This window comes from Pantoea folii (assembly GCF_056678875.1).
In genome coordinates, this window is the sequence record NZ_JBWXON010000008.1 from 1 (window position 1) to 55,878 (window position 55,878).

57 protein-coding genes and 1 tRNA gene (1 of these 58 only partly in view) are annotated in these 55,878 nt (G+C 55.1%); 29 read left to right on the plus strand and 29 right to left on the minus strand.

The window, feature by feature from the left end; translation table 11 throughout:
• Window positions 1–104: 104 nt before the first annotated feature.
• From sspB to zapE, 5 genes are all read right to left on the minus strand, one after another.
• The gene (gene sspB, locus AC1MDE_RS11040; protein ID WP_034826642.1) at window positions 105–587 is read right to left on the minus strand and encodes a ClpXP protease specificity-enhancing factor; all 483 of its coding nucleotides are present in this window, start codon (window positions 585–587) and stop codon (window positions 105–107) included.
• A gap of 3 nt (window positions 588–590) precedes the next feature.
• On the minus strand, window positions 591–1,232 hold the full coding sequence (gene sspA, locus AC1MDE_RS11045; RefSeq protein ID WP_034826645.1) for a stringent starvation protein SspA: 642 nt from the start codon (window positions 1,230–1,232) through the stop codon (window positions 591–593).
• A 327-nt stretch (window positions 1,233–1,559) separates the two neighbouring features.
• Entirely contained in the window at window positions 1,560–1,952 is a 393-nt protein-coding gene (rpsI, locus tag AC1MDE_RS11050) for a 30S ribosomal protein S9 (RefSeq protein WP_034826648.1), read from the minus strand.
• Window positions 1,953–1,967: 15 nt separating this feature from the next.
• Window positions 1,968–2,396 carry a 50S ribosomal protein L13 gene (rplM, locus tag AC1MDE_RS11055; RefSeq protein ID WP_034826650.1) on the minus strand — a complete coding sequence of 143 codons (429 nt, stop codon included), beginning with the start codon at window positions 2,394–2,396 and terminating at the stop codon, window positions 1,968–1,970.
• Window positions 2,397–2,635: 239 nt separating this feature from the next.
• The gene (zapE, locus tag AC1MDE_RS11060) at window positions 2,636–3,763 is read right to left on the minus strand and encodes a cell division protein ZapE (protein WP_479397980.1); all 1,128 of its coding nucleotides are present in this window, start codon (window positions 3,761–3,763) and stop codon (window positions 2,636–2,638) included.
• A gap of 184 nt (window positions 3,764–3,947) precedes the next feature.
• Here zapE and zapG point away from each other — a divergent pair, with 184 nt between their 5' ends.
• The 3 genes from zapG (at window position 3,948) to degS (ending at window position 7,000) form a co-directional block, all read left to right on the plus strand.
• Window positions 3,948–4,352 (plus strand): Z-ring associated protein ZapG, encoded by a 405-nt coding sequence (gene zapG / locus AC1MDE_RS11065; protein ID WP_034826655.1) that lies wholly within the window; start codon window positions 3,948–3,950, stop codon window positions 4,350–4,352.
• Between the two features lie 111 nt (window positions 4,353–4,463).
• Window positions 4,464–5,834: a serine endoprotease DegQ gene (gene degQ / locus AC1MDE_RS11070; protein WP_058961870.1), complete on the plus strand. Its 1,371-nt coding sequence runs from the start codon at window positions 4,464–4,466 to the stop codon at window positions 5,832–5,834.
• A gap of 86 nt (window positions 5,835–5,920) precedes the next feature.
• Window positions 5,921–7,000, plus strand: a complete 1,080-nt coding sequence (gene degS, locus AC1MDE_RS11075) for an outer membrane-stress sensor serine endopeptidase DegS (RefSeq protein WP_034826661.1) — start codon at window positions 5,921–5,923, stop codon at window positions 6,998–7,000.
• A 69-nt stretch (window positions 7,001–7,069) separates the two neighbouring features.
• Here degS and epmA read toward each other — a convergent pair whose 3' ends face one another.
• The 4 genes from epmA to efp form a co-directional block, all read right to left on the minus strand.
• On the minus strand, window positions 7,070–8,047 hold the full coding sequence (gene epmA / locus AC1MDE_RS11080; RefSeq protein WP_058961869.1) for an elongation factor P--(R)-beta-lysine ligase: 978 nt from the start codon (window positions 8,045–8,047) through the stop codon (window positions 7,070–7,072).
• A 159-nt stretch (window positions 8,048–8,206) separates the two neighbouring features.
• Entirely contained in the window at window positions 8,207–8,341 is a 135-nt protein-coding gene (locus AC1MDE_RS11085; protein ID WP_034826665.1) for an entericidin A/B family lipoprotein, read from the minus strand.
• Between the two features lie 104 nt (window positions 8,342–8,445).
• Entirely contained in the window at window positions 8,446–8,580 is a 135-nt protein-coding gene (locus AC1MDE_RS11090) for an entericidin A/B family lipoprotein (protein WP_034826667.1), read from the minus strand.
• 55 nt (window positions 8,581–8,635) lie between these two features.
• Complete coding sequence (gene efp, locus AC1MDE_RS11095) at window positions 8,636–9,202, minus strand: elongation factor P (protein WP_034826669.1); 567 nt, start codon at window positions 9,200–9,202, stop codon at window positions 8,636–8,638.
• Between the two features lie 41 nt (window positions 9,203–9,243).
• Between efp and epmB the strand changes: the two genes are divergently transcribed.
• Complete coding sequence (gene epmB, locus AC1MDE_RS11100) at window positions 9,244–10,272, plus strand: EF-P beta-lysylation protein EpmB (RefSeq protein ID WP_058961868.1); 1,029 nt, start codon at window positions 9,244–9,246, stop codon at window positions 10,270–10,272.
• Window positions 10,273–10,343: 71 nt separating this feature from the next.
• Here epmB and AC1MDE_RS11105 read toward each other — a convergent pair whose 3' ends face one another.
• The 4 genes from AC1MDE_RS11105 to AC1MDE_RS11120 all read right to left on the minus strand — a co-directional run bounded on the left by AC1MDE_RS11105 (window position 10,344) and on the right by AC1MDE_RS11120 (window position 13,529).
• Complete coding sequence (locus tag AC1MDE_RS11105; protein WP_034826674.1) at window positions 10,344–10,691, minus strand: DUF4156 domain-containing protein; 348 nt, start codon at window positions 10,689–10,691, stop codon at window positions 10,344–10,346.
• Between the two features lie 198 nt (window positions 10,692–10,889).
• Window positions 10,890–12,542: a chaperonin GroEL gene (gene groL, locus AC1MDE_RS11110; protein ID WP_034826677.1), complete on the minus strand. Its 1,653-nt coding sequence runs from the start codon at window positions 12,540–12,542 to the stop codon at window positions 10,890–10,892.
• Window positions 12,543–12,587: 45 nt separating this feature from the next.
• Window positions 12,588–12,881, minus strand: a complete 294-nt coding sequence (locus AC1MDE_RS11115; protein WP_021507766.1) for a co-chaperone GroES — start codon at window positions 12,879–12,881, stop codon at window positions 12,588–12,590.
• A 195-nt stretch (window positions 12,882–13,076) separates the two neighbouring features.
• Window positions 13,077–13,529 (minus strand): FxsA family protein, encoded by a 453-nt coding sequence (locus AC1MDE_RS11120; RefSeq protein ID WP_097119018.1) that lies wholly within the window; start codon window positions 13,527–13,529, stop codon window positions 13,077–13,079.
• Between the two features lie 375 nt (window positions 13,530–13,904).
• Here AC1MDE_RS11120 and aspA point away from each other — a divergent pair, with 375 nt between their 5' ends.
• The 5 genes from aspA (at window position 13,905) to AC1MDE_RS11145 (ending at window position 19,482) form a co-directional block, all read left to right on the plus strand.
• Complete coding sequence (aspA, locus tag AC1MDE_RS11125; protein ID WP_007886584.1) at window positions 13,905–15,341, plus strand: aspartate ammonia-lyase; 1,437 nt, start codon at window positions 13,905–13,907, stop codon at window positions 15,339–15,341.
• Between the two features lie 117 nt (window positions 15,342–15,458).
• A complete protein-coding gene (locus AC1MDE_RS11130; RefSeq protein ID WP_058961867.1) occupies window positions 15,459–16,760 on the plus strand; it encodes an anaerobic C4-dicarboxylate transporter in 1,302 nt (433 codons plus the stop codon).
• Window positions 16,761–16,843: 83 nt separating this feature from the next.
• Window positions 16,844–18,544, plus strand: a complete 1,701-nt coding sequence (locus tag AC1MDE_RS11135) for a protein-disulfide reductase DsbD (RefSeq protein WP_479401222.1) — start codon at window positions 16,844–16,846, stop codon at window positions 18,542–18,544.
• Window positions 18,545–18,610: 66 nt separating this feature from the next.
• Window positions 18,611–19,189: a division control transcriptional repressor DicD gene (gene dicD / locus AC1MDE_RS11140; protein ID WP_058961865.1), complete on the plus strand. Its 579-nt coding sequence runs from the start codon at window positions 18,611–18,613 to the stop codon at window positions 19,187–19,189.
• A 217-nt stretch (window positions 19,190–19,406) separates the two neighbouring features.
• A tRNA-Phe gene (locus tag AC1MDE_RS11145) sits at window positions 19,407–19,482 on the plus strand.
• Window positions 19,483–19,696: 214 nt separating this feature from the next.
• Here the strand turns inward: AC1MDE_RS11145 and AC1MDE_RS11150 are convergent.
• Window positions 19,697–19,996: a helix-turn-helix domain-containing protein gene (locus AC1MDE_RS11150; RefSeq protein ID WP_479397977.1), complete on the minus strand. Its 300-nt coding sequence runs from the start codon at window positions 19,994–19,996 to the stop codon at window positions 19,697–19,699.
• 284 nt (window positions 19,997–20,280) lie between these two features.
• Here AC1MDE_RS11150 and AC1MDE_RS11155 point away from each other — a divergent pair, with 284 nt between their 5' ends.
• From AC1MDE_RS11155 to AC1MDE_RS11165, 3 genes are all read left to right on the plus strand, one after another.
• Window positions 20,281–20,547 carry an SDR family NAD(P)-dependent oxidoreductase gene (locus AC1MDE_RS11155; RefSeq protein WP_058961863.1) on the plus strand — a complete coding sequence of 89 codons (267 nt, stop codon included), beginning with the start codon at window positions 20,281–20,283 and terminating at the stop codon, window positions 20,545–20,547.
• A 341-nt stretch (window positions 20,548–20,888) separates the two neighbouring features.
• Window positions 20,889–22,400, plus strand: coding sequence for a sialate:H+ symport family MFS transporter (locus AC1MDE_RS11160; protein WP_058961862.1), 1,512 nt, complete (start codon window positions 20,889–20,891; stop codon window positions 22,398–22,400).
• Window positions 22,401–22,413: 13 nt separating this feature from the next.
• Window positions 22,414–23,109, plus strand: coding sequence for an RraA family protein (locus AC1MDE_RS11165; protein WP_034826696.1), 696 nt, complete (start codon window positions 22,414–22,416; stop codon window positions 23,107–23,109).
• Window positions 23,110–23,205: 96 nt separating this feature from the next.
• On the opposite strand, the gene AC1MDE_RS11170 is transcribed toward AC1MDE_RS11165, so the two are convergent.
• The gene (locus AC1MDE_RS11170; protein WP_479414779.1) at window positions 23,206–24,126 is read right to left on the minus strand and encodes a DMT family transporter; all 921 of its coding nucleotides are present in this window, start codon (window positions 24,124–24,126) and stop codon (window positions 23,206–23,208) included.
• A 259-nt stretch (window positions 24,127–24,385) separates the two neighbouring features.
• On the opposite strand from AC1MDE_RS11170, the gene AC1MDE_RS11175 reads away from it, so the two are divergent.
• From AC1MDE_RS11175 to AC1MDE_RS11190, 4 genes are read left to right on the plus strand one after another with little or no spacing between them, the layout of a single operon-like run.
• The gene (locus AC1MDE_RS11175) at window positions 24,386–25,225 is read left to right on the plus strand and encodes a transporter substrate-binding domain-containing protein (RefSeq protein ID WP_058961861.1); all 840 of its coding nucleotides are present in this window, start codon (window positions 24,386–24,388) and stop codon (window positions 25,223–25,225) included.
• 2 nt (window positions 25,226–25,227) lie between these two features.
• Window positions 25,228–25,938: a 5-oxoprolinase subunit PxpB gene (gene pxpB, locus AC1MDE_RS11180; protein ID WP_058961860.1), complete on the plus strand. Its 711-nt coding sequence runs from the start codon at window positions 25,228–25,230 to the stop codon at window positions 25,936–25,938.
• Entirely contained in the window at window positions 25,935–26,921 is a 987-nt protein-coding gene (locus AC1MDE_RS11185; RefSeq protein WP_479397975.1) for a 5-oxoprolinase subunit C family protein, read from the plus strand. Before pxpB ends, AC1MDE_RS11185 begins: the two co-directional genes overlap by 4 nt.
• Before the next feature lie 21 nt (window positions 26,922–26,942).
• Window positions 26,943–27,713 (plus strand): 5-oxoprolinase subunit PxpA, encoded by a 771-nt coding sequence (locus tag AC1MDE_RS11190; RefSeq protein WP_058961858.1) that lies wholly within the window; start codon window positions 26,943–26,945, stop codon window positions 27,711–27,713.
• A gap of 64 nt (window positions 27,714–27,777) precedes the next feature.
• Here AC1MDE_RS11190 and AC1MDE_RS11195 read toward each other — a convergent pair whose 3' ends face one another.
• Complete coding sequence (locus AC1MDE_RS11195; RefSeq protein WP_034826708.1) at window positions 27,778–28,980, minus strand: pyridoxal phosphate-dependent aminotransferase; 1,203 nt, start codon at window positions 28,978–28,980, stop codon at window positions 27,778–27,780.
• 456 nt (window positions 28,981–29,436) lie between these two features.
• On the opposite strand from AC1MDE_RS11195, the gene nac reads away from it, so the two are divergent.
• The 6 genes from nac to AC1MDE_RS11225 all read left to right on the plus strand — a co-directional run bounded on the left by nac (window position 29,437) and on the right by AC1MDE_RS11225 (window position 34,001).
• On the plus strand, window positions 29,437–30,360 hold the full coding sequence (nac, locus tag AC1MDE_RS11200) for a nitrogen assimilation transcriptional regulator NAC (RefSeq protein ID WP_034826712.1): 924 nt from the start codon (window positions 29,437–29,439) through the stop codon (window positions 30,358–30,360).
• Between the two features lie 114 nt (window positions 30,361–30,474).
• On the plus strand, window positions 30,475–30,891 hold the full coding sequence (locus AC1MDE_RS11205; protein ID WP_058961856.1) for an acetyl-CoA carboxylase biotin carboxyl carrier protein: 417 nt from the start codon (window positions 30,475–30,477) through the stop codon (window positions 30,889–30,891).
• Between the two features lie 131 nt (window positions 30,892–31,022).
• Window positions 31,023–31,775 (plus strand): SDR family oxidoreductase, encoded by a 753-nt coding sequence (locus tag AC1MDE_RS11210; RefSeq protein ID WP_160868463.1) that lies wholly within the window; start codon window positions 31,023–31,025, stop codon window positions 31,773–31,775.
• 22 nt (window positions 31,776–31,797) lie between these two features.
• Complete coding sequence (locus AC1MDE_RS11215) at window positions 31,798–32,493, plus strand: amino acid ABC transporter permease (RefSeq protein WP_058961854.1); 696 nt, start codon at window positions 31,798–31,800, stop codon at window positions 32,491–32,493.
• 5 nt (window positions 32,494–32,498) lie between these two features.
• Window positions 32,499–33,254, plus strand: a complete 756-nt coding sequence (locus tag AC1MDE_RS11220; protein ID WP_337024670.1) for an amino acid ABC transporter permease — start codon at window positions 32,499–32,501, stop codon at window positions 33,252–33,254.
• A gap of 9 nt (window positions 33,255–33,263) precedes the next feature.
• On the plus strand, window positions 33,264–34,001 hold the full coding sequence (locus tag AC1MDE_RS11225; protein ID WP_045816006.1) for an amino acid ABC transporter ATP-binding protein: 738 nt from the start codon (window positions 33,264–33,266) through the stop codon (window positions 33,999–34,001).
• 49 nt (window positions 34,002–34,050) lie between these two features.
• On the opposite strand, the gene AC1MDE_RS11230 is transcribed toward AC1MDE_RS11225, so the two are convergent.
• The 3 genes from AC1MDE_RS11230 to AC1MDE_RS11240 all read right to left on the minus strand — a co-directional run bounded on the left by AC1MDE_RS11230 (window position 34,051) and on the right by AC1MDE_RS11240 (window position 37,434).
• A complete protein-coding gene (locus AC1MDE_RS11230) occupies window positions 34,051–35,220 on the minus strand; it encodes a Gfo/Idh/MocA family protein (RefSeq protein WP_480344559.1) in 1,170 nt (389 codons plus the stop codon).
• A gap of 10 nt (window positions 35,221–35,230) precedes the next feature.
• The gene (locus AC1MDE_RS11235) at window positions 35,231–36,154 is read right to left on the minus strand and encodes a TIM barrel protein (protein ID WP_479397972.1); all 924 of its coding nucleotides are present in this window, start codon (window positions 36,152–36,154) and stop codon (window positions 35,231–35,233) included.
• A gap of 254 nt (window positions 36,155–36,408) precedes the next feature.
• Complete coding sequence (locus tag AC1MDE_RS11240; protein ID WP_479397971.1) at window positions 36,409–37,434, minus strand: LacI family DNA-binding transcriptional regulator; 1,026 nt, start codon at window positions 37,432–37,434, stop codon at window positions 36,409–36,411.
• 332 nt (window positions 37,435–37,766) lie between these two features.
• On the opposite strand from AC1MDE_RS11240, the gene AC1MDE_RS11245 reads away from it, so the two are divergent.
• A complete protein-coding gene (locus AC1MDE_RS11245; protein ID WP_097119001.1) occupies window positions 37,767–38,804 on the plus strand; it encodes a Gfo/Idh/MocA family protein in 1,038 nt (345 codons plus the stop codon).
• A gap of 16 nt (window positions 38,805–38,820) precedes the next feature.
• Window positions 38,821–39,702, plus strand: coding sequence for a sugar phosphate isomerase/epimerase family protein (locus AC1MDE_RS11250; protein WP_034827178.1), 882 nt, complete (start codon window positions 38,821–38,823; stop codon window positions 39,700–39,702).
• 133 nt (window positions 39,703–39,835) lie between these two features.
• On the opposite strand, the gene AC1MDE_RS11255 is transcribed toward AC1MDE_RS11250, so the two are convergent.
• Window positions 39,836–40,846, minus strand: coding sequence for a Gfo/Idh/MocA family oxidoreductase (locus AC1MDE_RS11255; protein ID WP_480344560.1), 1,011 nt, complete (start codon window positions 40,844–40,846; stop codon window positions 39,836–39,838).
• Window positions 40,847–40,946: 100 nt separating this feature from the next.
• On the opposite strand from AC1MDE_RS11255, the gene AC1MDE_RS11260 reads away from it, so the two are divergent.
• The 3 genes from AC1MDE_RS11260 (at window position 40,947) to AC1MDE_RS11270 (ending at window position 43,240) form a co-directional block, all read left to right on the plus strand.
• The gene (locus AC1MDE_RS11260) at window positions 40,947–41,966 is read left to right on the plus strand and encodes a LacI family DNA-binding transcriptional regulator (protein ID WP_283216676.1); all 1,020 of its coding nucleotides are present in this window, start codon (window positions 40,947–40,949) and stop codon (window positions 41,964–41,966) included.
• A gap of 102 nt (window positions 41,967–42,068) precedes the next feature.
• Window positions 42,069–42,950, plus strand: a complete 882-nt coding sequence (gene yghU / locus AC1MDE_RS11265; protein WP_038643540.1) for a glutathione-dependent disulfide-bond oxidoreductase — start codon at window positions 42,069–42,071, stop codon at window positions 42,948–42,950.
• A complete protein-coding gene (locus tag AC1MDE_RS11270; RefSeq protein ID WP_058961848.1) occupies window positions 42,950–43,240 on the plus strand; it encodes a DUF1330 domain-containing protein in 291 nt (96 codons plus the stop codon). The genes yghU and AC1MDE_RS11270 overlap by 1 nt, the downstream gene beginning before the upstream one ends.
• Window positions 43,241–43,316: 76 nt before the next feature.
• On the opposite strand, the gene AC1MDE_RS11275 is transcribed toward AC1MDE_RS11270, so the two are convergent.
• The 4 genes from AC1MDE_RS11275 to AC1MDE_RS11290 all read right to left on the minus strand — a co-directional run bounded on the left by AC1MDE_RS11275 (window position 43,317) and on the right by AC1MDE_RS11290 (window position 47,762).
• Complete coding sequence (locus tag AC1MDE_RS11275; protein WP_058961847.1) at window positions 43,317–44,768, minus strand: methyl-accepting chemotaxis protein; 1,452 nt, start codon at window positions 44,766–44,768, stop codon at window positions 43,317–43,319.
• 207 nt (window positions 44,769–44,975) lie between these two features.
• Window positions 44,976–45,890, minus strand: a complete 915-nt coding sequence (locus AC1MDE_RS11280; protein ID WP_479401230.1) for a substrate-binding domain-containing protein — start codon at window positions 45,888–45,890, stop codon at window positions 44,976–44,978.
• A 73-nt stretch (window positions 45,891–45,963) separates the two neighbouring features.
• Window positions 45,964–46,743, minus strand: a complete 780-nt coding sequence (locus AC1MDE_RS11285) for a TIM barrel protein (RefSeq protein WP_479401231.1) — start codon at window positions 46,741–46,743, stop codon at window positions 45,964–45,966.
• Window positions 46,743–47,762: a Gfo/Idh/MocA family oxidoreductase gene (locus AC1MDE_RS11290; RefSeq protein WP_058961844.1), complete on the minus strand. Its 1,020-nt coding sequence runs from the start codon at window positions 47,760–47,762 to the stop codon at window positions 46,743–46,745. Before AC1MDE_RS11290 ends, AC1MDE_RS11285 begins: the two co-directional genes overlap by 1 nt.
• 197 nt (window positions 47,763–47,959) lie before the next feature.
• Between AC1MDE_RS11290 and AC1MDE_RS11295 the strand changes: the two genes are divergently transcribed.
• Complete coding sequence (locus AC1MDE_RS11295) at window positions 47,960–49,918, plus strand: sigma-54-dependent Fis family transcriptional regulator (RefSeq protein WP_058961843.1); 1,959 nt, start codon at window positions 47,960–47,962, stop codon at window positions 49,916–49,918.
• Window positions 49,919–50,109: 191 nt separating this feature from the next.
• Here the strand turns inward: AC1MDE_RS11295 and AC1MDE_RS11300 are convergent, their stop codons facing one another.
• The 4 genes from AC1MDE_RS11300 to AC1MDE_RS11315 all read right to left on the minus strand — a co-directional run bounded on the left by AC1MDE_RS11300 (window position 50,110) and on the right by AC1MDE_RS11315 (window position 54,554).
• Window positions 50,110–50,787 carry an SDR family NAD(P)-dependent oxidoreductase gene (locus AC1MDE_RS11300; protein WP_058961842.1) on the minus strand — a complete coding sequence of 226 codons (678 nt, stop codon included), beginning with the start codon at window positions 50,785–50,787 and terminating at the stop codon, window positions 50,110–50,112.
• The gene (locus AC1MDE_RS11305) at window positions 50,784–51,971 is read right to left on the minus strand and encodes a sialidase family protein (protein WP_058961841.1); all 1,188 of its coding nucleotides are present in this window, start codon (window positions 51,969–51,971) and stop codon (window positions 50,784–50,786) included. Before AC1MDE_RS11305 ends, AC1MDE_RS11300 begins: the two co-directional genes overlap by 4 nt.
• 1 nt (window position 51,972) lies before the next feature.
• Window positions 51,973–53,394 carry a sodium:solute symporter family protein gene (locus AC1MDE_RS11310; RefSeq protein WP_058961840.1) on the minus strand — a complete coding sequence of 474 codons (1,422 nt, stop codon included), beginning with the start codon at window positions 53,392–53,394 and terminating at the stop codon, window positions 51,973–51,975.
• Window positions 53,395–53,648: 254 nt separating this feature from the next.
• Window positions 53,649–54,554 carry a LysR family transcriptional regulator gene (locus tag AC1MDE_RS11315; RefSeq protein ID WP_058961839.1) on the minus strand — a complete coding sequence of 302 codons (906 nt, stop codon included), beginning with the start codon at window positions 54,552–54,554 and terminating at the stop codon, window positions 53,649–53,651.
• Window positions 54,555–54,638: 84 nt separating this feature from the next.
• On the opposite strand from AC1MDE_RS11315, the gene AC1MDE_RS11320 reads away from it, so the two are divergent.
• Window positions 54,639–55,709, plus strand: a complete 1,071-nt coding sequence (locus AC1MDE_RS11320; RefSeq protein WP_058961838.1) for a tartrate dehydrogenase — start codon at window positions 54,639–54,641, stop codon at window positions 55,707–55,709.
• A 104-nt stretch (window positions 55,710–55,813) separates the two neighbouring features.
• On the opposite strand, the gene AC1MDE_RS11325 is transcribed toward AC1MDE_RS11320, so the two are convergent.
• A protein-coding gene (locus tag AC1MDE_RS11325; protein WP_034826777.1) for a carbohydrate ABC transporter permease crosses the window boundary here: on the minus strand, window positions 55,814–55,878 show its 3' portion. Its footprint extends 751 nt past the window's final position; 65 of the gene's 816 nt are visible here — the last part of the coding sequence; its start codon lies off the right edge, out of view; its stop codon occupies window positions 55,814–55,816.

Below are 55,878 nucleotides of genomic sequence, written 5' to 3' on the forward strand. Positions count from 1 at the left end.
TGAAAGAGAGACCCTATAAATATCCGACAGCCAGAAGAAAAAATGCCAGTCAGGCTTAACTGACTGGCATTAGGCCAATTGGCCCGTTTTTTATTGCATGCGATTTACTTCACCACGCGCAATGAAGGACGTCCACCACGCGGTGGCGGTTCATCATCAGGCGAGTGATCGTTATCAGCCGCATCGTCGGGACGATCGCCATCAATCACTGACATCATCGTCTCTTCCTGGCCTTCCTGTTCGTTGGTTTCCAGCTCGTAAGCCGGTTCCGGTTCGAACATGGTGCCAGCACCATTTTCACGTGCGTAGATGGCCAGCACAGCGGCCATTGGCACAGAAACCTGGCGCGGCACGCCGCCGAAGCGCGCATTGAAACGCACTTCGTCATTGGCGAGGTCGAGGTTACCGACAGCGCGCGGCGCAATGTTCAGAACGATCTGGCCATCACGCGCATACTCCAGCGGCACCTGCACACCAGGCAGATTGATGTCGACCACCAAATGCGGCGTCAACTGGTTATCGAGCAGCCAGTCATAAAACGCACGCAGCAGATACGGACGACGAGCCGTTAGTTGCGACATTTCCATACATTAGCCTCGGGCTTGCAGGCGCATTTCACGTTCCGCTTCCGTTAATGAAGCGAGGAAAGAGTCACGTTCAAATACGCGCGTCATGTAGCCTTTCAGCTCTTTAGAACCGGCGCCCACCAGCTCAACGCCCATCTGCGGCAAACGCCACAGCAGCGGTGCCAGATAGCAGTCGACCAGGCTAAACTCTTCGCTCATGAAGAACGGCGTGCGCGAGAACAATGGCGCAATCGCCAGCAGTTCTTCACGCAGTTGTTTGCGCGCGGCATCTGCTTCAGCGTTGTTACCGGTTTCGATGGCACGCATCAGGGTGTACCAGTCCTGCTCGATGCGATGCATCATCAGGCGGCTTTCACCACGGGCAACCGGGTAAACAGGCATCAGCGGTGGATGCGGGAAACGCTCATCCAGGTATTCCATGATGATGCGTGATTCATACAACGTCAGTTCACGGTCGACCAGCGTTGGTACAGTGCGATACGGGTTGAGGTCAATCAGATCCTGCGGCAGGTTATCCGTTTCAACCTGCTCGATCTCCACGCTGACGCCCTTTTCAGCCAGTACAATACGTACTTGATGGCTAAAAATGTCAGTCGGACCAGAAAACAGCGTCATTACCGAACGTTTGTTGGCAGCGACAGCCATGAAAACCTCCAAGTTTGTTCACAAAAAGATACTGCGAATAGCCAACCACGCGGCGACTCACCTGCTCATCAGATTCGCCCACAGCCAACGTCAGTGGCGCTTTCCCGTCGTCCCGACAGAAATAACACGCACAACGCTCCGGCTTGCGGGCGCAAAGTGTCAGTGAGTTTACCAGATTTTAAGCAGCTTGTGGGGCAGGGATAATGATTTGCGGGCAAAATGCGGGTAAAGCTCGCGTTTTTAGCGTGAAAAATCGTGAATGGTGACAATAAAAAACCCGCCGAAGCGGGTTTTTTGAGCAAATTGTGTCTGCCGAAGCAGCAACAATTAACGCTTAGAGAACTGCGGACGACGACGTGCTTTACGCAGGCCGACTTTCTTACGTTCAACTTCACGTGCGTCACGGGTAACGAAGCCCGCTTTACGCAGTTCAGGACGCAGAGACTCGTCGTATTCCATCAGTGCGCGTGTGATACCGTGACGGATCGCACCAGCCTGACCAGAAATACCACCACCTTTAACGGTGATGTACAGGTCAAATTTACCAACCATATCAACCAGCTCCAGCGGCTGACGCACGACCATGCGTGCAGTCTCGCGACCGAAGTATTGCTCCAGTGAGCGCTGGTTAATGACGATGTTACCGCTACCCGGCTTGATGAAGACGCGAGCGGCAGAGCTTTTGCGGCGACCAGTGCCGTAGTTTTGAGTTTCAGCCATTGCCTATAATCCCGATTAAATGTCAAGAACTTGCGGTTGCTGCGCCGCGTGAGTGTGCTCGTTGCCTGCGTAAACTTTCAGTTTACGGTACATAGCACGACCCAGTGGGCCTTTCGGCAGCATGCCTTTAACCGCGATTTCAATCACACGCTCAGGACGGCGCTCGATCATCTCTGCAAAGGTCGCTTGCTTGATACCACCGATGTGGCCAGTGTGGTGATAGTAAATCTTGTCAGTACGCTTGTTGCCGGTTACAGCAACTTTCTCAGCGTTCAGAACGATGATGTAATCACCGGTATCAACGTGCGGAGTATATTCCGCTTTGTGCTTACCACGCAGACGGCGCGCCAGTTCAGTCGCCAGGCGACCCAAGGTTTTGCCCGTTGCGTCAACAACATACCAGTCACGCTGTACGGTTTCTGGTTTAGCTGTAAAAGTTTTCATTGAAAAGCTTACCCAAATAAAAAGTTACACGTTGGTGAAATCCCAAACGCTAAGTAAACGATTGAGGCTCACACGACCATTTTGCCCAGCAAGCCACCCCTTCAAGTGAGTTACCGGATCACATCGAGTTCTTGGGAAAGAAAACCGATGCTGTAACGTGGGGTCGCAAGATTATAGAGAAGTCGAACTCAAAGATCGAACCTTTTTGCATCGAAATCCTGCGATTTTTGCCCACGTCATCAGGGCAGATGCGGCAGACGCAAATACTCTTCGCTTTGCATCTCCTGCAAACGCGACAAGCAGCGTTGATACTCAAACTTCAGGCGCGTGCCCTGATAAATTTCAAACAGTGAGGTTTCGGCCGCCACCACCAGTTTCACGTGGCGTTCGTAGAATTCATCGACCAGCGCCAGGAAGCGGCGTGCCTGATCTTCGGTCTTGTAAATCATCACCGGCACATCATACAGCAATACGCTGTGGAAGCGGCGTGATAGCTCGATGTAGTCATGCTGACTGCGCCCTTCGCCACACAGCGCGAGGAAATCAATCGCCAGCACGCCTTCATGAACGCCCAGCGTTGACATCTGACGGTGGTTAATTTCCAGCACCGGCGCATCTTCACGCGGCTTGCCGGACAAGGCGCGGAACATGCGCTCCATTTCAGCATGCGTGGCATCGTTAAGCGGGAAATTCCACAGATGCGCGGATGTCAGTGTACGCAAGCGGTAGTCGATGCCCGCATCCACGTTCATCACATCACAATGGCGTTTGATCTGTTCGATAGCGGGCAGAAAACGCGGGCGCTGCAGGCCATTGCGATAGAGATCGTCAGGCGGAATATTGGACGTCGCCACCAGCGCAATGCCGCGATCGAACAGTGCTTCCATCAGCGTGCCTAACAGCATGGCATCGGTAATATCGGACACAAAGAATTCGTCGAAGCAGAGAATATCGGTTTCTGCTTTAAAGCGGTCGGCCACAATCAGCAGCGGATCACTATGGCCCTGTAACTGCGTCAGTTCTTCATGGACGCGCAGCATAAAGCGATGAAAATGCAGGCGGAGTTTGCGGTCGCCAGGAATAGACTGAAAAAATAAATCCATCACCCAGGTTTTACCGCGACCCACGCCGCCCCACATATACAGCCCGCGCACCGGTGCTTCGTTGCTGCTTTTCTCTTTGGACATCAGCTTCGACAGGCGGCCAAACAGCCCTTTAGCGGCAGGTTCAGGCGCGGGCTTACGGGCAATCAATCCTTGCTGGATCGCATCCAGGCGGGTAATGGCTTCGCGTTGTACATCATCCGGACGAAACTCGCCCTGTGATAGCGCCTGCTCATAGCGGGCAAGCGGAGATGAGGTTTGCATGGTTCTCTCAGAATCCCTGAAAAAGTCCGATTCACGGGTCGGTTGGCGAAAATTAGGCCGCACTACACTAAGCGATGCAGCCCGAGAGTTCCACTTCCATAAGATTATTGGGTATAGTGACTGCTATTGAAGTGGAAACAGAAGCAATGCCCTACGAAGCAACGGAAATTACACGGGAGTCATTATGACCTGGGAATACGGGCTGATTGGTTTAGTGATTGGCATTATTGTCGGCGCAGTTGTCATGCGTTTTGGCAACAAGAAGCTGCGTGAGCAGCGAAGCATGCAGTACGAACTGGAAAAATCGAAGGCTGAGCTGGCAGATTATCGCGAAGAGCTCACCAACCACTTTGCGCGCAGCGCAGAATTGCTGGACAACATGGCACATGACTACCGCCAGCTGTATCAGCATATGGCGAAGGGTTCGAATGACCTGCTGCCAAATCTGCCAGGCGAAAAAAATCCGTTTGCTTATCAGCTGACGGAAGCCGAAGCGGATAACGATCAGGCTCCGGTGCAAATGCCGCGTGATTACTCTGATGGCGCATCGGGTTTGCTGCGTGGTAGCGACCGCACTCCGCGTAAATAATCCTTTTGGGGCACAGCTTAGCTGTGCCCTTTTTGTTTTTCGAACACTTACGCCAAACTACTGTCACACTTTCTATCCCCTTTCTTCTTTCGCAGCGAGAGCGTTGTAGCAATGAAAAAACAAGCACGACTGTTAAGCGCATTAGCCTTGAGTATTGGGATGAGTCTGGCGGCAACGCCTGGCGCGATGGCGACGCTGCCCGCACAGGTGCAGGGACAAGCACTGCCGAGTCTGGCACCCATGCTGGAAAAAGTTCTGCCCGCGGTCGTTAGCGTGCATGTCGAAGGCACCGACAGCGGCCAGCAGGCACAGGATATTCCTGAACCGCTGAAGCGCTTCTTTGGCCAGGCACCGGGACAATCCCAGCCGCAACCGTTTGAGGGCCTTGGTTCAGGTGTCATCATTGATGCGGCTAAAGGTTACATTCTCACCAACAACCACGTGGTGAACGGTGCCGATAAAATCAGCGTCCAGCTCAGCGATGGCAATGAATATGATGCCAAACTGATTGGCCATGATGAGCAAACCGACATCGCGCTGATCCAGGTTGAAGGCGCTAAAAATCTGACGCAGGTGAAAATCGCCGACTCCGACTCACTAAAAGTGGGCGATTTTGCCGTGGCTATCGGTAACCCCTTCGGTCTTGGCCAGACGGCCACCTCCGGCATTATTTCGGCGTTGGGCCGCAGCGGGTTGAACCTTGAAGGCCTGGAAAACTTCATCCAGACCGATGCGGCGATTAACCGGGGGAACTCCGGCGGTGCGCTGGTGAACCTGAATGGCGAGTTGATTGGTATCAACACCGCGATTCTGGCCTCCAGCGGCGGCAACATTGGTATCGGCTTCGCGATTCCCAGCAATATGGCGATGAACCTCGCGCAGCAGCTGATTCAGTCTGGTGAAGTGAAGCGTGGTCAGTTGGGCATTAAAGGCACCGAAATGACGCCTGACATTGCCAAAGCCTTTAACGTTGATGCGCAGCGTGGTGCCTTTGTTTCTGAAGTGCTGCCTAACTCGGCGGCGCAGAAAGCGGGCATTAAAGCGGGCGACATCATCACCTCCATCAATGACAAAGCGATCACCAGCTTTGCCGAGTTGCGCGTAAAAGTGGGCACCACCCCACCGGGTCAGCAGGTGAAAATTGGTCTGCTGCGTGAAGGCAAACCGGTGACGGTGACCGTGACGCTGGAACAGAGCGCGCAAACCACCGCCAGCGCCCAGCTGATGTCTCCGGCGTTACAAGGTGCCACCCTGAGCGATGGTGCCTCTAAAGCCGGCGATAAAGGCGTGAAAGTGGATGCCATCGAAAAAGGCACGCCAGCTGAGCAGGCAGGTTTGCAGAAAGATGATGTGATTGTCGGTGTGAACCGCGATCGCGTGACCTCGCTGGCTGAAATGCGTAAAGCGCTGGAAAGTAAACCCGCAATCCTGGCACTGAACGTGGTGCGTGGCGACGAGAGCATTTACTTACTTATGCGATAATCCTCGCAACAGGCGGACAAGCAGGTGTTTGTCCGCCTTTCTCATGTTATTCTGCCCAGCGATCCCACCTTTCCTGAAATAACACCATGTTTCTTAAACTTTTGCGTTCTGTGGTGATGGGCCTGATCGTAGCGGGTTTGCTGCTGGTTGCGATCCCTGCGCTGCGTATGAGCAGCAACGTCACCTTTGATCATGACAACAGTGATGATGAATCCCCCGTGAGTTTCAATCAGGGGGTGCGCCGCGCTGTGCCTGCGGTGGTCAACGTCTACAACCGCAGTGCCCATGGCAACAATAATCGCGGTATCACCACGCTGGGTTCTGGCGTGATCATGAACGTGAAAGGCTACATTCTCACGAACAAGCATGTCATTAATAACGCCGACCAGATCATTGTGGCGTTGCAGGATGGTCGTTTCTTTGAAGCCACCTTAGTGGGTTCAGATGCGATGACCGATTTAGCGGTGCTGAAAATCAGCGCCACTAACCTGCCGGTGATTCCGATTAACGCTAACCGTATCGCACATATCGGCGATGTGGTGATGGCGATTGGTAACCCCTACAACCTCGGGCAGACCGTCACTCAGGGCATTATCAGTGCCACCGGGCGCGTGGGCTTGAGCTCATCGGGTCGTCAAAATTTCCTGCAGACCGATGCATCCATCAATCAGGGCAACTCAGGCGGTGCGCTGATTAACTCGCTCGGCGAACTAATGGGCATTAACACCCTCACATTTGATAAAAGCAATGATGGCGAAACGCCGGAAGGGATTGGCTTTGCGATTCCAACCGCGTTAGCAACCAAGATCATGGATAAATTGATTCGTGACGGTCGGGTCATTCGTGGCTATATCGGCATCACCGGCCGTGAGCTGCCGCCGCTACACGGTCAGGGCAGCAGTCTGGATCGTGCACAGGGTATTATCGTCAGTGAGGTTACGCCAGGCGGTCCAGCCGATCGGGCAGGTATTCAAGCCAATGATGTGCTTTTACAGGTGAACGGCAAACCGGCGCTGTCGGCGCAGGAAACCATGGATCAGGTCGCCGAGATTCGTCCAGGATCGGTGATTCAGGTGCAGGTTCTGCGTAACGAACAAAAGATGATGCTGCCAGTCACTATTCAGGAGTTCCCCGAAGCGCCAGCCGCACCCACGACGCAGCAGTAACCCTTAAATGAACAACGGCGCAATACATGCGCCGTTGTTGTCTGAAACACCCTGCCTGAGCAAGAATGATTAGCTGCGATCCACCGGGAAGGCAATCACGTCGCTTAATGCATTAGCTTTCAACGCCAGCATAATCAAACGATCCACTCCCAACGCCACACCTGAACAAGCAGGCATGCCATGTGCCAGCGCATCCAGCAGATTGGTATCAATCGGGTGCTGCGGTAAACCACGCGCTGCACGGCGACGATTATCCTGCTCAAAGCGCTGACGCTGTTCGCGGCTATCGGTCAATTCGCGGAAGCCGTTAGCCAGCTCCACGCCTTTGTAATACACCTCGAAACGCTCCGCGACGCGATGGTCCTCAGTGCTGATTTCGGCCAATGCCGCCTGACTGGCCGGGAAGTGATACACGAAGCACGGTTTCTCGTTTCCAATCTTCGGTTCAACACCCAGCATAAACAGCAGCTGCAACAAGGTATCGCGGTCTTCTTCACGATTCGCCAGTTCACCCTCACCCAACTTCGTCGCGGCTTCACGCAGCTGCGTTTTATCCGCTGACAAAGGATCAAGTTCCAGATGGCGAATAAATGCCTGCTGATACGATAAAGATTCGGCGCTATCGCACTCCAGCACCTGCTGCATCAGATCGTCGACTTCATTCATCAGGCGATACATATCGTAGTGAGGACGATACCACTCCAGCATGGTGAACTCAGGATTATGGTGGCGCCCTGCTTCTTCGTTACGGAAGCAACGTCCCATCTGATAGATTGGGCCACTGCCCGCCGCCAGCAGACGCTTCATATGATATTCCGGGCTGGTCATCAGCCACAGATCGCGCCCTTCCGCTGCACCTGGACCCACAAAGCGCGTCTGGAACGGCACCAGATGGATATCCGTGATGGTCGCCTGGCTCATCGCCGGGGTATCGACCTCCAGCACGCCGCGATCGGCAAAGAAACGACGAATCTCCGCCAAAATAGCGGCGCGTTTCAACAAATTGGCAATGGGTGCGCTCGGCTGCCAGCTTGCCGTTTCGCTCATGTTGGTGACTCCTTATACAGATAAGGGGGAGAAGTCTACCCGTATTGGCTACGGCAAACAACGGCGTGACGGGATCGAAGGCGTTAGCGGTGCTTTTTCAGACAAAGAAAGAGGGAATCAGGAAATCCGGTACGAAATCGGGTTTCGCACCGGTTTGGATCACTGTGCGCTGCGCTGAATCGCTTTGCCACCGGCCTGAACGTCCTCGCCAACACCACGGGTGGTGTTGCAGGCGGTCAACACAGAGGAAAGCACCAGAACAGAAAGAATCGCGACAATACTTTTCTTAAACATAGCCATATCCTTGTTGGTTGCAGTAAAAGTACAGCCATTCAAGCATAGACCTTATACACAACCTTGCTGGCTAAGCCGCTGAGAAAAGGCGGCGCCCTCGCAATTTATTTATCCGCTGCGCGTGAAATGGCACCGCCCAAATGGGAGACGTCTTCACCAAAGCCGTGGAAAGTGTTGCAGGCACTTAAAGCAGAAGAGACCAGCAACGCAAAAACAGCCAATTTCGCCATCTTTTTCATTATTCTGAACTCAAAGAGAAAAAAGGCGCATCGAGTGATGCGCCTGATTTGACGATTATTTTACGCGCGAAACGTATTCGCCAGAGCGGGTGTCAACTTTAACCACTTCGCCAATCTGCACGAACAGTGGAACTTTGATCACTGCGCCAGTAGACAGAGTCGCTGGCTTGCCACCGGTACCGGCAGTGTCACCTTTCAGACCTGGGTCAGTTTCGATGACTTCTGCTTCGATGAAGTTCGGTGGCTGAACCGCGATGGCTTTATCGTTCCACAGGGTAACGATACAATCCGCATTGTCCTGCAACCATTTGGTCACATCGTCCAGCACTTTAGATTCGATCTGATACTGCTCGAAAGACTCTGGGTGCATGAAGTAGTAGAAGTCGCCGTCGTTGTAAGAGTACTGCAGCGTCATATCACGAACGTCTGCGCCTTCGGCAGAGTCGGTAGATTTGAAGGTCTTCTCAACGCGAGAACCGGTCAGCAGACGACGCATTTTAACGCGTGCAAATGCCTGGCCTTTACCCGGTTTAACAAATTCACTGGCTTCGATGGCATACGGCTCGCCTTCGAACATGATTTTAAGACCGGGACGGAAATCGTTGCTAAGATAAGTCGCCATAAAGGCCCTCTGTAAATATTGAACTGGTAATAGCCAAAAAAATGGCAAACATTGTAACCCTAAATCCCCCCATCAGAGAAGATTGGTTGCAGCAACTTGCTGATGTTGTCACCGATCCTACTGAATTACTGCGACTTTTATCTCTCGAACAGCATGCGGATTTGGCCGCAGGCAACGATGCGCGCAAGCTTTTTGCGCTGCGCGTGCCGCGTGCCTTCATTCAGCGCATGACGCCGGGCAATGCGCACGACCCCCTTTTGCTGCAGGTATTAACCAGCCGTCAGGAATTTGTCGATGCGCCAGGTTACAGCACTGACCCGCTGGATGAGCAAAGTAGCGTGGTGCCCGGTTTACTGCATAAGTACAGAAACCGTGCATTGCTGCTGGTGAAGGGCGGCTGTGCGGTTAACTGCCGCTACTGCTTCCGTCGCCATTTCCCCTATCAGGACAATCAGGGCAATAAGCGTAACTGGCAGGCGGCGATCGATTACATCGCTGAGCATCCAGAACTGGATGAGATTATCTTCTCGGGTGGCGATCCGCTGATGGCTAAAGACCATGAGCTGGCGTGGTTGGTGGGCGCGCTGGAGAAAATCCCCCACCTGAAGCGTCTGCGCATTCATAGCCGCCTCCCAGTGGTGATCCCGGCACGCATTACCGAAGGGTTATGCCAGATTCTGGCCGAGACACGCCTGCAAGTGCTGATGGTGAGCCACATCAACCACGCGCAAGAGATTGACGATGAGCTGCGCTACGGCATGCAGATGCTAAAACGTGCGGGCGTCACTTTACTTAATCAGAGCGTGCTGCTGCGCAGTATCAATGATGATGCACACGCGCTGGCTAATCTGAGCAACGCGTTGTTTGATGCCGGCATTCTGCCCTATTACCTGCACGTGCTGGATAAAGTACAGGGCGCGGCGCATTTCTTTGTGTCGGATGATGAAGCCCGTGCGCTAGTGCGCCAGTTGTTAACCATGGTATCGGGTTATATGGTGCCGAAGCTGGCGCGCGAGATTGGTGGTGAGCCAAGTAAAACGCCGCTGGATTTACAGCTACGTCAGGAATAACCGCCGCGCGAGACATTGCGCCCACAAAAAAAGCCGCATCAGCGGCTTTTTTTTACATCTCTTTCATGCCATTACGGGCACTTATACACCTGACCAGACATTTTGCTGTCAAGCGGCGCGAAAGCTGAAAGCAGGTTCTGCGTTGGGCTGGTTGCACCGTAAATCACGTTGCCACCCATTTCTGCTGCACGGTTACGCAGGTCATTGGCTGCGCCACGCAAAGAACTGCCTTCACCGCCTGAACCGCTCAACCAGTTGCTCTGTGAGCCGGTGACATTGCCCAGCAGCTGACATTGGCTTCCAGGCTGTTGGTCAACGAAAGTGACACGCTGTCCGCCGGAACTCAGTTGATTGGAGCTGCTGCAGCCCGCCAGCAGTAAAGTCCCTACCGCCAGTCCGAGCAAGAGGTTAATCCGCATTGTAATCCCCATTTATTATCATCAGTGTCGGGCGGCAGCGTAGCAGAAAAGCGCACTTTTTTTCTGAACATTCATTGCCCTAAACCCGCAAAGCCGAAGTATTGCGCTCTTACTTATACCTTGTTCGCCGCCAAAAGAAAAACCCCCGACCGTTTCCGATCGAGGGTTTTTCACATGACTTAAGCAGTCAGGGGCAAATTACATCATGCCGCCCATTCCGCCCATGCCACCCATGCCGCCAGCGCCACCTAAATCAGGTGCATCGCCTTTAGGCAGGTCAGTTACCATCGCTTCGGTGGTGATCATCAGGCCCGCAACAGAAGACGCGTACTGCAGCGCAGAACGGGTCACTTTGGTTGGGTCCAGGATACCGAAGTCGATCATGTTGCCGTATTCTTCAGTCTGAGCGTTGTAGCCGTAGTTGCCGTCGCCTGCTTTCACGTTGTTAGCAACAACAGATGGCTCTTCACCGGCGTTAGAAACGATCTGACGCAGTGGAGCTTCCATTGCGCGCAGCGCAACTTTGATACCCACGTTCTGATCTTCGTTCTGACCTTTCAGACCAGAAGCAGCGATCTTGGCTGCAACGCGAACCAGTGCAACACCACCACCAGCAACCACGCCTTCTTCTACCGCAGCACGGGTAGCGTGCAGGGCATCTTCAACGCGTGCTTTCTTCTCTTTCATTTCAACTTCAGTGGCTGCACCCACTTTCAGAACGGCTACGCCGCCTGCCAGTTTCGCTACGCGCTCCTGCAGTTTTTCTTTGTCATAATCAGAAGTTGCTTCTTCGATCTGCTGACGGATCTGAGTCACACGGCCAGAGATTGCACCCTGATCGCCCACACCATCGATGATGGTAGAAGTATCTTTGTTGATCACAACACGCTTAGCCTGACCCAGATCTTCCAGGGTCGCTTTTTCCAGCTCCATACCGATCTCTTCAGAGATGACGGTACCGCCGGTCAGGATTGCGATATCCTGCAGCATTGCTTTACGACGGTCGCCGAAGCCTGGTGCTTTAACCGCAGCCACTTTCACGATACCGCGCATGGTGTTAACCACCAGCGTTGCCAGTGCTTCGCCTTCAACATCTTCAGCGATGATCAGCAGTGGTTTACCGGCTTTCGCAACCGCTTCCAGTACTGGCAGCAGTTCACGGATGTTAGAGATCTTCTTGTCAGCCAACAGGATAAACGGTGCATCCAGTTCGATTGCGCCGGTTTCTGGCTTGTTGATGAAGTAAGGAGACAGGTAGCCACGGTCGAACTGCATACCTTCAACCACGTCCAGCTCGTCTTGCAGGCCGGTGCCTTCTTCAACGGTGATAACACCTTCTTTGCCCACTTTATCCATCGCTTTCGCGATCAGGGTACCGACTGACTCATCAGAGTTAGCAGAGATGGTACCTACCTGAGCAATGGCTTTAGTATCCTGGCAAGGAACAGACAGCGCTTTCAGCTCTTCAACGGCAGCAGCAACGGCTTTATCGATACCGCGCTTCAGGTCCATTGGGTTCATGCCAGCCGCAACGGCTTTCAGGCCTTCGTTCACGATAGACTGAGCCAGAACGGTTGCAGTGGTGGTGCCGTCGCCCGCAGCGTCGTTCGCTTTAGAGGCCACTTCTTTTACCATCTGTGCACCCATGTTCTCGAACTTGTCTTCCAGCTCGATTTCACGTGCTACAGAAACGCCATCTTTGGTGATGGTCGGTGCACCAAAAGATTTATCCAGAACCACGTTACGGCCTTTCGGGCCCAGGGTAACTTTTACTGCATCTGCCAGTACGTTCACGCCACGCAGCATTTTTACGCGCGCGTCATTACCGAATTTTACGTCTTTAGCTGCCATTTCAAATATCCCTTAAATTCGTTTCGTTCAGTGAATTACGCGTAATTACGCTTCGACAATCGCCAGGATGTCGCTTTCAGAGATGATCAGAACTTCTTCGTTATCGATCTTTTCAGTTTTGGCACCGTAGCCTTCGCTGAAGATAACCAGATCGCCAACTTTCACGTCCAGCGGCTTAACATCACCGTTTTCCAGGATGCGGCCATTACCCACAGCCAGAACTTCACCACGGGTTGATTTACCAGCTGCAGAGCCGGTCAGAACGATACCGCCAGCAGATTTAGCTTCAACTTCTTTACGCTTGACGATAACGCGATCGTGCAACGGACGAATTTTCATTTGGTAGCTCTCCTTTGAGAAGTCCAATCATTCAGTTTTTTGGGTTGAACCGGACTGCATGGCTTCCGGCCTCGTGGAGAGAGAGATAGGGTCACTAAAAAGGGCTTTCAAGGGGCAAAAAATAAAAAATTTTCGTTTTTGTAACCATTGACGAAAAAGACAGCAAAAAGGGCGACTCTCGCCGCCCTTCTCTTCTTATCGATCTTTATCGTGTCCGATTTGATCCTGATCTTTACGCTCGTATTCGCCATCCATGGTATAGCCACTGTCCGGCCCGGCGCCGGGTCCGCGCCACACACGCAGATGCGGCATTAATTTCAGCGTCAGATGCTTCTGCACCGGAGGCAACAGCAGCAACAAACCGAGGAAGTCAGTAAAGAAGCCCGGCAACAGCAGTAAGAAGCCCGAAATGATCAGTGAAACGCTTTTGGTCATCTCCGCTGCTGGGCTTTCATTGCGCGCCAGCTTCTCCTGCATCAGGCGGAAGTTCTTCATACCCTGGTTCTTCACCAGCGACACGCCGATGCACGAGGTGAAGATCACCAGCAACATGGTAAGCAGCACGCCGAGGGCATGTGCAACCTGAATGAAAATTGAGATCTCAATCCAGGCCAGAACAAAAAAAATCACGAACGGTATCCAGCGCACCGATATCTCCTGTGAGTAGAGCTGCCTCGCTTCTTGCCAGGCAGCAGAAAGGGATGGTCTGTCTGACCGTATTGATAGAGATGGGCATCTCAACCCGCGATTTCAACCGATCCTGCCAAATTTTTCCCACTGACTTAAAATTGCGAACTACATCACATATCGTTATTACCGCTGGGCCAGTAAATGCCCGTAAAGTGATCTGTGCACAAACAATTCTGTAACAACAGAATATGATCGTGCCCGCCAGCCCGAAGATGGATAAAATGTCGGTGCTGGTAATCCACGACAATATAATTGCTTCACCTGCACAGTGATTGCCGCCCGACCATCCCGGTCGCCCGGCAGTGACACCGCAGAAATAATAAGAAGGTAATCATGGCGAACAACATTCGTATCGAAGAAGACCTGTTAGGCATGCGCGAAGTTCCGGCAGACGCTTACTACGGTGTTCATACTCTGCGTGCGATTGAGAACTTCTACATTAGTAACAACAAAATCAGTGACATACCGGAATTTGTCCGCGGTATGGTGATGGTAAAAAAAGCAGCCGCGCTCGCCAACAAAGAGCTGCAAACAATCCCTCGCAACATCGCAAACACCATTATTCAGGCCTGTGATGAAGTGCTGAATAACGGTAAATGCATGGATCAGTTCCCGGTTGACGTCTATCAGGGCGGCGCGGGCACCTCGGTCAACATGAACACCAACGAAGTGCTGGCAAACATCGGTCTGGAACTGATGGGCCACCAAAAAGGTGAATACCAATACCTCAACCCTAACGATCACGTGAATAAGTGTCAGTCGACCAACGATGCTTATCCCACCGGATTCCGTATTGCGGTTTACGCTTCAATTCTGAAACTGCTGGACGGCATCAGCCAGCTCAGTGAAGGCTTCCAGCGTAAAGCGGTCGAGTTCGAAAATATCCTCAAGATGGGTCGTACCCAGCTGCAGGATGCCGTACCGATGACGCTGGGCCAGGAGTTCCACGCGTTTAACGTGCTGCTGAATGAAGAAACCCGCAGCATCCTGCGCACCGCAGAACTGCTGCTGGAAGTAAATCTGGGCGCGACGGCCATCGGGACTCGCCTCAACACCCCGGATGGCTATCAGCAACTGGCGGTTCAGCGTCTGGCGGAAGTCAGTAATCTGCCTGTCGTCCCGGCAGAAGACTTGATTGAAGCGACCTCTGACTGCGGTGCTTACGTGATGGTGCACTCTGCGCTGAAACGTCTGGCGGTGAAACTATCGAAGATCTGTAACGACCTGCGCCTGCTCTCTTCCGGCCCACGTGCGGGTCTGAACGAAATCAACTTGCCAGAATTGCAGGCCGGTTCATCAATCATGCCAGCCAAAGTGAACCCGGTGGTGCCCGAAGTGGTGAACCAGGTGTGCTTCAAGGTTATCGGCAACGACATTACCGTGACCATGGCGTCAGAAGCGGGTCAGCTTCAGCTCAACGTAATGGAACCGGTGATTGGCCAGGCGCTGTTTGAGTCGATCAGCATTCTGACCAACGCCTGCTTCAACCTGCTGGAGAAATGCGTGAATGGCATCACCGCCAACAAAGCTGTTTGTGAAGCTTACGTGTTTAACTCCATCGGTATCGTTACTTACCTTAACCCGTATATCGGCCACCACAATGGCGATATCGTCGGTAAGATTTGTGCGGAAACCGGCAAGAGCGTACGTGAAGTGGTATTGGAACGCGGTCTTCTGACCGAAGCGGAACTGGATGACATCTTCTCTATCCAGAACCTGATGCATCCGACCTACAAAGCCAAACGCTACACCGACGAAAACGAACAGTAATCCGTTCCGGATCAAGTTGCCAAAAGCACGCCTGTATACAATACGGCGTGCTTTTTTCTTATTGGCGGCTACAACTTTAAGAGTCGAGATTTCCCCCACGGCTCAGGAGCGGAATGAATGGTGTTAGTGGAATTATTGATTGTCCTGTTGGCGATCTGGCTGGGTGCACGTCTAGGCGGCATCGGGATTGGATTTGCCGGCGGATTGGGCGTACTGGTGTTGACGCTGTTCTGCGGCATGAAGCCGGGCGCGATTCCCTTCGATGTGATCGAAATTATCATGGCAGTGATTGCCGCAATTGCCGCGATGCAGATTGCAGGCGGACTCGATTACATGGTCGGTTTGGCCGAGCGCCTGCTGCGCCGCCATCCACGTTACGTCACCTTCCTCGCCCCACTCGTCACCTATGTGATGACGCTGCTGGCGGGCACCGGACACACTGCGTTCTCGACGCTACCCGTCATCGCTGAAGTGGCCAAAGAGCAAGGCGTTCGCCCTTCTCGCCCACTGTCGATTGCGGTGGTCGCCTCGCAAATTGCCATTACCGCTTCGCCGCTCTCTGCTGCAGTGGTGTTCTTCGCGTCGATTCTGGAACCGCGCGGTGTCAGCTATCTGGCGCTGCTGGGCGTATCGATCCCAGCCACCATGGCTGCCATCTTCTGTGCCGCCGTGATCACCAGCTTTCTTGGTAAAGAGTTAAAAGAAGACGAGGTGTATCAGGCGCGCTTAGCTAAAGGTGAAGTCACACTGCGCGGAGAACGCGTCTATGACATTAAGCCTGGCGCCAAACGTGCCGTTCTGCTGTTCCTGATCGGCATAGCGGCAGTTGTACTCTACGCCACGGCGATCAGCGACAGCGTTGGGCTAATCAGCAACCCAGTGCTGCCTCGTAACGAAGCGATTGTGGTGTTTATGCTCACCGTTGCCACACTGATTTGCCTAACCTGCAAAGTCGATACCGGCGAAATCCTCAGCGCCAGTACGTTCAAATCCGGCATGAGTGCCTGTATCTGCGTGATGGGCGTGGCATGGCTGGGCGATACCTTTGTCAAAGCCCACCTGGCGGACATCCAGACTGCGGCTGGCGATATGTTGCAGAGCTACCCGTGGATGCTGGCGTTGATATTGTTCTTCGCTGCTACCCTGCTCTATTCACAGGCAGCGACCACCAAGGCGTTGATGCCTGCCGCCCTCATGCTTGGCGTATCCCCTCTCGCCGCCGTTGCCTCCTTTGCCGCCGTCTCAGCCCTGTTCGTGTTGCCGACCTATCCCACCTTATTGGCAGCAGTAGAAATGGATGACACCGGTTCGACCCGAATCGGCAAGTTTGTGTTTAATCACTCCTTTATCATTCCCGGCGTGTTGGCGATTGCCTTCTCCGTGGCGTTTGGCTTCCTGTTTGGTAGCCTGATTCTGTAGCGCCGTTACATCCTGAAAACCTCGTGGCGAGGCGGCCGTGCTATCATCGCGGCTCATTCGCCACCGGAGCTGATTACATCCTCATGGCTGCACGACTTTCTCGCCTGATGGGCCTTTGCCTCGCATTGCTGTTTTGCTTTTCAGCACAGGCCAATATCTTCTCACCTAACAATAACAGCCGCTTTGTGCCGGTGGATCAGGCATTTGGCTTCGATTTCAGCCAGCAGGGCAACCAACTCACACTGAGCTGGAAGGTGAAGGACGGCTATTACCTTTATCGTCAGCAGATTCATGTGACGCCGCAAAAAGCACAGATGGCACCGCTCGCTCTGCCGCCAGGAGAGCCGCATGAGGATGAGTTCTTCGGCAAAAGCGAAATCTATTCGCAGGATTTACAGGTGCCGATCACTCTGCATCAGGCTGAGTCCGGTGCCACGCTCACGGTGACCTATCAGGGCTGTGCGGCCGCTGGTTTCTGCTACCCGCCCGAAACCCGCTCAGTGCCGCTCACTCCGGTTGCCGCCAATCACGATGCAACCGCCGTTAACGCGCAGCCTGCACAACAGCGCACGCCACTGCCGTTTTCACCGCTGTGGGCGCTGCTGATTGGCATCGGCGTCGCCTTCACGCCGTGCGTATTACCAATGTATCCGCTGATCTCCAGCATCATTCTCGGCGGCCAACGTCGTTACTCTGCTGGCCGCCTGTTCGCGCTGGCGATGGTCTATGTGCAAGGGATGGCACTGACTTACACCTTACTCGGCATGGTGGTGGCCGCCGCAGGTTTACGCTTCCAGGCGGCACTGCAGCATCCTTACGTGTTGATTGGCCTGTCAGCGCTGTTCATCGTGCTAGCGCTGTCGATGTTTGGCCTGTTCTCGCTGCAACTGCCTTCCAGTCTGCAAACGCGCCTGACACTGTGGAGTAATCGTCAGCAAGGCGGTTCATTGCCGGGCGTGTTTATGATGGGCGCACTGGCGGGATTGATCTGCTCACCCTGCACCACCGCGCCGCTGAGTGCCATTCTGCTGTATATCGCGCAAAGCGGTAATCTGTGGGCCGGTGCGGGCACGCTGTGGCTCTATGCGTTCGGCATGGGCCTGCCGCTGGTTGCCGTAACGATGTTCGGCAACAAGCTGCTGCCGAAAAGTGGCCCGTGGATGCAGAGCGTCAAAGAGGGCTTCGGCTTTGTGATTCTGGCGCTGCCGGTGTTCTTACTGGAGCGTGTAGTGGGTGATATCTGGGGCTTGCGTCTGTGGAGCCTGCTCGGCGTCGCGTTCTTTGCCTGGGCGTTCAGTCTCAGCCTGCGCGCTAATGGCAAATGGCGCATTCTGCAAATTGTGATGCTGGCGGCAGCACTAGTGGCCGCTCGTCCGCTGCAGGATTGGGCTTTTGGCAGCAGCGCCAGCGTGCAGTCTGTGGCGCATCTGCCGTTTAAAACCATTGCCAGCAGTGAACAACTGGATAGCGCACTTCAGCAGGCACAAGGTCGCATTACCATGGTCGATCTCTACGCCGACTGGTGCGTTGCCTGCAAAGAGTTCGAGAAGTACACCTTCAGCGATGAAGGCGTGCGTGCCGATTTGAGTCAGGTGCAGTTACTGCAAGCCAACGTCACCGCGAATAACGCGCAGGATAACGCCCTGTTGCAGCATTTACAGGTATTAGGCTTGCCCACCATTCTGTTCTATGATGCGCAAGGCAAAGAAATCCCTGGCTCACGCGTCACCGGTTTCCTTAACGCTGCCGACTTCCGCACGCATTTGCACAATCTGTCGCGTTAAACGACACTGGTTGCAGGACACTGCCCGTTCGTGCGCGAGCGGGCCCGCACTCCAGAGGAGAGTCACTTGCAACGTGAACAGATTCTTGAGCATGCGCTGAATGTGCTTGAGCAGAGCGGCCTTGCCGCCACCACTTCCCTGCAGCAGTTGGCCGGTGAGACCGGACTTGATGCAGAACATCTTGAACGTTTCTGGCCCGACCGTGACGCATTATTGTATGACGCGCTGCGCTATCACGGTCAGCAGATTGACAGCTGGCGCCGCCAGATACAGCTCAATGAACATCTCACTGCCCAACAAAAATTGCTGGCGCGTTACGACGTGTTAAGTGAGCACGTGAACAAAGGCCGCTTTCCCGGCTGCCTGTTTATCGCCGCCTGCAGCTTCTATCCGCAGCCTGACCAACCCGTACATCAGTTAGCCGAGCAGCAGAAACGCAGCTCATGGCAGTTCACTCATGAAATTCTGGTGGATTTGGCGCTGGATAATCCGACGATGGTGGCCGATCAAATGGAGCTGATTCTCGAGGGTTGCCTGAGCAAGCTGCTAGTGAAACGCAACGTGCAGGATGTGGCCACCGCGCGTCGTCTGGCAGAGGATGTGCTGAGTATCGCGCTGTGCCGGCAGAACGGGGCACTGGCCTAAACTTTCGCAGTAGGCCCTTAAGCCCGTGCATCATGCAGGTCATGCAGGTCATGCAGGTCATGCAGGTCACGCAATCCTGAGTACCGCTTTACCACCAGCGGGCACGTTGAGATTTTGCACATCCTGCCTGAAAAGCAAGCAATCAGTCACGATTGCTACGCTTTTTTGACGAAAGCCGTTGACGGCTGAAAGCCATTAGGGTTTAATGCGCCCCGTTGCCCGGATAGCTCAGTCGGTAGAGCAGGGGATTGAAAATCCCCGTGTCCGTGGTTCGATTCCGCGTCCGGGCACCAACATTCTGAAAACCCAGCTTATGGCTGGGTTTTTGCTTTTCTGCGTTTGTCGTTTTTGTCATTGCTCACTAACACTCCAGACTGACACAAAATGTTATGTCCCATCCTGAGGACTTAATCCATCAAACGGCGCGATAAGTCCCAAATTGAGGACATTACGCAGCATATTCGAATCACTTAACTCTCGCCTGCTCAGCTCAAATGGCCGCATTGCTTAAAGCAGAAAAGTGAGCCCATCGCCCGTTGGTAGTTCAACGTTCAGGCTCAGCTTCCCGCCTAATGCCTCAACATACTTTTTCAGGCTGGAGAGTTTTACCTCATCGCCTCGGGCTTCCATTACCGCTATGGCTGACGGTGAAACGCCCATTTTCTCAGCTAGCTGTACTTGCGAATGCCCCAGCTCTTCACGTAAGTGACGCAACTGAACACCAATAATTATTCCCGCAACTTTAACCTCAATTTTCTTCTGTGACTCATGAGATCGCTGTGCAATGAGTTCTTCAAGTTTAGGCATAGGGTATTGACCTCCTATTCGTCGGTATAAACCAGAAGTTATATTTGAAACATATCCGTTTTCAATACCAGAACGGTTAAGTGAGGTGGAAATAAAGTTGAACTGAGATACATCACGAATAAAATAGCAAATAGTCTGCAAAGTGCAGTTAGTTATAGGTAACGACCCTTTAGCTCAGAACCCATGAGCAGCATTCATAAGCTCATGCCAATTGCCCCTACAGTCATCAATGGCCTTCCCCGCTATGCTTGCCGCATCAGTCATTCCTCAAGGCGGGAGACACAATGAAAGAGATTATGATGGTTATCGGGCCAGGTGCGATTGGACAAGCCATCGCGCGTCGCGTGAGTCAGGGCAAAACTGTGCTGCTGGCGGACCTCAATTCGAGAAACTGTGCGGCTGTCGCACAAACCTTACGTGATGCCGGCTTTACGGTAGAAACCAGCCAGGTCGATGTCAGTTCGCGCCAATCGATTCAACATTTGGTAGCAGGCCACAGCGCTGGCAGCCCTCATAATGGGACCAGAAGGCGGCTACATCAGCGGCAGTGATTTTCTGATGGATGGCGGCGTGACGGCATCTTATTGGTATGGTGATTTGAAGCCTTGATTAATTTTTCCGCCGGAGTTAAAAACCGGCGGAAATTTAAAAACAACTCTCCAGCCATATTATTAATATATGCCACCATAACAAAACCCAATAAAATTAATTATCAGCAAGTTAAAAGGTAGCCTGATAATATTTCGTGATCCTCACTTCGTTAGCCGTAACACAAGAACCGTAACACGATAAATTCCCGTATTCTTGCTCAAACAGAACAATAACCTCCAATCACAGACTGAAATTTACGGTCTGGATTCCCCTACTCTGTTAATTACACCCGGAGTTTATCATGGCTGAAGAGACAATGGCTTTGACCTGGTATAAGCGGCTTAATCGCCAGCAATGGAAAGCCTTTTGGGCGGCCTGGATGGGCTATATGCTGGACGGATTTGACTTCGTCATTATCACATTAGTGCTTACCGAAATAATGGCGGAATTTAAAGTCAGCACTGCCGAAGCGGCTGCATTAATTTCGGCAGCCTTTATCCTGCGTTGGTTCGGCGGTTTAGCGCTCGGTGCCATGGGCGATAAATACGGGCGTAAAAGTGCCATGATCACCAGCATTATATTATTTGCTGGTGGCACCTTTGCCTGCGGTATTGCACCGAATTACACATGGATGTTTGTTGCACGTATTTTAGTCGGTATTGGTATGGCGGGAGAATATGGCACCAGCTCGGCTTATGCCATCGAAACCTGGCCAAAAGATATGCGCAATAAAGCCAGTGCATTCCTTAATTCGGGATTTTCTGCAGGCGCGATCTTGTCGGTGTTAGCCTACAGCTGGATTGTGCCGCTGTGGGGCTGGCGCGCACTCTTTTATCTCGGCATCATCCCGGTGTTTTTTGCTTTGTGGCTACGCCGTGCCATTCCGGAAGCTGAAGAGTGGGCAGCGGCAAAAGCCAGGGCGACCACACCCACCCTCACCATGGTAGATACCCTTTTCCGTGGCCCCAATCGTAAAAGCAACGTTCTCAACATCTTGTTGGGAGTGCTCGCGGCGGCGGCACTTTACATCTGTTTCGACCATCAAAGCTCAGGACTTGTCATCGCAGCATTAGCGCTGATCACCGCTGGCATATTTATTCGTTTTCTGGTGCAAAGCGGGGGAGATCGCTGGCCCACCAGCTTGATGCTCACGGTCACTATCGTCTGCGTATTTTTGTATGGCTGGCCGATTCACGCTCTTTTACCAACCTATCTGAAAACCGATCTGCATTACTCACCTGAAGTGGTGGCACTGGTATTTTCCTTCAGCCGCTTTGGTATGGGCCTCGGGTGCTGCGTGGCGGGGATTGCGGCCGATCGCATCGGCACGCGTAAAACCTATGTACTCAGCCTGCTGGTCGCCCAAGTGCTGATCATCCCGGTATTTATGCTCAATGGCTCAAACGTCTGGCTGCTATGCCTGCTGATCTTCCTGCAGCAGCTGTTTAGCCAGGGAGTGGGTGGCCTGCTGGCGAAAATGATCAGCGGCTATTTTGATACCGAGCAGCGTGCCGCCAATCTTAGCTTTATCTACAACATCGGTTCACTGGGAGGCGCATTGGCACCGGTGCTTGGTGCACTGATTGCCCAGCACGCATCGCTTGGCGGCGCACTGGGCGGGCTTTCCTTTGGCCTGACCTTCGTGGTGATGCTGCTGATTGGTTTTGATATGCCTTCGCGCGTGCAGCGTTGGTTAAAACCACAAGCCATACGTCATTACGACACCGTTGATGGCACGCCACTTTCCGGTGCATTCACCCGTGAAGATCGCGCCAATTCTTCTCTTACCCCTATAAATCCCAGCAAATCCTGACAGGAGAAATAAAATGACCGCAGGAAATCGTATTTATTTACGCCGTCCCTCCGATGCCGAACCGTTACTGGAAGCGTTCCGCCGTTTACCCGCGGCGGTAGTCGCCGACTGCATGAGTCGCTTGCCTGCGCTATCGGCAGAGATCAGCCTGAAAACGGCGCCTAAAGCCCCCATCATGTGCGGCCTGGCAGTGACCGTGAAGGCACGCTCTGGCGATAACCTGATGTTGCATAAAGCGCTGGATATGGCCGGGCCGAACGATGTCATCATCCTGTCGAATGAGGGTGACCGCAGCCAATCATTGATGGGTGAAGTGATGGCCACTTATGCCAGACAGCGTGGTATGGAAGGCATCGTGCTGGACGGCCCGGTGCGTGATATTGAGGGCTTATCACGTATGGATTTCCCGATTTATGCCGCCGGACATACGCCAGGTGGCCCTTTCAAAGATGGCCCAGGCGAAATCAACGTGCCGATTGCCTGCGGTAAAATTCACGTTTCACCTGGCGATATCGTATTAGGCGATGCCGACGGCGTGATCGTCATTCCCCGGCAGGACGCCGCGCGCATTCTCGAAGCAGCACAAGCTTACTTGATCGTCGATGAACACAACTTTGAGCTGGCGAAAACCGGTTCACTGGAACGCGGTTGGCTGGCGGAAGCACTGCAAAACAAGCAGGTAGAAATTATCGATGATGTTTATCGGTAACGTGCCAGCATGACAGCGAAGAATTGCACAGGTCATCATCCATGGTGGCCTGTCTTTCGCTGAGCGCGCAGCTAAAAAACCCGCAATAACACCGCATCACGGTGTACTGCTCACCATCGCCAATTTGCGCTGACGGTTTTCCCGCCATACCGCAAAGATTCCTGCCAGTGCCACAATCGATGCACCGAAGAGGGTTGTCGTGCCTGGCAGGCTGTTGAGGAACAGATAGCCAATCAGCATTGACCACACCAGCGTAGTGTAATCAAACGGTGCCAACAGCGAGGCATCAGCATAGCGCAGGCTGAGTGTCACCAGAATCTGTGCCAGACCGCCAAACAAACCACAGCCCACCAACAGCAGCCACTGCAAGCCAGTGGGCTTTATCCAGCCGAAAAATGCCGTTGCCAGGCCAATCAACGTCGTCATCAGCGAAAAATAGAACACGATCGCGCCCGGTTTTTCGATGCCATTCAAAAAACGGATTTGCACATTCGAGGTGGCCGTACAGAGTGCGGCAATCAATGCAAAAGCAACACCAAGGCTGGCCGTGGTACTGCTGGCGCCACCTGCCAGCACGCCGCCGCTAGCCGCAAGACTGGAGGAGAGCATAATCAGGATACCCGACAATCCCACCACGACAGCTACCCAGCGCGACATGCGCACCCGCTCCTTCAACAGCATCGCGGCCATGATCACGGTAAACAACGGTGCGGCATAACTCAGTGCCGTGGCATCAGCCAGCGAGATATACACCAGCGCCAGATAATTGAAATACATGCCGCCGGTACCAGAAAAACCGCGAATGAAATGGCCAAACAGATTACGTGTCTTAAGATTCTCCAGCACGTTCCCCTGCACTTTCAGCCAGATTAACAGGGGAAATAGCGCAATAAAGCTGCGGAAAAAAATCACTTCGCCGGTGGGAACGGCACCGTTCAGACCTTTGACACAGGCCAGCATCAGCGTGGCGCACAGTGCGGCGAATATCTTTAATAACACGCCTAATCGGGGATTCATGCTCTCACTCTTCTCTCTCTACCACGTGCAATCGGCGGGGTTGCCGAGAGGACAACGCGGCTTACACTAGGGAGAAAAATGTGCGCTGGATAACACTTTTTCGCTCTGCCTGAATAGAAATAACTTATCGCCATCGGTCATATCATTTCCCTATTGCATAACACGCTTTCCCTCTTTTCCGCCGCAAAACAAAGCCGATATAGTCCAGAAAAGCGAGATTTTGCGCTCCTAAGCAGTATCCACCATTGAGGGAATGCACATGACCATGAAAAGAGTGACCACCATTGGCTTGGCAATGCTGCCGTTGCTGGCTGTTTCGGCGGCGCAGGCAGATATGATGGCGAACATTAAATCGAGCGGTGAATTGAAATGCGCCGTTTACTCCGACGTACCGCCCTTCTCTTCGCCGGATCCACAAACGCGCCAGCTGGCTGGCATGGATATCGACCTGTGTCACGCTCTGGCCAAGCAGATGAACGTCAAACTGACTCTGGTGCCGACCTCTGTTGAAGCGCGTATCGCGGTGATCGCCACCGGCCGTGCCGATGTGTTGATTGCTAACCTGGCCTACACCAAAACGCGTGGTAATCAGATCCAGTTCAGCGATCCTTACTACGTGGCGAAAGAGATGCTGCTGGTGAAAGCGCCGCTGGCAGATAAACCACTGGACTATTTCAAAGGCAAACGTATCAGCGCCACCAAGGGCACCACGTCAGAGCAATCGATCCACATCAAAGGCGGTAAAGCCGTCACCTTCCAGGATTCTGCCTCCGCCTTCCTGGCGCTGGAGCAGAACAAATCGGTGGGCTTTGTCACTAACACCATGACCGGGATGAAAACCATCGCCCAGGCGAAAAAAGACGGCATCAATCTGGCGATGGTGAAAGAGCCGATGGCGCTGGAACCGATTGGTGTCGGCATGAAAAAGGATGAACCTGCCCTGCTGGCCAGCGTTAACAGCGGCCTGAAAGCGATGGACGACGATGGCACCATCGACAAAATCTGGAACACCTGGATTGGGCCAAATACCGAATACAAAATGGTGCGTGAAGAGCGCGTACAACCGCTCTCCAGCCTGAAATTTGAACCACTGGAATAATCATGCCCGTGATGTCGCACTCTGATATCCAGCCCGCCAGCGCATCTGCGCTGGCTTGTTCCTCTTCGATTACGCTCTCAACCATCGGGGCCCGTGCGTGGCTGGTGGAAGCACCGGGTGGATTTGATCTTTCCGCCCAGCGACGCGTCTGGTCATTAGCGCGTTTGCTTCAGGCGGATGAGGCGGTTGAGGCCCTGATCCCCGGCGTCACCAATCTGCTGGTGCTGTTCCGACACATCCCCGAGGACGAAGCGGCCATACGTGCCTCGCTGCATGCCGCCTGGGATCAAGCGCAGGCGATCAGTCCGCAGGGCAAACTGATTGAAATCCCGGTCTATTACGGCGGCGAGCACGCCACCGATCTGGATGCGGTTTGTCGTCATACCGGATTCAGCGCACGCGAAGTGGTGCGCCGTCACCATCAAAGCGAATACACCGTGTTTGCTCTTGGCAGCGCGCCGGGCTTTGGTTACTTGCATGGACTCGATCCGCAATTAGCCACGCCACGCAAGAAAGTCCCCTCGCTCAGCATGTTGAAAGGCACCGTTACCATTGGCGGCGCCCAGGCAGGTGTCTCTGCACTGACCGGCCCCAACGGCTGGAACGCCATCGGTTTTGCCGAGCTGGAAGTGTTTGATCCAATGGCAGAATCCCCCGCGCTAATGGCACCGGGCGATCGTATCCGTTTTCTGCCGCAGAGGATTGAACTGTGATCGAAATTGAACAGAGCGGCGCCCTGAACACGGTTCAGGATCTGGGGCGTTTCAACTTCCGCCATATGGGCGTCTCGGTGAGTGGTGTGATGGATCCGCTGGCACTGCGCGCCGGAAATCTGCTGCTCGGCAATGAAGAAAATGCCGCCGCCATTGAAGTTCAGCTGTTCCCATTCCGTGTGCGTTTTTTGCAGGACAGCAGCATTGCGGTAACAGGTGCGGATTGTCGCGCCACTTTAGACGGTGCGCCGTTGCCGCCCTGGTGGGGCTGCGGCGTGCGTGCCGGACAGGTGCTGGAAATGCGTTACCCGCGCAGTGGCGCACGCGGTTATCTCTGTATAGCAGGCGGCATTGATGTGCCAATGGTGCTGGGTTCGCGCAGCACGGCACTTCGTGGTGGCTTTGGTGGCCTGGAAGGCCGCCCACTGCAGCGTGGCGATCGGTTGGCGCTGGGTGAAACACAGGCATCCCCGTTGCCCAGCAGCGGTATTGGCATTGAGCCGCCCGACAGCGCCCTGCGTGCACATTTCCCGCGTAACAGCGCAGGTGAGATTCAGCTGCGCGCCATTCCATCCGGCGAATATCCCTTGTTTGCTGCCGATGCCGGTCGCTTCTGGCAGCAATCATGGCAGGTCTCCAATCAAAGCAATCGCACCGGATATCGACTGGCAGGCGATCCGATTTTCCCGTCAAAAACCATTGAGATGCGTTCTTACGGGCTGATTCCCGGCATTGTGCAGGTGCCGCCCGGCGGCGAGCCGATCATTCAGCTCAGCGATGCCAACACGGCGGGCGGTTATCCCAAGATCGCCGGGGTGATTGAGCAGGATCTGTGGCGTTTAGGACAGGTATTACCCGGCCAATCGATCCAGCTGATCCAGAGCGATACGCGTGAGGCCATCGCCATCGAGCAACAGGTCGCAGGCTGGCTGAGCCGCTTACGTGTGAGCTGCCCAACGCTGCGTAAAGCGTTAACCGCATAATTTTCCGAAGGAACCCAAACCATGAAGATTGATGTGAACTCCGATATGGGCGAAGGCTTCGGCGTTTATCAACTGTGCGATGACGCCGCGCTGATGAAAGTGGTCTCCTCAGCTAATATCGCCTGCGGATTCCACGCCGGCGATCCGGCGATCATGACCCGAATGGTGCGACTGGCGAAAGAGAATGGTGTCGGCATTGGTGCGCATCCTGGCTTGCCCGATCGTCAGGGTTTTGGTCGTCGCGAGCTGCCGTTCAGTGCCGAAGAGATCTGCCAGCAGGTCGCTTATCAACTCGGCGCGCTGACAGCGATTGCTCAGGCAGAAGGCACGAAGGTGTCGCACTTCAGCTTCCACGCTGCGATGGGCAATATCGTCAATCGCGACGAGGCATTAGCGCAGCAGGTCATGACGCTCGTCGCCCGTATCAATGCGGATCTGATTGTGTTCGCACAACCCGATACCATCATTGAGCGAGCGGCACAGGCAGCGGGCCTGAAAACCCTGACGCTGTTCCTCGCCGACCGCGCTTACGATGCACAGGGCCGTTTAGTGCCGCGTGGCATTGCCGGCTCGGTGATCAAAGAGGAAGCGGCGCTGCGTGCCCGCGTGCGGCAGTTCCTGCAGCATGGCACCGTCACCACCTTCGAAGGGGAAGTGATAGCCGTGCGTGCCCGGTCGATCCTGGTGCACAGCGATACGCCAGGCTCACTGGCCCTCGCCACCATCGTACGCAGTGAAATCGAAGCCAGCGGCCATCAGGTGGCGCCGGCGGCAGAGGTGCTTGCTCAATAAGTTTTTTTGAATCGCCCAAATAAAAATGGCTGCCCCATCGGCAGCCATTTTTTTCGCCTTTCGTTTAACGGCAGCCAGCGCAGAATGCCGCAATACGATCGCAGCCCGTCTCTAAGCGCTCCATGCTGGTGGCGTAGGACAAGCGGAAGTACGGGCTCATGCCATAAGCCGCACCCTGCACCGTCACCACATGCTGCTCTTCAATCAGCGCCAGCACAAAATCGGCATCGTTGCTGATGAAGCGTCCACCGGCACTGGTCTTGCCGATCAGCCCTTCAATGTTCACAAACAGATAAAATGCGCCTTCTGGCTTATGGCAGCGCAGGCCATCAATCGAGGTCAGACGCTCCAGCACGTAATCACGACGTTCACGGTAAATGCGTGCGCGCTCCTGCAACAGATCTTGTGGACCTTCCAGCACCGCCACCGCTGCCGCCTGCGTCAGGGTACAGACGCCGCCGCTGTTCTGGGTGTTCACATTGCTCATGGCTTTAATTAATGGCGCAGGACCACCGCAAAAGCCCAGACGCCAGCCTGTCATCGAATAGGCTTTCGATACGCCGTTCACCGTCAGTACACGGTCATACAGGCGCGGTTCAACCTGCGCCAGGGTATAGAAACGCACATCGTCATAGATCAGATGTTCATAGATATCATCCGTCATAATCCACACCTGTGGATGGCGCAGCAGCACGTCACCCAGCGCCTGCAACTCGGCTTTGCTAGCCACCGAACCGGTTGGGTTGCTCGGATAGTTCAGCAGCAGCCATTTGGTCTTGTCAGTGATCGCCGCATCCAGATCCGCTGGCAGTGGTTTAAAGCCATTCTCCTGCGCACACGGCAGCGGCACCGGAACACCACCGGCAAATTTCACGATATCGGCATAGCTGATCCATGACGGCGTGGGGATCACCACTTCGTCGCCCGGATTGATGGTCGCCAGGATGGCGTTAAAGATGATCTGCTTAGCGCCACCGGCCGTCAGAATCTGGCTGACGTCATACTCCAGTTGGTTATCCCGTTTGAATTTCAGCTGGATAGCTTTGCGCAGCGCAGGCGTACCGTCGGTCGGTGGATAGCGCGTGTCGCCCGCGCGTGCAGCGGCGTAGGCGGCTTCAATCGCATGTTCCGGCGTGGGGAAATCCGGTTCGCCGGTAGAAAGTGCTACCACATCAACGCCCTGCGCCGCGAGATCGCGCGCTTTTTGGGTCATGGCAACGGAGGCGGAAACGGTCACATTCTTTAAACGATCGGCTATCTCGGGCATGTTCAATCCTGGGTTCGGGGGATGTCAGTTTTCCCTGAGCATAGGATTAGGGCCGAAGCCACGGATAATAGTGCTTTGTTGTGGTGATATAACACAAAGCGATGACTGGACCGACTGCACACTTCTGCCATAAAGGCGGCAGATTGACTCAGAATTGCGCGACAGGTCACGCCCGCACGCCTGACGGGATGTTAATAAAGTGTTACTTTCTTTCCCAGATTACATCCCGAACCCACGATTTTCCTTGCCCGTCACTGGCAATGCTGATGGGTCAACTGCACTCATTCGGTGCAGCGCTGCATTTTTCAACACCCGCCATGCCGGCGGCTCACTAGCTCAGCACCAGCCTCAGGAGGCCCGGTAGCCGTACCCTCCTGTCTGAGTTCAATAACGAAAGCTTATCCTGGCATCAACTTTGCTTGATGAGCATATGCGTTCTGTTTGAGGGAAGTGTCCATGAATCTTCGTCGCCTGAAGTACTTTGTTAAAATTGTTGACGTCGGAAGCCTGACGCAAGCTGCCGATATCCTGCATATAGCCCAACCCGCGTTGAGCCAGCAGCTGGCTACGCTGGAAGGTGAAGTCAATCAACAGCTGTTGATTCGCACCAAACGCGGTGTCACGCCTACTGAAGCCGGGAAAACACTCTATTCCCATGCACAGTCCATTTTGCGCCAGTGCGAACAGGCGCAAAGTGCGATTGATCTGGTCGGCGCTGCGCTGAGTGGCAGCGTTTCCGTCGGGCTGGCACCGGGCACAGCGGCGCAAAACCTGGCGCTACCGCTGATGATGGAAGTGCAGCAGCAGCATCCTGGCATCGTGCTCTATTTCAACGAGAACTTCGGCACCACCCTGAGCGAGCTGATCATGAACGGGCGTATGGATATGGCGGTGATTTACGATCATCGCACCATCCATGGCCTGCGCTTCATGCCGCTGATGAAAGAAGATCTGTGCTTCGTTTGTCCGTTCAGCCTGGCAAAACCGGTGAAAGAGATCCCGCTGTCACAGGTCGCGCAATATGATCTGTTCCTGCCACGTATCTATAACATCATGCGCAAAGTGCTGGATGACGCCTTCGTGCAGAACAATCTGCAGTACCGCGTGAAGTGCGAAATTGAGTCGCAAACCACCCTGAATGCGGCGTTGAGTGCCGGTCTGGGCACCACCATCATGCCGGAATCCGCCGCACGCGCGATGCTGAAAAATGGGGATACCTGGATGGCGAAGATCATCGAGCCGGATGTGCAGGCTTCGCTGTCGTTCTGCATGTCAGATCATCTGCCGCTGTCCCAGCCTGCTGAAGCAGTGAAATCCATTTTGCTGTCGCTAATGTCGCGCCGCAACGTGGAGAATCATCCACTGACCCTGGTGGGATAAGACCCGCTTATCACCGCAAAGCGAAACCCTCTTACTGCCCGTCTGACGAACGCGCTAGATTGATTCGGTCTGTTGCCCGCTTCGGCGGGCGTGTTTCGCGTTGACGGGAACCCCATGGAAAAAACTGCGATACCGCTGCCGACGCTGCGTGCGTTGGCGCGCAAGATGCAACGATCCGGCCTTAACAGCCTGGCGTTAGAGGGCAAACAGTGGTCGGTGCGTCTGACGTTTGACCCGCCCTCCTTCTCATCCCCAACGGAGATCCCGACGCAAGCGTGCCCGCCCGTGACGCATCGCATTGGCGCGCCCCTGCCCGGCACACTGCTGCGTCGCCACCCACACAGCCAGCAAGATTTTGTCCAGCCTGGACAGCAGGTAGAACCTCAGGATCTGCTGGCGATGGTGCAGGTCGGCCTCCTGTACGTGCCGGTGCTCAGTCCCTGCAAAGGGCGGGTGCAGCCATTCCCCTCTGCAACGCGATCTGCGGTTGAATATGATGAAGAAATTCTTATTCTTCAATCAGATAATTAATCATTAATCCGGTTATAAGGGGCTCTTATCGCCTCACAGTTTTTATGTCTTATGCCCTTGCGGCATAACTGCATAAAGTCAAAAAAGACCCATTACGCCGGACACACACCTGGCGAGACGAGGAAACACAAATGCCATTCTCAGATTACAAAACCGCGCTGGTGACCGGCGCATCGGCTGGTATGGGCGAAGCGATTGTTGAGCGCCTGTGCAAAGAAGGGATCACCGTGCACGCGGTGGCACGTCGTAAAGAGCAACTGGCCGCGCTGGCCGATCGCACTGGCTGCATCCCGCATGCCGTGGATGTCAGTGACGTCAATGCGCTGACCGCGCTGTGCAAAGACCTGGAAATCGATATCCTGGTCAACAATGCAGGTCTCTCTCATCCTGGTTCGATTCTTGATGCCGACGAAAACGTGGTAGAAACCCAGGTCGATGTCAATCTGCGTGCCGTGCTGCACCTGTGCCGCTTGCTGGTGCCGGGCATGATGGCGCGTGACCGTGGCCACGTATTCAACATCACCTCGATTGCCGCCATCTACAACTTCAACGGCAACTCGGTGTATCACGCCACCAAAGCCGGGGTGCATGCCCTGTCACGCCAGCTGCGCGTGGACTGCTATGGCAAACGTGTGCGCATCACCGAAATCTGCCCAGGCCGCGTCGCCACTGATATTTTCGGCAACGTTTCAGGCGATCACGATGAGGCGCGTCGCCGCTTTATCGATGGGTTCGAACTGCCGCAGGCCAAAGATATTGCCGACTGCGTGGCCTTTGCGCTGTCTGCACCGGTCGCCGTCAACATTGGCAACATCGAAATTACCCCGACGCTGCAGGTGCCGGGCGGTCTTTCCACTATGCGACCGGGCGACCGCACCGCGTAAAACCGTACAATGAGGTAACTGTATGGCACTTGATTTCAGCAGTGTGATAACCGGCCATTACGGCCAGATGATCGTTGACGGAACGGTGGTCACCCTTGAACTGGCGTTGGGTGCCTGGCTGCTGGCGATGGTTCTCGCCCTGCTATTGGTGGTGGTCCGCCTGACGGAGAATCGTCTTGCCGTTGGGCTGGTCAAGGCGTATGTCTCCTATCACCGCAATGTGCCCACGCTGATTCAGTTGATGATGTGGTACTTCGCGATCCCCACCCTGCTGCCGGAATCGCTGCAGATGATGATCGTTGACTACAACGCCGAGTTTTTATTTTCTCTAATCGCGCTCGGGCTGTGCCAGGCCGCTTACTTCTCTGAAGATATCCGTAGCGGCCTGCGGGCCATTCCAGACGGACAGAATGAGGCAGCCCGCGCACTTGGCATGAGCTATGTCCGCGCCATGCACTCGGTGATTTTGCCGCAGGGTGTGCGCAATGCGCTGCCATCCGTGGTCAATCACACCGTGCTACTGTTCAAAAACACCAGTCTGGCGATGGTGATTGGCGTGGCAGACCTCACCTATGTGACGCGTGATATCGAGAACCAAACCTTCCGTACCTTCGAATCCTACTTAGTGGCAACCGTGGGTTACCTGTTCTTCTCCCTGCTGCTGATGGGCTTGGGCGCGCTGCTGGCCCGCCGCTTCCAGCGCGTTTACGCGAGGTAATGGCGATGTTTGAGATCTTCACCATTTTGCATGACAACGGCATGCTGCTGTTAATGGGCCAGTATCCTAACGGTCCGCTGGGCGGCGTACTCTGTACGCTTTTGATCTCCGTGCTGGCAGTATTGCTGGCCTTCCCCATCGGTGTGTTGCTCGGCCTGGCGCGTTTGTCGCCGTGGCGCTGGTTGAGCTGGCCCGCCACCTGTTGGGTGTATCTGCTGCGCGGCATTCCGCTGATGATGGTGGTGTTCTGGACCTACTTCTGCGTCCCGTTGCTGATTGGCCACAACATCAGCGGCTTCGCCACCATGCTGTGTACGCTGGTGATTTACGAGAGCGCCTACATCGCTGAGATCGTGCGTGGCGGCATTCAGGCACTGCCGCACGGCCAGTATGAAGCGTCACGCGCGCTGGGTATGAGCCACCTGAAAACCCTGCGTTTAGTGATTCTGCCGCAGGCGCTGTTTAACACTTTGCCGAGCCTGGTGAGCCAGCTGGTTTCGATCATCAAAGACTCCACGCTCGGCTACGTGATTAACGTGCCGGAGCTGACCTTTGCCGCTAATCAGGTCAGCAATCAACTGCTGACCAAACCGTTCCAGGTGTTCGCCATCGTGGCGCTGAGCTACTACATCATCTGCTTCAGCCTCACCTGGCTGGCTAACAAACTTGAAGCGCATATTGCGCAGAAACGTCGCCAACCGCCGCAGGCCAATGCCAGCGTTGCACCCGCGGTGATGCTGACTAAAACCTCTTCGCAATAAGGAACCACTATGAGCCCGATGATCATGTTTAACCAGGTCAACAAATGGTACGGCGCGTATCAGGCGCTGACTGACCTGAGCGCCGAAATCAATACCGGTGAAGTGGTGGTGGTGTGCGGTCCTTCCGGGTCGGGGAAATCCACCTTGATCCGCACCGTTAATCGCCTGGAACCGATTGATAATGGCCAGATCGTGTTTGATGGCACCGACATTCACGGCAGCAGTACACGCCTCAACCATCTACGCACCCGCATTGGATTTGTGTTTCAGAGCTTCAACCTGTTCCCCCACGTCTCGGTGGCAGAGAACATCATGATGTCACCCATGAAAGTATTGGGCGTGAAGCGTGCCGAAGCGCGTAAACAAGCGGGTGAGTTGCTGGAGCGCGTTGGCTTATCACACAAAGCAGACGCCTATCCGGCGCAGTTGTCTGGCGGCCAGCAGCAGCGCGTGGCGATTGCACGTGCGCTGGCAATGAAGCCGCCGGTGATGCTGTTTGATGAACCAACCTCGGCACTCGATCCTGAAATGGTCGGTGAAGTGTTATCGGTGATGCGCAGCCTGGCGCAGGAAGGGATGACGATGATGTGCGTGACGCACGAGATGAATTTCGCGCGTGAAGTGGCGGACACCATCTGGTTTATGGATCAGGGGCAAATTCTGGAAAAATCGACGCCAGAGAAGTTCTTCACCCAACCGCAGCACCCACGTGCGCAGCGCTTCCTGAGCGATTTACGTTCGCATTGATGCATCCCGGTCGGCAGTGCTGCCGACCGGGATATTCACTTCATCTTAATCAGCAATCCACCCACACTGCACCGGCATCCGCTGACTTCACGCACTGCTCAACCCAGCGCACGCCCATCAATCCGGCATGCACATCGGGATACCAGAAGTCAGCCAGAAACGCCTCATCACCGCGATCGGTGGCATCCATCGCCAGCGCAAAACGGCGATAGAGATTCGACCAGGCTTCAAACAACCCTTCCGGATGGCCGCCGCCGATACGGTCATCAGCCAGCGCACTTTTGTGGAGATAGCCCATACCACGCTCCAGAATCTGCAGCGGCTCACCCTGCACTTCATAGCGCAATTGGTTTGGTTGCTCATCCCACCACTCCAGACTGGCCTTCTCACCAATCACCCGCACTTTCTGGCCGTGCATTGAGCCACAGTTCACTGCCGAGGCCCACATGGTGCCGACCGCGCCATTGTCGTACTCCATCATCACAAAGGCGTTATCTTCCAGCGGCGCACGGGTTTTCACGAAGCTCTGGCGGCTACACAACAGACGTTTCACCTGCAGTTTCGGCACCATGGTTTCGGCGATAAACAGCGGGTGCGTCGCCAGATCGCCCAGCACATAGCTAGGGCCAACAAAGCGTGGATCGACGCGCCACTTGGTACTTTCGTTTTGCAGTTCGACCGCTTCGTTATGGAAGCCGTGCGCGAACTGCATATTAATAATGCGGATCTCGCCGAGCAGCCCTTCCGCGATCATCTCGCGCGCCTGTTGGATCAGCTGATGGCCGGCATAACCGTAAGTCACACCGATGATCTTCTTCTTCTCGGCGCAGAGTTTTTCCAGCTCGTCCGCTTCTTCGGTGGTGAAGCACAGCGGCTTCTCACACACCACATGCAGACCGGCATTGAGCGCCGCACGGCAAATGGTGAAGTGGGTATTGTTCGGCGTGGCGATGGAAACGGCTTCGATGCCGTCTGCACGCGCCGCTTCCGCCGCAAACATCGTTTCGTAATCCGGATAGCAGCGATCCGCGTCGACGCCCAGTGATACGCCAAACGCACGGCCGCGTTCGGCGTTAAGATCAAATGCACCCGCCTGCAACACAAAGTTGCCATCACGCAGTGCCGATGAACGATGGATGTAGCCAATCTGACTGGTACCGCCGCCGCCCACCATGCCCCAGCGCAGTGAACGATCCAGAGCTTTAATGCCGTTAATCATGATGATCTCCTCAGAATCCGACCGATTGCAGGTAGTGAAGGCTGTCAGTGACGTCGCGCAGGCTGGTGTCGGCGTTGCGCGGATCGCGCTCCTGCTCGATGGTGATCCAGCCCTGATAGTTGCGCTCAGCGAGAAACGCCCGCACTGCCGGATAATCAATCGCGCCTTTGCCAATCGGGCACATCACCCCTTCGGCGCAGGCGGCAAAGAAGTCCACGCCACGCGCAATCACATCGCGCCAGACCGCGTCATTCACATCTTTGAAGTGCAGGTAATCGATCCGATCCCAGTAACGGCTCAGATAAGGGATCGGATCCATACCGGAGTAATAAAGATGCCCGGTGTCGAGGCACAAACCGGCTACCTCATGCGGAATGTCCTGCACCAATTGCTCCAGCTCGTCGGCGAACTCAATGCAGCCGCCCGCGTGCGGGTGGATCACCGCGCGCACGCCATACTCATCCCGGGCAATCTGGCTCAGGGTGGTGATGTGCTGCATCATGCGCTGCCACTCTGCACTGGAGAGGCGCGGCGCTTTATCTGACTGCCCGGCAAATCTGGCACGCTCAGGGTTACCGAAATCGATAATCACCAGGTAAGGTGCGGGCAGATTATCCGCGTGGGTTTTTTCGGCAGTAGGAACCTGCGATAGGTTGCGGCAGATGTTGTGTGTCAGTTCAACCATCGCCGGGAAATTGGCTTCGCTGGCCAGATCGTCAAAGATCGTGCCCGCCACCAGCGAAAGCTGATGGGCTTCCAGCTGGTGACGCAGTTCAGCGGCATCGGTAGGCAAATAAGTCCATGGACCCAGCTCAATACTTTTGTAGCCCGCCTGAGCCGCTTCCGACAGGACTTTCTGCCAGGGTGGCAGGAAAGGGTTTTTAGGATCGTCGACACCCCAGCTGCAGGGCGCATTAGCAATGTGAATCGTCATGATCGTTCCTTGCGGTGTTGGATAGCGCAAGTATCAAATGAAAATTTCACCCACAGCAATCATGAAACATTCATTCTTTGATAGCGATCATGTTATTTTTCATCATTAAAATGATAGATAATCTATCAAATCCATAACTGGCGCCACTTTCAGGCCAACCACTCAAGTAATGCCAACGCATTCCCGGTCAGCCAGCCTGAGAGCGAATCAGGCTGACGCTTCTCATCGCGTCGCCAGACTTCGGTGCTCAGAGGCTAAAGATTCTCACGCGTAATGATCTCAAACGGCAGCGTGACCTGAGAGAAATGCTCACCTGATTCGACAGTTTGTTGAGTCGTGCGGACAAATTGCCGCACCATTTCCTCAATTTCATGGCGAATCATCACGGTGATTGTACCGTCAATCAGTGCCAGTTCGCCCTCTTTCACCGGGCCATGACAGATTAGCGCCACCTCGCGCTGCGGCTGCTGGCGTAACGCATGAATCACGCCTTCAATACCGCCACAGGGCGCGTAGATTAAGGCGAGATCGGCATGATCTTCCAGCAACTGACGCGTGGCGTGATAGCCGCCATCAATCGACTCATGGGTTTTCAGCGGCTCTAATACGCGTCGGGTGCTGTCCTGCTCGCGCAGATAGGAGCGGAAGCTGATCTCGCAGCTCTCCTGACAGGTAAAACGATGGTCGCCCACTAGCACGCCCACCGATCCCGGCTGATGCAGCAAATGCGAGGCCACCCAACCGGCAGTGCGTCCGGCTTTCTGATTATCCAACCCGAAATAGCCCGCATGTCCGCAGGGCGAGAAGTTGGAGAACAGGGCGTAAACCCGCACGCCCTGGCGTGATATCTGCTCGATGGCATGGCGGATCAGTGGGTGATCCAGCGCGACTAAGCCAATCACATCCACCTCTTGCGCCAGCTTGTGCAGTGAGGCCACCACAGCTGCCACATCATCAATGTCATGCCAGTAAAACCGTGGCTCACTGCCCGCAGGATGCAACGGTTGCGTCTGTTGCCTGAGGGCATCTGTCAGCGAGTGATAGAACGAATACGATTTTGATAGCAGCACAAAACCCATGCGCAGCGTCACGTGCGCGGACTGGGACTCAGCGCTGAAAGGCACAACCGGCGCCATGCGATAACCCAGTCGGTTGGCAGCTTCTAACACCTTCTGCTCGGTGGCCGCTCGAACCGGAGCCCGCCGATTCAGTACCCGATCCACCGTGGCGACGCCAACGCCAGCCGCATTGGCGATAGCGTTCATGGTGATTTTGCTCATCAACAGATTCCAGTTTGATAGTAAGTTATCAAAATAATGCCCGAAATGGACCGGGAGTGCGAAGACATTGCGGAGTAAATCGTCATCAAATCTCAATATTTGATAGAGAATCTCTCAGTAATTTGATCGTTATCGCAAAAATGAAATGATTCATTTCATTAAATTACCTACCGGAATAAATGTTTGATATTTTCCTGTTCGAGGACAGAGGTGAGGGCTGATGGATTTGCATCAGTAAATCCATAGAGGCGGCGGTCGCGCCTTTCTATAGTGAAAGCGATCTGCCTTATCGGCTCCCGGCACATGAACGACTCAATAATAACGGAGATGATATGTTCCCTCAGACCCTACCTGCACCTCGCCGTCCCCTTGAAAACCAGATCCCCGCGCTGCGCTGGGGCATTGTTGGACCCGGCTGGATCGCCGACCACTTTGCCAATGCGTTGCGTCATCATACTCAGCAACAGCTGGTGGCCGTATCGTCACGCAGTCTGGAGAAAGCACAAGCTTTTGCCAGCAAATGGGATATCCCGCACGCCGTTGAAGGCCTTGACGCACTGCTGAGTCGCCAGGACATTGATGTGGTGTATATCGCCACACCGCACAATCATCACTTTCCTGATGGGCTGCGCACGCTGCAAGCGGGCAAGCATGTGCTGATTGAAAAGCCGCTGGCGCTCAATGCACAGCAGGCGTTGCAATTACAGCAGGAAGCGCACAAACAACAACGCTTGTGCGTAGAAGCGATGTGGTGTGATTTTGCGCCGAAATACGATGTGATCCGTCAATTGCTGGCCGATGGCGCGTTAGGAGATGTTCATACATTGATCGCCGATCATGGTGAATATTTCACCCAGGATCACCGCATTTTCAATCTCGATCTGGCGGGCGGGCCGATGCTGGATCTCGGCAGCTATTTGATCGGCTTCAGCGTGCTGGTCGGCGGCGCACCCGATAGTATTGTGGCGCAAGGCCAGCCTGCACCTGGCGGTGTGAATGGGCAAACATCAATGCTGCTGACCCACGGCAACGGCATGCACTCAGTGCTCAACACCACGCTGTTCAGCAACACACCGGGCACTGCCGTGATCGCCGGTCGTGATGCCACGCTTTATCTCGACGGCCAGTTCTATGCGCCGGGCAATTTCCGTCTCACTTCCAGCGATGGCCGCCATACGCTGCGCTGGGAAGAACCGACTAATCGCTATATTCAGCTCTGTCATGAAATCGAACATACCGCCTGGTGTATCCACCAGGGGCTGCTTGATTCGCCTGTCCGTCCGCTGGCCACCTCACTGGCCACGCTGCACGCCATGGATGAAGTCAGGAAGCAGATCGGTGTGGTGTTTAATGAAGAGCGCACCGCTTAACGATCAGGAGAACAATATGAAAATCGCTTTTGATGTAGATGTCATCAGAGAAATGGGCATCACGCGCATGGTGCATCAGGTGGCCGAATGGGGTTACAAGTACATCGAACAATCGCCCCATCCACAGATCAATCCGTTTTATAAACACCCGAAAGCCAGCAGGGAAATCATGCGCGAATACAAAAATGCGCTGAATGCCACTGGCGTGGAAATCTCATCGTTTATCACGGTTTATCGCTGGTCAGGCCCGGACGAGTTGCGTCGTCAGGCGGCGGTGAAGAACTGGAAACGCATGATCGAGATCGCCGTCGAGATGGGCGTGCAGGTGATCAATACCGAACTCTCAGGCAATCCGAACGAGCCGGAGATTTGTGAAGAGATGTTCTATCGCTCGATGGATGAGTTACTGCCGATTATCGAACGTGAAGGTATCCGCGTCGAAATTCAGGCACATCCGTGGGATTTCTGCGAACAAAGCAACGAAACGGCGGATATCGTGAAATCGTTCCGCAGCGACAACGTTAAATACATCTACAGCGCGCCTCATACCTTCTATTACGACAAAGGCGTGGGTGATGTGAAAAACATGCTGCACTACGCGGGCGACGATCTGTCGCATATGCTGATTGCCGATACCATGAACCACACCAAGCACTGCCGCTATATCGTCAACCCCCCGGGTGTCGATGCCACCATCCACCAGCACGTGGCGGTGGGTGAAGGGGAAGTGAACTTCGATGCGCTGTTTGAAGCGCTGCGCGAGATGGATTTCGCCAACCGCACCTATAAAGTCGGGGGAGAGTCGATTATCTCGGCGGCGCTGTTTGGCTATCCGGAAAAGATGAAGTATCAGGCGGTGGAAACGCGTGAATTAATTGAGCGTGAGCTGCTGAAATAGACCCGGCCCACGGCACTTTCCCCCCTCTCTCTCATCGTGAGAGGGGGAAGAAATCGTGCCAGTGCTCAACACATGAGCTGAATGGAAGATTCTCTCCACCAACAAGCACTCCCGCCTACGAGAGTGCGTTGGATTAGATTGCCACCCTCTCCACTTCTGTAAATTCACCTCGCGTCAGCGATAACTGTGCCGCCTCGGCAATCGCCTGCGCGCGCAGACCGTCGATCAATCCCGGCAGCCCTTCGATTTTCTCTCCGCCGATGTGGCGTAAAAACGCATCCAGATGGGTGTAGTAGGTCTCTTTCACCCGACTAAACCAGTCTGCATACAAGCCGGGCTGAGTGATGCCTTTACCCTGATAAAGGGTGGCACCCCGCGCTGACTGGCTCTCTGAAGCCAGCATCCCTTCACTGCCCATCACGCTGATGCGTTCGTCGTAGCCGTAAGCCGTGCGGCGCGTGTTATCCAATTGCGCCAGCGCGCCCTGCTGCATGCGCATGATCAGCACCGAAGTATCGACATCAAAATCACGGATCTCCGGCATCGCCAGTGCGGCACCGAGTGCGCCAACGGTGCTGACTTCATCTTCTGTCAGCCAGCGCAGCAGATCAAAAAAGTGGATCGCCTGATCGCGCATTTGGCCGCCAGAAGCTTGCAGATAACTGATCGGCGGTAATTCTGACGCGCGGCACACCATCTGAATCAGCTCAGTGCGGCCAATCAGCCCCTGTTTGAGCTGGGATTTAAGTTGCTGATGGCTGTGGTCAAAACGACGGTTAAAGCCGACGGTGACAGGAACCTGCACCGGAGAGATTTTTTCCACGACTTCCCGCGCGCGCTGCAACGACAGGTCGATCGGTTTCTCGCAGTACACCGCTTTGCCCGCCAGCACCGCCTGCTCCAGCAGTTCGGCATGGGTTGGCGTAGCGCTGGCGATCAGCACCGCGTCGATCCCATCACTGCTCAGCGCCTGCTGCACACTGGCCGCTTTTGCGCCATAGCGCTGTGCCACCGCTTCGGCACGCGACGCATCGATATCACACACCAGCGCCAGCTCAACGCCGGGATGCGCTGCCAGGTTGGCAGCGTGCACCTGGCCGATAAATCCACTGCCAATCAAGGCAAAACGTTGCGGAGTCCGCATTTTAACGCTCCTTTTGTTCACACTTCGGAATAGCCGATGTTGTCAAAATAGCGCTTTCTGGCAGGCTAGCTGTACGCGGTTTTTGATGGAATTACCTCAGATGAAAGCACTGACGCTGGCGGAGCTGGCGAAGCAAGTAGGCGTGGGCGTGGCCACGGTTGATCGGGTACTCAACGATCGCGGTGGTGTGTCCCCGGCGATGACAAAAAAAATTCTGCAGGCGGCGCGGGATGCGGGTTTGAAGCGTATTTTGCCAGAGGAGCATCGCCATAGCTGGCAGATCGAAGTGCTGCTCAGCGGCAACGGCTCGTTCTTCTTCCAGCAGCTGGCACAGGACTTTGCCCGACTGGCTGATGAGCTGGGCTATCGTCGACTGCGCCTGCATCGCACGTTGATCCCGGAAAACGCCCCCGAGAAGCTGGCGGCACACATTGCGGCCAGCAGTAAGAAAATGGATGCGCTGATCGTTTTCGCCCACGAAAATCCGCTGATTTATGATGCCTTAGCGGCGTGTCAGGCGCGCGGCGTACCGGTGATCACTATGGTGACGGACCTGCCCAATGCGGCACGCCTGTGTCATGTCGGCATCGATCAATACAAAGCCGGACGCACCGCCGGGTTGATGCTTGGCAGTATGATCAATGCACCGGGCGATGTGGTGCTGGTGAGTGGCCGCGCAGATTACTCAGCACATCGTCAGCGCATTGAAGGTTTTCAAGCCGTGCTGGCGGAGCGTTTCCCGCAGCTGCGTCTGCGGGAAATTCTTGCCGGTCAGGATGAACGCGATCGCATCAGCCGTCTGCTGGAGAAAACCCTGGCCGGATCGCAAAATATCGTCGGACTCTACAACACCGGCCTCGGCAATACGCAGATTCACGAAGCGCTGGCGCGCCATCGACTCGGCGGCAAAGTGGTGTACGTGACGCATGAACTTTATGCCACCACGCGCCAGCTTTTTGAGAAGCGCGTGCTGACGCTAACACTCGATCAAAACACCCTGCGCCATGCTCAGCTGGCGCTGACCTTATTGCTAAAACATCTCGAAGAGGGTGAACAGCCTGACACCTACCAGTCCGGCAAAGTCGACTTTATGCTGTTTACGCAAGAGAACTTCGCATAATCACACTTTGCATCTCACCGCCAGCGCGGTTAAATCGCCTTCATCTGTCGCTGCTACACTCAGTAGCAGCAAAAAACGCAATCACAACAAGGCGAAATCATTATGTCGGAAAATCAGTATCAGCCCGCGAAAGTCTGGACCTGGGACCCGGAAGCCAAAGGTAACGGCGCAAAAACCAACCGTCCGTTCGCCGGGCCGACGCATGAGAAGACCCTGCCGGTGGGCAAACATCCGCTGCAGCTCTATTCGCTCGGTACGCCAAACGGCCAGAAGGTCACCATCCTGCTGGAAGAGTTGCTGGCCGTCGGGGCTAAAGAAGCCGAATACGATGCCTGGCTGATTCGCATCGGTGATGGCGATCAGTTCTCCAGCGGTTTTGTTGACGTGAACCCGAACTCCAAAATTCCGGCACTGAGTGACCACTCAGTGACGCCACCGCTGCGCGTGTTCGAATCAGGCAACATCCTGCTGTATCTGGCCGAGAAATTTGGTCACTTCATCCCGGCGGATATTGCAGGCCGCACCGAAACCCTGAACTGGTTGTTCTGGCTGCAGGGCTCTGCACCTTACCTAGGCGGCGGCTATGGTCACTTCTATTTCTACGCACCAGAAAAAATCGAGTACGCCGTCAACCGCTTCACGCTGGAAGCCAAGCGTCAGCTGGATGTGCTGGATCGTCAGCTCGCCAATAACCGATTCCTCGCCGGTGAGGAATACACCATCGCCGATATCGCCACCTGGCCGTGGTACGGCAACCTGGTGCTGAACAACATCTATGGCGGCGGCGAGTTCCTTGATGTGCAGTCGTACAAAAACGTGGTGCGCTGGGCTAAAGAGATCGCTGAGCGTCCAGCGGTGATTCGGGGTCGCAAAGTGAATAAGGCATTTGGTGCCGAACCACAGGATCAACTGCTGGAACGCCACGATGCCTCTGATTTCGATACCAACACCGAAGACAAACGTCAGGCGCGAGGAGAGCAGTAATGGCCGCTTATGTGGTGATGATTAAAGACGAAACGCTGGATAAAGATGAGCTGGCGACCTACGCGCAGAAAGCCGATGAGGCACGCGGCGATCATCAGATCACGCCGCTGGCATTTTATGGCGATCTTGAAGTGCTGGAAGGCCGTGAGGCGGAAGGCGTAGTGGTGCTGGAATTTGCGGATATTGATGCAGCAAAAGCCTGGTACCACAGCCCGGCGTATCAGGAAGCGAAAGCCCATCGGGTCAAAGGCGCGAACTATCGCGTGTTACTGGTCAAGGGTGTGGCTTAACCTGCCAACAGGGGCGCACTTCATTCGGTGCGCCCTGCCAGCCAGAGAAGTCGTGATTTATTCGTCTCGCCGGTGATCACTCCAGCCTGAATAACGCAATCGCCTGCTGTAATTGGTTGGCCTGCTGTTGCTGCTGATGCGCCACCTGCAAGGTTTCGGCCACATGCTGAACGTTGTGATGCACGCTGTGATCGATGCTATTAATACTCTGCTGAATCTGCTCGATGCTTAAATTCTGCTGCTCACTCATCTCAGACAGTTCGGTGACCAGCTGTGACAATCCGCTGATGCTGCTGTGAATCGCGCACATGGTCTGCGCTGCATGCTCAATCTGCACCCTTCCATGCTCGGTGCTCTGGCTGCTGGTATCCATCAGTTGGCGAATTTCGCGGGCGGCATTCTCGCTGCGCATCGCCAGGTTGCGCACTTCGCTTGCCACTACGGCAAAACCGCGCCCCTGACTTCCGGCGCGCGCCGCTTCTACTGAGGCGTTCAGTGAAAGAATATTGGTCTGGAAAGCGATACCGTCGATCAATGCTAAAATCACTTTCACCCGCTGTGACTCTTCGCTGATTTTCGCCATTGAGCCCATCGCCGACTGAATATTTTCCTCTCCGCGCGTCGCCACCGCGCGCGTGTCCCGCGCTAACGCGCTTGCGCTCTGCGCTTTATCACGCGTTAAGCTGGCGGCGATGCTGATTTCCGTCATCGCACTGGCCGCGACTTCCAGTGCCTGCGCCTGTTCATCGGTGCGGGTTGAAAGGGCGGCGTTGCGTTGCAAAATACTCTCAGACTCAGTCAGCAAGGCACTCACGCCAAGGCTCACCTGATGGAGCGTGCCATGCATGGTGCCTAATGTGGTACTGAAAGTACGTGCGAACGGGGTTTCGCTCTGCTGGGTATCCGCATTCAGCGTCAGATATCCGGCCTGCCGGTTGATCTGTGATGCCAGCTCTGCCACTTCGCTTGCGGAACGTGCATCGGCGGCCATCTGACGCGCAATCACCAGCAAGATGGCGGTCTGCGCCACCACAAACAGGGCATGGAACAGCACCATATCCCAGCCCGGATGATGGAACACCACCACGCCAAACAGATCGTTTTCCTGCAGATAATTAAACAGAATGTGATGCGTGGCCGCTGCTGCCGCGCCCATCAGCAGCGGGCGGATGTCGCGCCACGCCAGCAGTACCGACATCAACACAAATACTGAGAAGTGATATTCGGTTTCACCACCGCCGAGTTGAATCAGTAAACCTGCCCAGCCGATCAACAGGGCTGAGAGCACCAACCTTGAAGTCAGCGTGCCGCGCAGGACGGTGCCAAAGAAGGTCGACAGCAGTGCCAACGCAAGGCCAGCAATCAGCGCTACGGTTAAACTGTCATTCATCCACCCAACGCCGAGTGCAATCGGCCACAATCCCCAGTTGAGGATCACCGCAAGGCTATCTGCGCGCTGTGCAATACGTCGCAGCGAAACCATCTCCACCGGCGCGGCATCCGGGCCTGACAAGGGCGTTGCGATCATGGCAATTTTCCACACCAGAGGTTGATTAAGATGCCCAAACGTCAGGGCAAAATGCTCAGACTGAGTGGTGAAATTATCGGCGCGTTAATGGGAAAGTTTAGGACCGTGAATAATTGAAAGAGAAGGATGTGAGCAGGTTCACTTGAATGCGATGATTTCCCGGGCAGCACAGGCGCAACGTCGTGCGCCTGTGCCATGACGCTCAACTTACTTTGCAGCAAACTGCGCGTAGTTTTCCGGAGTGATGGTCTGATACGGCACCCAGTTGTACTCCTGCACTTTCTGTTTATCCAGCAGTGCCTTCGTCACCTGTACTGCACCGGTTGCCTGACCTTTAGCGTCCTGGAAAATGGTCAGTGTCATCTTGCCGTTCTTCACAAACTGCTGTCCATCAGGCGTGCCATCGATTCCCGCGACCAGAATCTTTTCATTTTTCGCCTGACTGAGCGCCATGATGGCACCAATCGCCATTTCATCATTGTTAGCGGCAATCGCATCGATCGGACGCTGGTTCAGCAACCAACTCGATACCACATCCACGGCTTCATTGCGCTGCCACTTGGCGGTCTGCTTCTCGATCACTTTCATGTCTTTATATTTGGCGATCACCGCTTCAACTGCACGGGTGCGCTCACGCGCTTCTTCATTGGACAGTGCGCCCATCAGAATCGCCACATTGCCTTTGTAATTCATCTTCTTCGCTAACGCTTCCATCTGCATCTCACCGCCCAATGCAGAGTCAGAACCCACATAAGCCATGTCGCCCGGCAGTTTCACTTCTGGCTTACGATTGACGAAAATCAGCGGGATATTGGCGTTTTTCGCGGCGGTGATCATCGGCAACACGCCCTGCGTATCGACGGGATTAAGGATGATGGCGTCCACGCCCTGGTTAATAAAATCATCAACCTGCTGCACTTGTAGTGCCACATCTCCTTTGGCATCCACGAACTGGCCGTTGAGCTGATTGGCCATTAACTCTGCCTGCATCTGCGTACGTAGAATCGAGACAAAGTTAAGGTCGAAGTTAGCCAGCGCGACGCCGACGGTGAAAGTTTTCGCACTGACGCTCAAACTCAGCAGCAGCGAGCACAGACAAAGCACGATGTTTCGGATGTTCATGAGGTGATTCCTGTAGGTTGAGGTTTTATTGTTATGACGCCGGGCAACAGGCAAATACCCGGCGGTAAAACGCTTAAATCGTGAAGTGATCGCGGAACTGCTCTAGCGCAGCGGTGCTGTCACCACTGGCCCAGCCCTCCATCGCTACCGTGCCGCCGTAACCCACTTCCTGCAGCGCGCGCGCGATAGCACGATAGTTGATCTCGCCGGTGCCCGGCTGCTGGCGGCCCGGGACGTCCGCCACCTGAACTTCGCCAATCGCGGAACCGCTGCGGCGAATCAGCTCAATCAAATTGCCCTCGCCAATCTGCGCGTGATAAAGGTCGAGATTCATCTTCAGCGCCGGGCTGTTGACCGCTTCCACCAGTGCCAGGGTATCGGCAGCCAGCGCAAACGGGGTGCCGGGATGATCGACCGGCAGGTTGAGGTTTTCGAGGGTGAACACGCGCCCGGCGCGCTCGCCCAGTTGCGCCACTTTGCGCAAGGTATCGACCGCTTTCAGCCACATCGCACCGGTTACCACTTCCACAGGTTTGACCGGCAAGCCTTTGTCATCCAGCCCGGTGCCGTGCAGATTTAATCCCGGGCAGTTAAGCCGTTCAGCCACCGCCAGCGAGGCTTCAGCACTTTGCAGCAGCTGCTGGATCTCGTCATCGTCGGTGAGATTGCCGGTGAGATAGCCGGTCATGGAGGTGAATCGCGCACCTGTGGCGACCAGCGCATCAATGTCTTTATTGGCCCATCCCCAGATTTCGACGCCAAACCCCAGCGCGTGAATGCGTTTCACACGCTCGACGAAAGGCAGATCGAGGAACACCATCTCGGCACAAACTGAGAGTTGATAAGCAGCCATTAGCGCGCTCCCACTTTGACAGGCAGGTTGTGGGTGACCGATTCAATACAGGCCAGCGCAATCTCCAGCGCATTGCGCGCGTCTTCGCCGGTGGCGCGCGGTGTTTCACCGGTGCGGATACAGCGGGCAAACTCGATCATTTCCGCCACATAAGCTTCGCGCAGCAGATCCGAATCCATGCGCGAGGTCTCCATGCTGATGCCGCTGGCGCTGTAGCGCACACAGTTAGAAGAGGTGATATGGCCCGCCTGCAGCATCCCTTTGCTGCCAAACACTTCGCCGCGCACGTCATAGCCGTACACTGCCTGGAAGTTGGCTTCCGCAATGGCTATCGCTCCGTTATCAAAGCGAATGGTCACCACCGAAGTATCCAGTAAGCCTTTATCTTTGAAGTCCGGGCGCACCAGCGCATCGGCGATGGCATACACTTCCACCGGCTTCGCCCCGTGGTTGAAATGCAGCAGGGTGTCAAAATCGTGGATCAGCGTTTCGAGATAAATGGTCCACTGCGGGATGCGCGACGGATCGTGCAGCGCCGGATCGCGCGTTACAGAACGGCTCAACTGCGTAATACCGTTCTCGCCTGCCTTCACTGCCGCAATCGCCGCCGCAAAACCCGTATCGAAACGGCGATTAAAGCCCACCTGCAACACTACGCCTGCGCTTTTGGCGGCGGCAATCGCGCGGTCAGCTTCCTCCAGCGTGACCGCCATTGGCTTCTCACAAAATACGTGCTTACCGGCATTCGCAGCGGCAATCACCCACTCGGCATGGGTGCGAGCGGGCGCCGCAATGGCAATCGCATCAATTTCAGGATCGAGTAGCAGCGCATGCAAATCGCTATAGGCTTTCGCGACACCCAGCTTGCTGGCGAGCTTTTCCGCCGCACCGGGCTGCGGATCGGCGACGGCTGCCAGCGTGGCGCCGGGGACGCGATATGCCAGATTCTCGGCGTGGAAGCTGCCCATTCGCCCTGCGCCAATCAGACCAACACGTACCGGTTGAAGATGAAATGTCATAAATCATTCCTTACTGTTTTGGATATGTCCGTTCGGGACAGGTGAGATAGGCATTTCATTGCAATCCAGATGCCAACTAAAAAGGGGCAATTTATGTGAGGAACCACACAGCGTTGCGCTTTGAATTGGTCATAAACTTTACATGTCAACTTCACATGTCAATAAAATTGACATTCCAGATTGACCAGGAGCCTCTGATGCGCGCCAGCGAACGTTTGCCGTTTAAAGATGAAAGCGACCCGATTTTCAGCCTGCCGGAAGGGGCTGAAGCGGGCGAATGGGATACCTTGCTCTGGCAGGGCTGGCACAGCTTTGTCCGGGGGGAACAACCGGGCTGGATGCGGCGCAGTATCTTGCAGTCATGGCAGCGATCGCAGCAGCGCGCCATCGATCCACACACCTTCATCTACACTTCGCCTCCTGCGGATGAGCTGAAGGTCATCCTGGCGCACAATGCCGAGCTGATTGCGGTGGCGCGTAACGTAATGGAAAACCTGCTGGCCTATAACCCGGATGGCCATATCAACCTCACCGACGCGCAAGGTGTCACGCTGCATTTTTGCGGCGCTGATTTGACGCCGATTGGTAGCATCCTGAGCGAAGAGGTGCTCGGCACCAACTGCACAGCTCGTTGCCTGATTGAGCAACGGCTGGTGTATGTGTTGAGCGGTGAAAACTGGAAGATCGATCTGCGTAAGCGCCACTACCAGTGCGCAGCCGCGCCGATTCGAGATGCCAGCGGCCAACTGCTCGGCGTGCTCACACTCACCGCCACACCGGATAACTTTAATGCGCACACGCTGGGCACGGTACAGGCCGCTGCAGAAGCGGTGGGACAACAATTAATGTTGCGCAGTTTGCTGGCAGAACAACAGTCGATCCTGGAAACCCTGAATGAGGGCGTGATCGTCTGCGATCGCCACGGACGGATCAAAACGTTAAACCGCTATGCGCGGCAGATCTTTAGTGGTCTCGATCCTCAAGCCGGGCCGATTGATGTGTTACTGCAACCCCAGGGAGGATCGCTGCTGACCATGCCATTCTGTAATGACCGTGAGTTGCAGTTTATCCCGGACGGCGTGCAGCCCCTCTCCTGTCTGATTTCATTGATGCCGGCACCCGATGGTGGACGTGTGCTGTCTCTGCGCGAGAACCAGCGCATCCGGGCGATTACGCGGCAGGTAATGGGCGTCAGCGCCAGTTATACCTTTGAGATGATTCGCGGCCACGCTCCGCGCGTGCAGCAAGCCATTCAGAAGGCACGCGCCAGCAGCCGCACAGATAGCACCGTGCTGTTAAGCGGTGAAAGCGGCACCGGCAAGGAGCTGTTCGCGCAGGCGATCCATAACGCCAGCCCACGACATCAGGAGCCCTTTATCGCCCTCAACTGCGGCGCCCTGCCGCGTGACCTGGTGCAGAGCGAACTGTTTGGTTATGTCGATGGCGCATTCACCGGCTCCCGGCGCGGCGGCTCAGCGGGAAAATTCGAGCTGGCGGATGGCGGTACGCTGTTTCTGGATGAAATTGGCGAAATGCCGCTGGAGGCGCAAACCAGCCTGCTGCGCGTATTACAAGAGAGTGAAGTGGTGCGTATTGGCGCCGCGCATCCGCTGAAGGTCAATGTGCGCATTATTGCCGCCACGCACTGTAATCTGCTGGATGCGGTGGAAAAAGGCGCCTTTCGCCGCGACCTGTATTACCGTCTTAACGTGATTTCATTAGCCATTCCGCCGTTGCGAGAACGTCAGGAAGATATTCCAGGTCTGGTGAATACGTTTATTCAGGCGCTCTGTACCCGCTTGAAACGTATCGCGCCGCAGGTGTCGTCTGAAGCCATGCACTGCTTGCAGACGTGGCACTGGCCGGGCAACGTGCGTGAACTGGAGAACCTGGTCGAACGCATGGTGAATTTGTGTGAAGGGCTGGAGATTGGCAAGCCGGATTTGCCGGAAGAGATGACGCAGCGCGTCTCGCCGCCACAATCCAGCGTTTTAACATCATTGCAGGAGAATGAGCGTCAGCATGTATTGCAGGTGGTGAGTGAGCAGAAAGGCAACCTGCGCCAGTCAGCACAGCAACTGGGGATTTCACGTACCGCGCTGTATAACAAACTGAATGTCTGGCAGGTGGATGTCACGGCCTTGCGAAGGAGATAGGTTAAAAAGGGTTCATGTGCTTCCTTTAGCCCACCCGCTCTCGTCCCAACACTCCCTGAATCCCGGACGGGATTCAGGGAAGACGGATGAGGGGGAGCATATTGACCGCTATCTACAATGACGCTCTACCGCAAATCATTCACTCTTGCCCGGTGATTGCATCAGCTGCGGATAACAACACGAATCGCTATCTACAACGACGCTCCACCGCAGATAACCAATTCCTGCCCGGTTATTGCATCAGCAGCGGGGGACAGCACAAAACCCGCCAGCGCCGCCACTTCCTCCGGCTTGATGTAGCGCCCAATGGGCGGCAGCTTGGGTGGTGAACTGGCACGGCCAGGTTGCAGCAACATGGGCGTTTCAGTGGCACCGGGCGCGATCACATTCACGGTGATCCCCTGCGGCGCTAATTCAGCCGCCCAGCTGCGCGCCATCCCAACCATTGCCGCTTTGGTGCTGACATACTGGCTGCGATGAGCGGCGCCGCGTGAAGTGCGACTGCCGATCAGCAAAATACGATCGCCCTGCGTCATCTGCGGCTGCAACGCGTTCGCCATGATCTGCGCCACCTGCACATGCAGATACCACAGGCGCGCGCTCTGCTCCTCATCGAGATCGCCGAGCGGCGCTGCCGCCATCATGCCTGCGGCATGCACCAGCGCATCCACCTTTGGCAAAGCGGCCAGCGCCTGCTTCAGCAAACTGGCATCGAACAGATCCACGCTCACCGAGGTAAAGCCCGGATGATCTTTCTTGACCAGTGTGCGACTGAACCCCGTCACCTGCCAGCCCTGCGCCAGCAGATGATCAGCAATCGCCGCGCCAATACCTGAACTGACACCCGTGACCAGCGCGTGTCGACTCATTTTTCGCCCCTCACCCACGCTTCGTTAACGCGGACGTACTTAATCGCCTGACGGAAATAGGTGTAGGCGATATGCAGTGCGCCGTCCTCACTCTGCTTGATGCTGGGATAGGAGAACTCACGGTTGAGTTTCTGCTGCGAATTGTTGGTCATGCAGTAGCCGTCGCCTTCATCGAGATGACGCTGCCACGGCCAGCTTTTGCCGCCGTCTGGGGAGATGGCCAGCGTCATCGGTGCGCGCGGTGCGCCCCAAAATGCGGTGCGTCCGCTATGCACCACCGGTTCAGCGGCCACCGCCACATCGTCATCCTCATCTTCGATTTCGTCATACAGTGACAGGCGACGCTCGCTGGCATCTTTGGCGCTCATGGCGTTGAACACCAGCGCCAGATGGCCGTTGTTCAGCGTGGTCACCTGAATTGAGGAGTTGTTGTTGGGCAGTTCCGTCGCCACCGGCGCACTCCAGCTTTCACCACCGTCAACAGAACGACTTTGGTAGATAAAGTCTGCCCAACGGCTGCGATACAGCGCCAGTAAGCTACCATCCTGCAATAAAGTAATGTTCATGTGCACGCAGCCGAGGCTATCCGGCACCGCCACATCTCGCCAGCTTTTGCCTTTATCGCTGGAGATTTTTACCGCGCTAATGTCGTCATTACCGACCCATTTTACGCCCGGCTGAGTGCGGCAATAGAACACCGGCAACAGCCAGTTGCCATTCGGTAACACCGTAATCGGCTGGCGAATAAAGGTGCCGGGCTGATCGAGCAGCGTGTCGATGGCGCTCCAGCTGCGGCCAAAATCGCGTGACTGGCGATAGCGCACAATCGCCGTGTCCTGATTACCGGACTTCTGCGCTGTCCATAACAGCCACAATATCTGGTCAGGATCGAGGAACAGCACCGGATTCTGCTCAGAGCGCGTCGAATCATCAGAAAGTTTCTGCGCCTCACTCCACTGGCTGCCACCTTGTTCCAGGCGCGAGCACCACACGGAGATATCGGCAATCCCTTCCTGCGTGCCACCAAACCAGACACACAGCAGGTCGCCGTTGGGCAGCGGCAGCAGATTAGCGGCATGATTCTGCGGACAGACCGAAGGCAGCATCGCCGTGAGCTGCTGCGCATCCCGCGCGTGCGGATGAAGGTTACCGTTACGTTCGACGGTAATCGTTGAATCGGTCATATCAGGCTCCACTGTTTTGCATTGAAGATTTTGGTGCTTTTTTGTCGTGCGTTTGTGCCGAAGGGATCAGGCGATCAATCACCATGATCGCTGCAGGCGTAATCAACGCCACGTACATATTGTTGATGCCGAACGGATCGCCGAGCAGATACCAGACGGTGGTGACCACGCAGGCCCCAATCAGACCGGCATTCGCCCCGCGGGTACTCTTATAGAACGGCAGGTAGAAGGCAATAATCGCCACCACCGAGATCGACAGACGAATCGCGCGGGTGAAGAAGGAGAGCTTCAGCACCTCGGGGACGAACAGCACCAGGATTAACGGCAGGAAACCAATCAGCAGCGACAGCCAGCGCGTCATACGGAATTCACGTTCTGGCGTTGGGTTGCGATACGGCACATAGAAATCTTTCACCACCAGCGAGGCAATCGCCAGCGCCACGGTACTAACACTGACGAAGATGGAGGCCACCAGCGAGGTGGTCACAATCCCGGCCAGCCATGGGCTCATATCCTGCAGGAACACCGGCAGTGCATACAGGCTTTTGATATCCGGATGCAGGTACTTCGCCGCCACGCCAATCAACGCAATGGCAATCGCAATCGGCATGCAAAAGAAGAAGGCAACCCAGGTTGCACGCTTAGCGGATGCGGCACTTTTGGTGGAAGCGATGGCCTGAATCACAAACTGGGTGCAGAAAATCGAACCGATGGTGCCAATCATCCAGGCAAATATGGTGCTGGCCCCAATGTTACCGTCCCACGTCCAGTAGAAATGCGGCATCTCTTTGATCATCGGGCTAACGCCGCCGGTCATATGCAGTGCGACGCCGAGAATGATCAGGATACCGATATATTTCAGCCCGCTGTGCAGCAGCGTGACCCAGGCAATGCCCTTCATGCCACCGAACATAAAGTAGAAGGTACTGACGATTGCGGTGATCACGGCCGCCGTGGTGAGATCGAGGTTCAACACGGTCGAGATCGCCGCTGCGCCGCTCACATAGTTCCCCACGTTCACCAGCAGCAGCGCATAGATCATGATGAGGGAAATGATGTTCTTGGTTGAGTTGCCGTACCGTTCGGCAATCGCACCCGAAATGGTGATTTTGCCAGTGTTATAGATGCGCTTAACCAGCAGGAATCCAAACAGCGGGAAGCCAATCGCGGCACCAATCACCGACCAGGATGCGGCAAACCCACCTTCAAACGCCGCCTGGGCGGTACCAATGGTCGATTTTGCGCCAATGTACTCAGACATTAACATCACACCCACAACAAAAGCCGGCATCACGTTGGATCCCGCCATAAAGTCGCCGCTGTTTTTACTGCGCAGATGCCAGGTCAGCCAGGTGGTAAACAGAATATACGCGATGACGATCCCGACAATAATCATCATCCCTTCTGCAGAAAACTGTTTCATTTTAGCCTCATTGATAACGTAGGGTCGTGGCCTGCGCTGGGCTTCACGCTTGCCGTTAATGAGGTTGCCTGTTTTGTTATTTTAGTGTCTGTGCACAAAGGCAACCCTGTTTATGCTCATTGATTTATTTCACTCACATGAGAATGAATTCACGCATAAGCAGGGCAATTTATAGGCTAAATAGCCAATGATTTGTTTGATCATGCTCACAAACAGTCAATGATGATTATAAATAATCAAATATTATTTAATAGTTACAAGGCGGACTGCAAAAAATCCACAAAGGCGCTAATGCGGGCGAGTAACTGACGCTGTGGCCGCCATACGGCAAAAATATCCCCGTCCGCGCTGCTCCATGCGGGCAGCACATGCAGCAGATCGCCGCGTTCAATCATGTGCTGGGCATCCCACCAGGAACGCAGCAAAATGCCGTGCCCATCCATCGCTAACTGCATCGCCACTTCGCCATCGTTGGTGATCAGGCTGCCCTGCACTTTTTGCGTCACCTGCTGCTGGCCATCACTCAATCGCCACAATGCGAAATCGCTTTCGTACTGGCGTAGCAAAATACAGTTGTGCTGCGCCAGCGCCGCAATACTGTCAGGCAGGCCGTGACGTTGCGCATAAATCGGGGCGCAGCATAGCACGCGGGGATTGGTGCGTAACTTGCGCGCGATGAGTCGCGCATCGGGCGGTTCGCCAATACGGATATCAATGTCGATGTGCGAATCGATGAAATTCAGTGGCTGGCTGCTGAGTTGTAATGATAACGAGACTTCAGGATGCAGCGCAGCAAAACGGGACACGCAGGGGGCAACATGGCGGCGACCAAATCCAAACGAGGCGTTAATGTTCAGGCTGCCACGCAGCACCGCCGCCTGACTGCTCACCGACTCCTCCAGTTCTGCCAGTTGATCCAGCAACGGGCGAGCCCCTTCCAGATAGCGTTTTCCTTCAGCGGTGAGCTCCAGCCGCCGCGTGGTGCGTTTAAGCAGTTGCACCCCCAGACGCTGTTCAAGGTGGCTGAGACGTTTGCTGACGGCGGGCAGCGACAACCCCAGTTCACGCGCCGCAGCGGTTAAACTCTCCAGCGCGGCGACGCGCACAAAGAAGGCCAGATCGTCGGTGGAGGTGCGCGATTCTCTACTTTTATTCAACATTGGCTTGCCGCTCAGGCTAATTATTTCCCGGTGATGCATGGTTATACTGCGTTCAGAACATCAACAGCAACCTGCGAGAACCCTATGAGCGGCAAAACCTACAAAATCGCCGTCATCCCTGGCGATGGCATTGGCAAAGAAGTGATGCCAGAAGGCATCCGTGTAATGGATGCAGCGGCAAAGAAATTCGATATTTCTCTGGAGTGGCAATGGTTTGACTTCGCCAGCGCTGAATACTGGCAAGAGCACGGCAAGATGTTGCCGGATGACTGGTTCGCCACCCTCAGCCAGTTTGATGCCATCTATTTTGGCGCGGTGGGCTGGCCGGATGTGGTACCGGATCACGTGTCGCTGTGGGGATCGCTGCTGCAGTTCCGCCGCGAATTTGATCAATACGTCAACCTGCGTCCGGTTCGCCTGATGCCGGGCGTCAAAGCGCCGCTGGCCAATCGTCAGCCCGGCGATATCGATTTCTACGTGGTGCGTGAAAATACCGAGGGCGAGTACTCGTCCGTCGGCGGCACCATGTTCCCTGGCACCGACCGCGAGGTGGTGATTCAGGAGACGGTGATGACGCGTACGGGCGTCGATCGCATCCTGAAGTTTGCCTATGAGTTAGCGCAGAAGCGTCCGAAAAAACACCTGACCTCTGCCACCAAATCGAACGGCATTGCTATCACCATGCCATATTGGGACAGCCGCGTCGAAGCCATGGCACCGAGCTATCCGGAAGTGAAAGTAGATAAGTATCATATCGATATTCTGACCGCGAACTTCGTGCTGCATCCGGACTGGTTTGATGTGGTAGTGGCCAGCAACCTGTTTGGCGACATTCTGTCGGATCTCGGCCCGGCCTGTACCGGCACCATCGGTATTGCGCCCTCCGCCAACATCAACCCGGAAGGGAAATTCCCGAGCCTGTTTGAGCCAGTGCATGGTTCAGCGCCGGATATCGCGGGCAAAGGCGTGGCAAACCCGATTGGACAGATCTGGTGTGGTGCGATGATGCTGGAGCACCTCGGTTACGCCGAAGCGGGTGCCGCCGTGCTGGATGCCATTGAGCGCACCCTGGCCGCCGGTAATAGCCTGACGCGCGACCTCGGCGGCAGCGCCTCAACGGAAGAGTTGGGTGCGGCGATCGCAGCAGCGCTTTAAATAGGCTTAACGGATGCGCCCGCTATCAACTCGGGCGCCCCAATGGCCACGGCCTGTAATGTTCGCAGTTGCAGGTGCTCACAGAGTCGTGCTCTGGCGCACCCCTACTTCACCGCCCCTTCCGTCACTCCGCTGATAAACTTGCGCTGGAACACCAGGAACACCGCCA

Excerpts from the sequence above, each read along its gene's own strand:
- sspB (WP_034826642.1), bottom strand. The coding sequence starts at position 587 with ATGGAAATGTCGCAACTAACGGCTCGTCGTCCGTATCTGCTGCGTGCG.
- sspA (WP_034826645.1), bottom strand. The coding sequence starts at position 1,232 with ATGGCTGTCGCTGCCAACAAACGTTCGGTAATGACGCTGTTTTCTGGT.
- rpsI (WP_034826648.1), bottom strand. The coding sequence starts at position 1,952 with ATGGCTGAAACTCAAAACTACGGCACTGGTCGCCGCAAAAGCTCTGCC.
- rplM (WP_034826650.1), bottom strand. The coding sequence starts at position 2,396 with ATGAAAACTTTTACAGCTAAACCAGAAACCGTACAGCGTGACTGGTAT.
- zapE (WP_479397980.1), bottom strand. The coding sequence starts at position 3,763 with ATGCAAACCTCATCTCCGCTTGCCCGCTATGAGCAGGCGCTATCACAG.
- zapG (WP_034826655.1), top strand. The coding sequence starts at position 3,948 with ATGACCTGGGAATACGGGCTGATTGGTTTAGTGATTGGCATTATTGTC.
- degQ (WP_058961870.1), top strand. The coding sequence starts at position 4,464 with ATGAAAAAACAAGCACGACTGTTAAGCGCATTAGCCTTGAGTATTGGG.
- degS (WP_034826661.1), top strand. The coding sequence starts at position 5,921 with ATGTTTCTTAAACTTTTGCGTTCTGTGGTGATGGGCCTGATCGTAGCG.
- epmA (WP_058961869.1), bottom strand. The coding sequence starts at position 8,047 with ATGAGCGAAACGGCAAGCTGGCAGCCGAGCGCACCCATTGCCAATTTG.
- AC1MDE_RS11085 (WP_034826665.1), bottom strand. The coding sequence starts at position 8,341 with ATGTTTAAGAAAAGTATTGTCGCGATTCTTTCTGTTCTGGTGCTTTCC.
- AC1MDE_RS11090 (WP_034826667.1), bottom strand. The coding sequence starts at position 8,580 with ATGAAAAAGATGGCGAAATTGGCTGTTTTTGCGTTGCTGGTCTCTTCT.
- efp (WP_034826669.1), bottom strand. The coding sequence starts at position 9,202 with ATGGCGACTTATCTTAGCAACGATTTCCGTCCCGGTCTTAAAATCATG.
- epmB (WP_058961868.1), top strand. The coding sequence starts at position 9,244 with ATGGCAAACATTGTAACCCTAAATCCCCCCATCAGAGAAGATTGGTTG.
- AC1MDE_RS11105 (WP_034826674.1), bottom strand. The coding sequence starts at position 10,691 with ATGCGGATTAACCTCTTGCTCGGACTGGCGGTAGGGACTTTACTGCTG.
- groL (WP_034826677.1), bottom strand. The coding sequence starts at position 12,542 with ATGGCAGCTAAAGACGTAAAATTCGGTAATGACGCGCGCGTAAAAATG.
- AC1MDE_RS11115 (WP_021507766.1), bottom strand. The coding sequence starts at position 12,881 with ATGAAAATTCGTCCGTTGCACGATCGCGTTATCGTCAAGCGTAAAGAA.
- aspA (WP_007886584.1), top strand. The coding sequence starts at position 13,905 with ATGGCGAACAACATTCGTATCGAAGAAGACCTGTTAGGCATGCGCGAA.
- AC1MDE_RS11130 (WP_058961867.1), top strand. The coding sequence starts at position 15,459 with ATGGTGTTAGTGGAATTATTGATTGTCCTGTTGGCGATCTGGCTGGGT.
- AC1MDE_RS11135 (WP_479401222.1), top strand. The coding sequence starts at position 16,844 with ATGGCTGCACGACTTTCTCGCCTGATGGGCCTTTGCCTCGCATTGCTG.
- AC1MDE_RS11150 (WP_479397977.1), bottom strand. The coding sequence starts at position 19,996 with ATGCCTAAACTTGAAGAACTCATTGCACAGCGATCTCATGAGTCACAG.
- AC1MDE_RS11155 (WP_058961863.1), top strand. The coding sequence starts at position 20,281 with ATGAAAGAGATTATGATGGTTATCGGGCCAGGTGCGATTGGACAAGCC.
- AC1MDE_RS11160 (WP_058961862.1), top strand. The coding sequence starts at position 20,889 with ATGGCTGAAGAGACAATGGCTTTGACCTGGTATAAGCGGCTTAATCGC.
- AC1MDE_RS11165 (WP_034826696.1), top strand. The coding sequence starts at position 22,414 with ATGACCGCAGGAAATCGTATTTATTTACGCCGTCCCTCCGATGCCGAA.
- AC1MDE_RS11170 (WP_479414779.1), bottom strand. The coding sequence starts at position 24,126 with ATGAATCCCCGATTAGGCGTGTTATTAAAGATATTCGCCGCACTGTGC.
- AC1MDE_RS11175 (WP_058961861.1), top strand. The coding sequence starts at position 24,386 with ATGACCATGAAAAGAGTGACCACCATTGGCTTGGCAATGCTGCCGTTG.
- pxpB (WP_058961860.1), top strand. The coding sequence starts at position 25,228 with ATGCCCGTGATGTCGCACTCTGATATCCAGCCCGCCAGCGCATCTGCG.
- AC1MDE_RS11190 (WP_058961858.1), top strand. The coding sequence starts at position 26,943 with ATGAAGATTGATGTGAACTCCGATATGGGCGAAGGCTTCGGCGTTTAT.
- AC1MDE_RS11195 (WP_034826708.1), bottom strand. The coding sequence starts at position 28,980 with ATGCCCGAGATAGCCGATCGTTTAAAGAATGTGACCGTTTCCGCCTCC.
- nac (WP_034826712.1), top strand. The coding sequence starts at position 29,437 with ATGAATCTTCGTCGCCTGAAGTACTTTGTTAAAATTGTTGACGTCGGA.
- AC1MDE_RS11205 (WP_058961856.1), top strand. The coding sequence starts at position 30,475 with ATGGAAAAAACTGCGATACCGCTGCCGACGCTGCGTGCGTTGGCGCGC.
- AC1MDE_RS11210 (WP_160868463.1), top strand. The coding sequence starts at position 31,023 with ATGCCATTCTCAGATTACAAAACCGCGCTGGTGACCGGCGCATCGGCT.
- AC1MDE_RS11215 (WP_058961854.1), top strand. The coding sequence starts at position 31,798 with ATGGCACTTGATTTCAGCAGTGTGATAACCGGCCATTACGGCCAGATG.
- AC1MDE_RS11220 (WP_337024670.1), top strand. The coding sequence starts at position 32,499 with ATGTTTGAGATCTTCACCATTTTGCATGACAACGGCATGCTGCTGTTA.
- AC1MDE_RS11225 (WP_045816006.1), top strand. The coding sequence starts at position 33,264 with ATGAGCCCGATGATCATGTTTAACCAGGTCAACAAATGGTACGGCGCG.
- AC1MDE_RS11230 (WP_480344559.1), bottom strand. The coding sequence starts at position 35,220 with ATGATTAACGGCATTAAAGCTCTGGATCGTTCACTGCGCTGGGGCATG.
- AC1MDE_RS11235 (WP_479397972.1), bottom strand. The coding sequence starts at position 36,154 with ATGACGATTCACATTGCTAATGCGCCCTGCAGCTGGGGTGTCGACGAT.
- AC1MDE_RS11240 (WP_479397971.1), bottom strand. The coding sequence starts at position 37,434 with ATGAGCAAAATCACCATGAACGCTATCGCCAATGCGGCTGGCGTTGGC.
- AC1MDE_RS11245 (WP_097119001.1), top strand. The coding sequence starts at position 37,767 with ATGTTCCCTCAGACCCTACCTGCACCTCGCCGTCCCCTTGAAAACCAG.
- AC1MDE_RS11250 (WP_034827178.1), top strand. The coding sequence starts at position 38,821 with ATGAAAATCGCTTTTGATGTAGATGTCATCAGAGAAATGGGCATCACG.
- AC1MDE_RS11255 (WP_480344560.1), bottom strand. The coding sequence starts at position 40,846 with ATGCGGACTCCGCAACGTTTTGCCTTGATTGGCAGTGGATTTATCGGC.
- AC1MDE_RS11260 (WP_283216676.1), top strand. The coding sequence starts at position 40,947 with ATGAAAGCACTGACGCTGGCGGAGCTGGCGAAGCAAGTAGGCGTGGGC.
- yghU (WP_038643540.1), top strand. The coding sequence starts at position 42,069 with ATGTCGGAAAATCAGTATCAGCCCGCGAAAGTCTGGACCTGGGACCCG.
- AC1MDE_RS11270 (WP_058961848.1), top strand. The coding sequence starts at position 42,950 with ATGGCCGCTTATGTGGTGATGATTAAAGACGAAACGCTGGATAAAGAT.
- AC1MDE_RS11275 (WP_058961847.1), bottom strand. The coding sequence starts at position 44,768 with ATGATCGCAACGCCCTTGTCAGGCCCGGATGCCGCGCCGGTGGAGATG.
- AC1MDE_RS11280 (WP_479401230.1), bottom strand. The coding sequence starts at position 45,890 with ATGAACATCCGAAACATCGTGCTTTGTCTGTGCTCGCTGCTGCTGAGT.
- AC1MDE_RS11285 (WP_479401231.1), bottom strand. The coding sequence starts at position 46,743 with ATGGCTGCTTATCAACTCTCAGTTTGTGCCGAGATGGTGTTCCTCGAT.
- AC1MDE_RS11290 (WP_058961844.1), bottom strand. The coding sequence starts at position 47,762 with ATGACATTTCATCTTCAACCGGTACGTGTTGGTCTGATTGGCGCAGGG.
- AC1MDE_RS11295 (WP_058961843.1), top strand. The coding sequence starts at position 47,960 with ATGCGCGCCAGCGAACGTTTGCCGTTTAAAGATGAAAGCGACCCGATT.
- AC1MDE_RS11300 (WP_058961842.1), bottom strand. The coding sequence starts at position 50,787 with ATGAGTCGACACGCGCTGGTCACGGGTGTCAGTTCAGGTATTGGCGCG.
- AC1MDE_RS11305 (WP_058961841.1), bottom strand. The coding sequence starts at position 51,971 with ATGACCGATTCAACGATTACCGTCGAACGTAACGGTAACCTTCATCCG.
- AC1MDE_RS11310 (WP_058961840.1), bottom strand. The coding sequence starts at position 53,394 with ATGAAACAGTTTTCTGCAGAAGGGATGATGATTATTGTCGGGATCGTC.
- AC1MDE_RS11315 (WP_058961839.1), bottom strand. The coding sequence starts at position 54,554 with ATGTTGAATAAAAGTAGAGAATCGCGCACCTCCACCGACGATCTGGCC.
- AC1MDE_RS11320 (WP_058961838.1), top strand. The coding sequence starts at position 54,639 with ATGAGCGGCAAAACCTACAAAATCGCCGTCATCCCTGGCGATGGCATT.